Source organism: Streptomyces sp. NPDC020884, assembly GCF_044333935.1.
GTDB lineage: Bacteria > Actinomycetota > Actinomycetes > Streptomycetales > Streptomycetaceae > Streptomyces.
In genome coordinates, this window is the sequence record NZ_JBIRRY010000007.1 from 435,558 (window position 1) to 477,059 (window position 41,502).

General features: G+C 71.1%; 36 protein-coding genes (1 of these 36 cut by a window edge). 19 read left to right on the top strand and 17 right to left on the bottom strand.

Annotation, left to right across the window (positions count from 1 at the left end; all coding sequences use genetic code 11):
* Positions 1-118: the 3' portion of an alpha/beta fold hydrolase gene (locus ACH4UK_RS23420; RefSeq protein WP_398359169.1), read on the top strand. 680 nt of this gene lie to the left of the window's left edge; 118 of the gene's 798 nt are visible here — the last part of the coding sequence; the start codon falls outside the window, past its left edge; its stop codon occupies positions 116-118.
* Positions 119-142: 24 nt separating this feature from the next.
* On the opposite strand, the gene ACH4UK_RS23425 is transcribed toward ACH4UK_RS23420, so the two are convergent.
* Together ACH4UK_RS23425 and ACH4UK_RS23430 are read right to left on the bottom strand one after the other, a co-directional pair.
* The gene (locus ACH4UK_RS23425) at positions 143-1,228 is read right to left on the bottom strand and encodes a DNA glycosylase AlkZ-like family protein (RefSeq protein WP_398359171.1); all 1,086 of its coding nucleotides are present in this window, start codon (positions 1,226-1,228) and stop codon (positions 143-145) included.
* A 73-nt stretch (positions 1,229-1,301) separates the two neighbouring features.
* Positions 1,302-2,330: a saccharopine dehydrogenase family protein gene (locus ACH4UK_RS23430; RefSeq protein WP_398359173.1), complete on the bottom strand. Its 1,029-nt coding sequence runs from the start codon at positions 2,328-2,330 to the stop codon at positions 1,302-1,304.
* 163 nt (positions 2,331-2,493) lie between these two features.
* On the opposite strand from ACH4UK_RS23430, the gene ACH4UK_RS23435 reads away from it, so the two are divergent.
* Together ACH4UK_RS23435 and ACH4UK_RS23440 are read left to right on the top strand one after the other, a co-directional pair.
* On the top strand, positions 2,494-3,426 hold the full coding sequence (locus ACH4UK_RS23435; protein WP_398359175.1) for a helix-turn-helix domain-containing protein: 933 nt from the start codon (positions 2,494-2,496) through the stop codon (positions 3,424-3,426).
* A gap of 87 nt (positions 3,427-3,513) precedes the next feature.
* The gene (locus tag ACH4UK_RS23440) at positions 3,514-4,098 is read left to right on the top strand and encodes a DUF998 domain-containing protein (protein ID WP_398359177.1); all 585 of its coding nucleotides are present in this window, start codon (positions 3,514-3,516) and stop codon (positions 4,096-4,098) included.
* Positions 4,099-4,218: 120 nt separating this feature from the next.
* On the opposite strand, the gene ACH4UK_RS23445 is transcribed toward ACH4UK_RS23440, so the two are convergent.
* Positions 4,219-7,215, bottom strand: coding sequence for a family 16 glycoside hydrolase (locus tag ACH4UK_RS23445; protein WP_398359179.1), 2,997 nt, complete (start codon positions 7,213-7,215; stop codon positions 4,219-4,221).
* A 388-nt stretch (positions 7,216-7,603) separates the two neighbouring features.
* Between ACH4UK_RS23445 and ACH4UK_RS23450 the strand changes: the two genes are divergently transcribed.
* Positions 7,604-8,533 carry an SDR family oxidoreductase gene (locus ACH4UK_RS23450; protein WP_398359181.1) on the top strand — a complete coding sequence of 310 codons (930 nt, stop codon included), beginning with the start codon at positions 7,604-7,606 and terminating at the stop codon, positions 8,531-8,533.
* 24 nt (positions 8,534-8,557) lie between these two features.
* Here ACH4UK_RS23450 and ACH4UK_RS23455 read toward each other — a convergent pair whose 3' ends face one another.
* The 4 genes from ACH4UK_RS23455 to ACH4UK_RS23470 form a co-directional block, all read right to left on the bottom strand.
* Positions 8,558-9,127 (bottom strand): TetR/AcrR family transcriptional regulator, encoded by a 570-nt coding sequence (locus tag ACH4UK_RS23455; protein ID WP_398359182.1) that lies wholly within the window; start codon positions 9,125-9,127, stop codon positions 8,558-8,560.
* A 97-nt stretch (positions 9,128-9,224) separates the two neighbouring features.
* Positions 9,225-9,878, bottom strand: coding sequence for a hypothetical protein (locus ACH4UK_RS23460; RefSeq protein WP_398359184.1), 654 nt, complete (start codon positions 9,876-9,878; stop codon positions 9,225-9,227).
* A 13-nt stretch (positions 9,879-9,891) separates the two neighbouring features.
* Positions 9,892-11,370 (bottom strand): alpha/beta hydrolase, encoded by a 1,479-nt coding sequence (locus ACH4UK_RS23465; protein ID WP_398359186.1) that lies wholly within the window; start codon positions 11,368-11,370, stop codon positions 9,892-9,894.
* A 114-nt stretch (positions 11,371-11,484) separates the two neighbouring features.
* Entirely contained in the window at positions 11,485-11,811 is a 327-nt protein-coding gene (locus ACH4UK_RS23470) for a hypothetical protein (RefSeq protein WP_398359188.1), read from the bottom strand.
* A 191-nt stretch (positions 11,812-12,002) separates the two neighbouring features.
* On the opposite strand from ACH4UK_RS23470, the gene ACH4UK_RS23475 reads away from it, so the two are divergent.
* The 6 genes from ACH4UK_RS23475 (at position 12,003) to ACH4UK_RS23500 (ending at position 19,229) form a co-directional block, all read left to right on the top strand.
* Positions 12,003-13,187, top strand: coding sequence for a sensor histidine kinase (locus tag ACH4UK_RS23475; protein WP_398359189.1), 1,185 nt, complete (start codon positions 12,003-12,005; stop codon positions 13,185-13,187).
* The gene (locus ACH4UK_RS23480; protein ID WP_398359191.1) at positions 13,188-13,865 is read left to right on the top strand and encodes a response regulator; all 678 of its coding nucleotides are present in this window, start codon (positions 13,188-13,190) and stop codon (positions 13,863-13,865) included. It begins immediately after the preceding gene.
* Positions 13,866-14,225: 360 nt separating this feature from the next.
* Positions 14,226-15,401 carry a PP2C family protein-serine/threonine phosphatase gene (locus tag ACH4UK_RS23485; protein ID WP_398359193.1) on the top strand — a complete coding sequence of 392 codons (1,176 nt, stop codon included), beginning with the start codon at positions 14,226-14,228 and terminating at the stop codon, positions 15,399-15,401.
* A gap of 308 nt (positions 15,402-15,709) precedes the next feature.
* Complete coding sequence (locus ACH4UK_RS23490; RefSeq protein WP_398359195.1) at positions 15,710-16,948, top strand: lycopene cyclase family protein; 1,239 nt, start codon at positions 15,710-15,712, stop codon at positions 16,946-16,948.
* Positions 16,945-17,673, top strand: coding sequence for a class I SAM-dependent methyltransferase (locus ACH4UK_RS23495; protein WP_398359197.1), 729 nt, complete (start codon positions 16,945-16,947; stop codon positions 17,671-17,673). The genes ACH4UK_RS23490 and ACH4UK_RS23495 overlap by 4 nt, the downstream gene beginning before the upstream one ends.
* Positions 17,673-19,229, top strand: coding sequence for an FAD-dependent oxidoreductase (locus ACH4UK_RS23500; protein ID WP_398359263.1), 1,557 nt, complete (start codon positions 17,673-17,675; stop codon positions 19,227-19,229). Before ACH4UK_RS23495 ends, ACH4UK_RS23500 begins: the two co-directional genes overlap by 1 nt.
* Before the next feature lie 50 nt (positions 19,230-19,279).
* Here the strand turns inward: ACH4UK_RS23500 and ACH4UK_RS23505 are convergent, their stop codons facing one another.
* From ACH4UK_RS23505 to ACH4UK_RS23520, 4 genes are read right to left on the bottom strand one after another with little or no spacing between them, the layout of a single operon-like run.
* Positions 19,280-20,290 (bottom strand): DUF5914 domain-containing protein, encoded by a 1,011-nt coding sequence (locus ACH4UK_RS23505; RefSeq protein WP_398359199.1) that lies wholly within the window; start codon positions 20,288-20,290, stop codon positions 19,280-19,282.
* Positions 20,287-21,315 carry a phytoene/squalene synthase family protein gene (locus ACH4UK_RS23510; RefSeq protein ID WP_398359200.1) on the bottom strand — a complete coding sequence of 343 codons (1,029 nt, stop codon included), beginning with the start codon at positions 21,313-21,315 and terminating at the stop codon, positions 20,287-20,289. The genes ACH4UK_RS23505 and ACH4UK_RS23510 overlap by 4 nt, the downstream gene beginning before the upstream one ends.
* A complete protein-coding gene (locus ACH4UK_RS23515; RefSeq protein WP_398359202.1) occupies positions 21,312-22,829 on the bottom strand; it encodes a phytoene desaturase in 1,518 nt (505 codons plus the stop codon). The genes ACH4UK_RS23510 and ACH4UK_RS23515 overlap by 4 nt, the downstream gene beginning before the upstream one ends.
* The gene (locus ACH4UK_RS23520; protein ID WP_398359204.1) at positions 22,826-24,103 is read right to left on the bottom strand and encodes a polyprenyl synthetase family protein; all 1,278 of its coding nucleotides are present in this window, start codon (positions 24,101-24,103) and stop codon (positions 22,826-22,828) included. The genes ACH4UK_RS23515 and ACH4UK_RS23520 overlap by 4 nt, the downstream gene beginning before the upstream one ends.
* A 606-nt stretch (positions 24,104-24,709) precedes the next feature.
* Between ACH4UK_RS23520 and ACH4UK_RS23525 the strand changes: the two genes are divergently transcribed.
* From ACH4UK_RS23525 to ACH4UK_RS23545, 5 genes are all read left to right on the top strand, one after another.
* On the top strand, positions 24,710-25,087 hold the full coding sequence (locus ACH4UK_RS23525; protein WP_398359206.1) for a hypothetical protein: 378 nt from the start codon (positions 24,710-24,712) through the stop codon (positions 25,085-25,087).
* 1,151 nt (positions 25,088-26,238) lie between these two features.
* The gene (locus ACH4UK_RS23530; RefSeq protein WP_398359208.1) at positions 26,239-26,847 is read left to right on the top strand and encodes a DUF3159 domain-containing protein; all 609 of its coding nucleotides are present in this window, start codon (positions 26,239-26,241) and stop codon (positions 26,845-26,847) included.
* Between the two features lie 122 nt (positions 26,848-26,969).
* A complete protein-coding gene (locus ACH4UK_RS23535; protein ID WP_398359210.1) occupies positions 26,970-28,187 on the top strand; it encodes a peptide synthetase in 1,218 nt (405 codons plus the stop codon).
* 83 nt (positions 28,188-28,270) lie between these two features.
* A complete protein-coding gene (locus ACH4UK_RS23540) occupies positions 28,271-29,845 on the top strand; it encodes an alpha/beta fold hydrolase (protein ID WP_398359211.1) in 1,575 nt (524 codons plus the stop codon).
* A gap of 212 nt (positions 29,846-30,057) precedes the next feature.
* Positions 30,058-30,795, top strand: a complete 738-nt coding sequence (locus tag ACH4UK_RS23545) for a MerR family transcriptional regulator (protein WP_398359213.1) — start codon at positions 30,058-30,060, stop codon at positions 30,793-30,795.
* Between the two features lie 151 nt (positions 30,796-30,946).
* Here the strand turns inward: ACH4UK_RS23545 and ACH4UK_RS23550 are convergent, their stop codons facing one another.
* Together ACH4UK_RS23550 and ACH4UK_RS23555 are read right to left on the bottom strand one after the other, a co-directional pair.
* Positions 30,947-31,456 carry a GNAT family N-acetyltransferase gene (locus ACH4UK_RS23550; protein WP_398359215.1) on the bottom strand — a complete coding sequence of 170 codons (510 nt, stop codon included), beginning with the start codon at positions 31,454-31,456 and terminating at the stop codon, positions 30,947-30,949.
* A 142-nt stretch (positions 31,457-31,598) separates the two neighbouring features.
* A complete protein-coding gene (locus ACH4UK_RS23555; RefSeq protein ID WP_398359217.1) occupies positions 31,599-33,080 on the bottom strand; it encodes an MFS transporter in 1,482 nt (493 codons plus the stop codon).
* Positions 33,081-33,215: 135 nt separating this feature from the next.
* Between ACH4UK_RS23555 and ACH4UK_RS23560 the strand changes: the two genes are divergently transcribed.
* Entirely contained in the window at positions 33,216-33,920 is a 705-nt protein-coding gene (locus ACH4UK_RS23560) for a TetR/AcrR family transcriptional regulator (protein ID WP_398359219.1), read from the top strand.
* 4 nt (positions 33,921-33,924) lie between these two features.
* Here the strand turns inward: ACH4UK_RS23560 and ACH4UK_RS23565 are convergent, their stop codons facing one another.
* The 3 genes from ACH4UK_RS23565 to ACH4UK_RS23575 form a co-directional block, all read right to left on the bottom strand.
* Entirely contained in the window at positions 33,925-34,128 is a 204-nt protein-coding gene (locus tag ACH4UK_RS23565; protein ID WP_398359220.1) for a hypothetical protein, read from the bottom strand.
* A 274-nt stretch (positions 34,129-34,402) separates the two neighbouring features.
* Positions 34,403-36,133: a putative Ig domain-containing protein gene (locus tag ACH4UK_RS23570; protein WP_398359222.1), complete on the bottom strand. Its 1,731-nt coding sequence runs from the start codon at positions 36,131-36,133 to the stop codon at positions 34,403-34,405.
* 308 nt (positions 36,134-36,441) lie between these two features.
* Positions 36,442-36,633, bottom strand: coding sequence for a hypothetical protein (locus tag ACH4UK_RS23575; protein ID WP_398359224.1), 192 nt, complete (start codon positions 36,631-36,633; stop codon positions 36,442-36,444).
* A gap of 231 nt (positions 36,634-36,864) precedes the next feature.
* On the opposite strand from ACH4UK_RS23575, the gene ACH4UK_RS23580 reads away from it, so the two are divergent.
* Positions 36,865-39,627, top strand: coding sequence for an AAA family ATPase (locus tag ACH4UK_RS23580; protein ID WP_398359264.1), 2,763 nt, complete (start codon positions 36,865-36,867; stop codon positions 39,625-39,627).
* A gap of 125 nt (positions 39,628-39,752) precedes the next feature.
* Here the strand turns inward: ACH4UK_RS23580 and ACH4UK_RS23585 are convergent, their stop codons facing one another.
* Positions 39,753-40,019, bottom strand: a complete 267-nt coding sequence (locus ACH4UK_RS23585; protein ID WP_398359226.1) for a hypothetical protein — start codon at positions 40,017-40,019, stop codon at positions 39,753-39,755.
* Between the two features lie 355 nt (positions 40,020-40,374).
* Here ACH4UK_RS23585 and ACH4UK_RS23590 point away from each other — a divergent pair, with 355 nt between their 5' ends.
* Both ACH4UK_RS23590 and ACH4UK_RS23595 read left to right on the top strand, forming a co-directional pair.
* Positions 40,375-40,959 carry an ArsR/SmtB family transcription factor gene (locus ACH4UK_RS23590; RefSeq protein WP_398359228.1) on the top strand — a complete coding sequence of 195 codons (585 nt, stop codon included), beginning with the start codon at positions 40,375-40,377 and terminating at the stop codon, positions 40,957-40,959.
* The gene (locus tag ACH4UK_RS23595; RefSeq protein WP_398359229.1) at positions 40,956-41,339 is read left to right on the top strand and encodes a DUF1707 domain-containing protein; all 384 of its coding nucleotides are present in this window, start codon (positions 40,956-40,958) and stop codon (positions 41,337-41,339) included. Before ACH4UK_RS23590 ends, ACH4UK_RS23595 begins: the two co-directional genes overlap by 4 nt.
* Positions 41,340-41,502 lie beyond the last annotated feature (163 nt).

Below are 41,502 nucleotides of genomic sequence, written 5' to 3' on the forward strand. Positions count from 1 at the left end.
GGTCCCGCTGGAGAAGCCGACCCTCGTCAACCGGCTGATCCTCGACCACCTCACGCGGGAGCCGGTCGAGACGATGATGCCCATCCGGCGGGCGGCGCACGGCGACACCGCCCCCTGACAGCCGGCTCCGCCGGTCCTGCGCTCACCCGATCCGCAGGACGGCCTCGTCCGCCCCGCGGGCCACGGCCACCGTCTGCGCCTCGGCCTCCAGACCCTTGCGCACCGCGGCGGACAGGGCCGTGAATCCCGTCACCGACACCTCCGCCCGGCGCCCCGCGGCCCGGCCGCGCCAGGTGCCGACGATCTCCGACCCGGCGAGCACGGCCCCCGGCCCGCCGACGGACCGCCAGAGCTCCTTCTGCCGGGTTCTCGCGGGCAGGAGCAGCGAACGGTCCCGCGCCTGGAGGAACGGATCACCCGGCGGAAGCAGCCGAACGGCACGGGCGCGCGGGGCCCCGCGCAGGGCCTCCACCTCGGACTCCGGAAGCCAGGCCGTCCGGCCGTCGACCGCGACCTCGGCGAGCCCGTCCGGCCACACGGGCCTGATCGCGGTCGGCCGCGTCCCGAGGAACGCGGCCACCTCGGCCCGGGTGGCCGGACCGAGGAAACGCAGATACGCCCGCACCAGGCCCTCCGTCCCCGAGGCCGTCGCCGGCACCGGGAAGCGCGAAGCGAGCGGGGCCAGCACCGTCTTCCCCCGGTCGATACCGACCCGCACCGATCCGAAGAGCCCCGCCTGCTGGAAGAGCAGACCGGAGATGTGCCGCGCCTCGCACGGGACGCACCAGTACGTCAGCGACTCCGGAACGGCCGCGCTCACCGCCGTACTGACCTCGCCCTTTCCCAGAGGAGCCGTCACCGTGCCACGGAAGGCCTCCGCGGTGACGCGGAAGGCCGCCAGGCCCAGGTGCGCACCCCCCTTGATCACCGCGGTGTCGATCCGGGCCGTGGCATCGGCGTCGTCGAGCGGCCACAGGGCCTCCGCCAGCGCCGCCAGGTCCGCGCGCCGGTGCAGATGGGGTGCGCCGCGAAAGGACCACACCCGCTCCAGCGGATCGCCGGACGCGCCCCTCGCGGCCAGCGCCACCCGGGCCGAGCCGTTCGGAGTGTCCTGGACACCCAGCGCCAGGACCTCGGGTGCGGGGGAGGCACGGTCGAACCCCTGGGCCGCCACGCGGTACCGCAGCACCTGCTCGCGGCTCACCTCGATCCGGGCGGTGCCGTTCACTCGCTGCCTCCTCGCCTGCGGATGTCCGTACGCTACCGCCGACGGCTCCCGGCCCCCGGAGGACCGCCACCGCTCACGGGCGCAGTTCCACGGTGATGTGCGGGGACAGCGCGCGCAGGAAGTCGGGCGCGTCGAAGAGCTCTCCCGCGGAGACCACGCCGTACCTGCTGGTCCGCCCGGCGAGGACACGCTCGAGTGCCTCCACGACGAGGGGCGCGGTGACGGCGTAGATGTCCTGCCCGCGCGCCACGGCACGCCGTTCGACACCGCCCGAGCGCACGAGGACGTCGACGAGGAAGGTCTGGCCGGACCGCCCGCGCTCGTCCACCGCCGCCGGAGCGGGTGTCTCCGGGGAGGCGATGTCCCGGGCCGCCCCGGCCGTCATGTACGTCCGCACCTCGGGGATGGACAGATGGCTGGGCACGGTCACGACGTCCGCCATCGTGAACTCCCCGATGACCGGTCGGGGGCCCAGGGGGGCCGGGAAGCGCCACTCCAGGGCCGGCGGTGCGTCGCGGCGGTGCTGCAACCGCCCCTCGGTGTAGACGATCCGCCGGTCGCCGCGCCGCTGCCGGGAGACCGCGCCCGCCGTGCGCGTACCGGCGGTGGGGTGCCAGCTGCTCAGCCCGTACGCGATGTGCGCCTCGTCGGCGACGGTCCAGTCGCCCATCGCCGCGGTGGCCAGCAGATCGCCCAGCCCGCCGAAGAAGGCCATCGCCGGGACGATCACCGCTCCCGCCTCCCGTGCCCGGTCGGCGAAGTGCGCGAAGGTGTCGGCGTTGGCCTCGATCTCGGCCGCCACGTCCAGATACGGGATGCCGGCACGCAGAGCCGCTTCGATCACGGGGGCCGCCGTCGTGGCGAAGGGCCCCGCGCAGTTGACGACGGCCGCCGCCCCGGCCAGCGCGCGGTCGAGGGAGGCCGGGTCGTCGACCGACGCCGGACGGGCGTCCTGACCGCTCTCGTGCGCCAGAGCCTCGAGCTTGACGGCGTCCCGTCCGGAGAGAACCGGGACGAAGCCACGCTCCCTCAGCTCCGCCACCACGAACCGCCCGGTGTGCCCGTACGCCCCGAACACCGCCACCTGTCGACCCGATGCCATGAGTTCTCCCCTGTCCGCTCCGCGCCTGACGGCCGGTCCGCCGATGTACGGGCCCCGCCGATCCGGGACCGGCTGAAGCCCTGCGCCCCGTCGGAAACATCCTGGCGAAGAGGGGCCGCTCTCCGCGCCTGTCCGGAACGCCATGCCCCGTACACTTCCGGACATGGCTACTGTCGCCCTGGCCGTCACCGACGGCATGCTCCACTTCGAGCTGGCCCTGGCCTGCGAGGTCTTCGGGCCCGACGCGCCCGGCGGGGCGGACCCCTGGTACCGCCTCTCGCTCTGCGGGCCGAGCGCCGTGCGGGTCGGCCGCTTCCGGCTGGAGCCCGACCACCCACTGGACCGCCTCGCGCACGCCGACACCGTCATCGTCCCCGGCTGGGCCGACGTCGGACAGGACCCGCCGGCCGAGCTGGTCGAGGCGGTGCGCGCGGCACACGAGGCGGGCGCCCGCGTGGCGTCCCTCTGCACGGGAGCCTTCGTGCTGGCCGCCGCGGGCCTGCTGGACGGCGAGCGGGCGACCACGCACTGGGCGCACACCAGGGAACTGGCGGAACGCCACCCCGGGGTCACCGTCGACCCGGACGTCCTCTACGTGGACAACGGAAGCGTGCTCACGTCCGCGGGCAAGGCCGCCGCCATGGACCTGTGCCTGCACCTCGTCCGCCTCGACCACGGCTCGTCGGTCGCCAACACCCTCGCGCGCCGCCTGGTCGTGCCACCGCACCGGGACGGCGGTCAGGCACAGTTCGTCAGCACGCCCGTCCCCGCACCGGACAACCACCCGCTCGCCGCACTCCTCCCCTGGGCGATCCAGCGGCTCGACCACCCGCTGACGGTCCAGGACCTGGCCCGCCAGGCCCGGATGAGCTCACGCAACCTGGGCCGCCACTTCCGGTCGGTGACCGGCACCACTCCGCTGCAGTGGCTTCTCACCCAACGGATCCGCCACGCACAGGAGTTGCTGGAAACCACCGACGACACCGTCGACGCCATCGCGACGGCCACCGGCATGGGCACCGCCACGACGCTGCGCCGCCACTTCAACCGCACGGTCGGCGTGCCGCCGGACCGCTACCGCCGCACCTTCCGCTGACGCTGACGCGACCGCAGCCCCGGCACGGCCCACGGAAACAGGGCGGAGATCAGCGCTGCCCAAGATGTTCGCATTTATGCTGTCTTGATGCGATCTGCTCCTTGGTGGGCCTTGCTCTCCTCCGGGTGTGCCCCTGTGCTTCTGGTCGGTTCCTGGACGATCGCGCAAATGCGCCAAGGCCCGGAGTACGACCCCGCGGGGCAGACCCTGAGCGTGCTGGCCTCCTACGGAGCCGCCGCCTACTGGCTGATGACGGGGATGACGCTGGTCCTGGGGACCTGCTACCTGGTGACGGCGCACGCGCTCCGGCCGGCGGCGTTGGCCGGACGGGTGGCCCTGGCCGGCGGCGGACTGTGCGCACTGGCCCTGACGCTGGTGCCCGTGCCGAGCAGCGGAGGGGCCTTGGAGCACGGGGCCGTGGCCACCCTGGGCCTCGTGCTCCTGACGGTCTGGCCCCCGCTGGCCGCGACCCGGGGCAGGAGGCAGGTGCCGTGGGGGCTGAGGCTGGATGTGTCGCTCGTCGCGAGCGCGTTCATGTGCGCGAGCACGCTGTGGTTCCTGGTGGAACTGCAGAGCGCGAGGGCGCCCGGCATCGCCGAGCGCGTGGTGACGTTCGTCCAGGCGCTGTGGCCGTTCCTGGTCGTCGTCTCCTGCCGGAGAAGCACCGTCTGACGAGCCGTCACCGCAAGAGCGCCGCCCGTCGTGGTGCGTGCTGGGGCCGGAGGCCCGGGACCGGGGCGGCGGCCTGCTGCCGCCGCCCCGGAACCGGACGGTCCGGTGGTGCGGAACGCCCTAGGTGAGCGGCTCCACCCACACATTGCGGTAGCGGATCTTGCTTCCGTGGTCCTGGAGCTTGATCGCCCCGGCCGTCGGGCCCTCGGCCGCCCCGCCGCCGGTCGGACCGTCGACGGCCACGTCGTCGTGGACGGTGACGCCGTTCCACACGACGGTGACCCGGGCGTCCTCCGTCTTCGCTCCCGAGGCGTCGTAACGGGCGGCGCGGAAGGTGATGTCGTACGTCTGCCAGGTCTCCGGGGCCGTGGCGGCGTTCACGTCCGGAGCCTTCTTGGTGTAGATCGCCCCGGCCTCGTTGTCGGCGAGCGTGGTGTCACCGTACGAGTCGAGGATCTGCACCTCGTAGCGCTCCTGCAGGTACACGCCGCTGTTGGCGCGGTCCTGGCCGGTCACGTCCGGCGGGAGGTTCGGCAGCCAGAACTCGACGTGCGCGCGGAAGTCCTGGAAGCCCTGCTTGGTGCGCAGGTCCCCGCCGGCGATCTCCATCTCCTCACCGCTCACCGGCCATTGGGGCGTACGGCCGTCAGGGTGCTGCCAGGCGGCCTGGTCCGTGCCGTCGAAGAGCTGGACGCGCGCCCCCTGGGGATGGACGGTGATCATGTCCAGGTTCACATGGCCGGTGTCACCGCTGTCGTAGGAGTACGTGATGGTGTTGCGGCCCTCGCGCAGCTCCAGCTGTTCGGTCCCCGTCGCCCAGGTCTTCCAGTCGGTGGTGGACAGCAGCTTGATCTGCCGCACCTTCTCCCCGTTGACGTGGACGCTCACGGTCTTGGTGCCGGGAGCCGGGTCCGGCCCGTTGGCGTAGCGCAGCCCCACGTCGTGGGTGCCCGCCTTCCGGGTCTCCACGTCGAAGGTGACCGACGCGCCCTCCTCGCCGAAGTTGTCGACGAAGCCGCCGCCCGAGTAGCCCGCGTGCTCGGTGTCGAAGCCCGCGCCTCCCGCGAGAGCGCCCTCCTCCGCCTCGTACTGGGTGGCCGGGGGCTGGTCGCCCGGCAGCGAGTTGAGCGTGTACCAGGCCTCCGTGCTCCACAGCTCCGTGCCGGCGGCGGAGCTGAAGGGGCGCGGCGAGCGGACGTGGACCACGCGGTTCGCCTTGAGCCCGGGGATGGTCAGCGTGACCTTCTTGCCGTCCTCGGACAGCGTGGCCGCACTGACGTCGAGGGACTCCTCGTCGATCTTGGGGCCGCCGTAGGCGGGGGTCGGGGCGTACGCCCACTGCTCGACCCGGTAGCTCTCGGCGAGCTTCGCTGCCGTCTCCTCGGAGAGCGGCTCCGTGTACTCCAGCTCGAAACCGCCCGGCTTCGCGCGCATCGCCAGGATGTCGAAGGCCTTGTCACCGCTGGGAGAGAGCTTCTGGAGCCCGTAGGTCAGCTTGCCCTCCTGGCCCCAGTTCCCACCGGCGCCGAGGCCGCCGGCGTAGATCGCGCCGTCCGGACCCATGCTGATCCGGTTGACGCCCGCTTCCAGGCCCTGGGTGAAGCGGAAGACCGCGCCCTGGTACTCGCCGTCGACCTTCTCCAGGTACGCGCGCTGGATTCCGCCGTACGTGACGTCCCCGAACAGCATCTGCCCGGCGAATCGGCCCTCCGACAACTGCAGAGGCGTGCTGGGGGAGTTGGCTATCTCGTTCTGCGGCAGCCACAGCACCGGCTTGGTGACCGGCTTCGCGTCGAAGGGGCCCGAGGGGTTGGTGTAGTGGTTGAAGAAGCGGTCCTGCTTGATGTGGAGCAGCTTCGAGGAGGGCAGCCAGCCGCCCTGGTTGTCGAGGACGAACATGTCGCCCTCGGGTCCCCAGCCGATGCCGTTGGGGGTCCGCAGGCCCCCGGCGATGTAGTCGACCTTGCCGGTCTCCTTGTTCACCTTGATGGTCGAACCGCGGTTGGCCGCCGGCTGCGGGTCGGTCGTCGCCCCGCCCAGGTCGATCGCCACGGACAGGTTCAGATAGAAGTAGCCGTCCCGGTAGAGCAGGCCGAAGGCGAACTCGTGGAAGTTGCCGCCGTACGGCCAGGTCGCGACCGTCCGCCGCTCGTCCGTGACGTCGTCGCCGTTGGTGTCGCTGAGCTCGGTCAGTTCGTGCTTCTGGGAGACGTACAGCTTGCCGTCGACGGCCTTGATGCCCATGGGCTCCTTGAGCCCGTCGGCGACCTTCTTGGCGGTCACGCTGCCGGGGTCGGTCTCGCCCTGGACGTTGTCCAGGAGATAGACCTCACCGGTCGTGTTGTCGGTGCCGCCCCAGGTGGTCACGGCGAGCCGGCCGTCGGGCAGCCAGTCCATCGCGGTGACCTGCGGCTCGAAGCCCGCGGGGCGCAGATCGGTGAGCGCGTAGTCCGGGTGCGTCTCGGTCAGGGGCAGCCCGTCGCCGGGGGAGTCGAGGGCTCCCTCGCACTCCTTGCGGCCGGGCGCCGTCACCCGTACGACGTCGGCGTCGGTGCTCAGCACGGAGTTCGGGACGACGGTGAAGTCCCCGGCGCCGGGCGGCTTCCACTCCAGGGTGATCTGCTGGCCGCCGGTGCGGTCGAAGTGGTCGATCCGCAACGCGTGGTGACCGGTCGTCAGGTCGACGGAGCCGTCCTTGGGCTCCGCTCCGTGCAGCCCGTCGTGGTCGATGACGGTGGAGTCGTCGATCCGCAGCAGCGAACCGTCGTCGCTGGTCAGCCGGAAGGCGTACGCGCCGTCCTCGGGAACGGTGAGGTTGGCGGTGACCTGGGAGACGAAGCGGTCCTCGAAGCCGAAGTCGTCCGCCGAGCTCCAGTCGATCTCGGGCATCAGCCTGTCGACGTTCGGCGTCTGTCCGGTCTTGATGTCGCACAACTCGTCGAGGGGGACCTGCACATCGAAGACGCGCAGGGTGACGCCCGGCTCCTGCGGCGGGAGGTCGTCCCGCGGCGCCGGTGCGGCGGCGGCCGGCACGGCGGAGAAGGCGCCGACGAGGAACGCGGAGACCAGCAGACCGGTGAGATGTCTGCGGCAACGGTGGAGCGGCCGTGGATGCATTCTTCCTCCTGGCCCCTCGCAGCGAGGGGCACGTCGCGGCGGTGGGTGGGGCCACCCGGCGCCCGGGGGTGAACGTTCGGCTCGTGCGGTGAGGCAGCGCATGCTCCGGACAGGGGCTCCGGTGGCTGCGCCGAGAACAGTAGGAGGCTTCTACCGGCGGCGTCCATACTTCGTCACCACAGTGTTCAAAGTTCGCCGTTGATAATGCAAAGTGCTCAAACCCCTTGTCGCACAAGGCATCTGACTGTCGGTGAGTGGCGATAGGAGCCCTTGGTCGGCGCGAGGCGGCCGCTCGGACGCCGCGCCGGCTCCTGATGGCAGTCACTGTCATCGAAGTGTTATGGTTGATGTCAGTCCATGACATCGACAGGAATGGTGAGGAGCTCTCATGCGTGTATTCGTCACCGGCGCATCGGGATGGATCGGCTCGGCCCTGACCCCGGAGCTGATCGCGAACGGACACCACGTCCTCGGCCTGGCTCGCTCGGCGTCCTCGGCCACCGCCCTCACCTCGGCGGGCGCCGAAGTGATCCGCGGATCACTCGACGACCTGGACACCCTGCACGCCGCGGCCTCGGCCGCGGACGGGGTCATCCATCTGGCGTTCAAGCACGACCTCGCCTTCACGGGCGACTTCAGAAGTGCCGTCGACGCCGACCGCAGGGTCGTCGACACGATCGGCAGGGCGCTCGCCGGCTCCGGCAAGCCCTTCGTCGTGACGGGCGGAACGCCGGCCGTCGCGGGAAGGGTCGCGAGCGAGGAGGACGGGCTCGGGACCGACTCCGACGCGGCGGCCGAGGAGAATACCCCCTCGGACCGCGCGGCCGTCGACCGCCTGGCGGTGGGGCTGGCGCGGCAGGGCGTGCGGTCATCGGTCGTACGGCTCCCGCGGACGAATCACGGCGAGGGCGACAGCGGCTTCATCGCGAACCTGATCGCCGTGGCCCGCCGCACCGGCGTCTCCGGTCATGTCGGCGACGGAAGCAGCCGCTGGCCGGCCACGCACCGGCTGGACACCGCGCGCGCGTTCCGTCTGGCCCTGGAGAAGGCGCCCGCCGGCTCGGTCCTGCACGCCGTCGCCGAGGAGGGCATCGCCACCCGCGACATCGCGGAAGCCATCGGCCGGCACCTGGGCCTGCCGGTCACGTCCAGGGAGCCCGAGCACTTCGGCTTCCTGGGAATGATCCTCGCGGTCGACCAGCCCGCCTCCGGCATCCGGACGCGAGAGATCCTCGGATGGGAGCCCACACACGCGACCCTGCTCGACGACATCGACGCGGGCCACTACTTCCGTCAACCCACGGCCCAGGAGCTCTGACCGCAGGGGTGCCGGCCCGGCCGTTCAGGGCCTGTTGACGATGCCCGTCAGTGCCTGGAGCGACTCGTTCATGAACTGCCCGAAGTCGGCATCGGAAGAATCGTCACCGATCCAGCGGACGAAACAGATCTTGAGGACAGCCGTTCCCACCTCGGCCGCCAGGGCCGCCTCGAGATCCGGGACGCCGCGCTCCCGCAATGCCCGAGTGAGTCCGTCGGACACGGACGCGAGCTTGATCAGCTCGCGTTCCCGCAGGTCCGCATGGGCGTCGATGACCGCCTGCCGCCGCCGCGCCAGTTCGTGACGGTCGCTCATGAGGGCGGGCAGCGAATGGAGCGCCGCGGCGACGGCCTCCATCGGCCCCTGCCCCGCGGGAACCTCCCGCAGAGCCGCCACGAGAGCGGCCTCCAGCGGCTGCGACTGCGGGAAGAGGACTTCGCGCTTGTCGGTGAAGTGGCGAAAGAAGGTCCGCTCGGTGAGGCCCGCCTGCTGCGCGATCTGCTTCACCGTGGTCTGCTCGTAGCCGACATCGCTGAACAGCTCCAACGCCGCCTGTTCCAGCCGACCTCGCGCGTCCGGCGCCCACCGTCCCATGGTCCCTATCCTACGTGATGACAGTTGCTGCCATGGCCCACCGCGCCCCGGGGACGAAGTGGCCCGGGGGCGGAGTGGCCCGGGGACAGGGGAGGGGTCAGCCCGCCCCGCCGTCGAGCAGCCTGCTGTAGCGCAGCCGCCACGCCCGCTCCGTACTCGCCGCGGCGGCACAGCCTCCGATCGCGAGGGTGAGCCACCCCGGCAGATCGAGGGGCGAGGTGTGGCTCCCGAACCTCCGGGCGATGGGCGGCACCTGGGTGACCGGCTCGATGAGCTGGAAGACGAGAAGCGTCAGGGCGACGACGAGCACCATCGACGACAGAGCGCCGATCAGGCGGCTCAGCGCGGGATGCGCACGCTCGAGATACGCGCGACGGCCCTCGGCGGAATCGCGGTCCGGGACGAGCTGGGACGCAACCCCGCCGGTGGTGACGTAGTGACACCGCTTGAGCCCGAAGGAACTCATCGCCACCTCGACCGTGCCGCCCGGGACGGGGAAGGCGGCCGGAAGTCCGGCACGGGCATGCTGCCTGCCGTCGAGGTACAGATGGGCCTTGACCTGGCCGGACGTCTGATTCTGCCCATGCCTGACGTCGACGGCGTAGACCGTCTGCCGACCGTCACTGTGCGTCAGCCGAAGATAGAACAGTGCGCGGAAGAGCACCTGCCACCATCGAAAACGCTTCAACGCCCGCCCGTCCCCGGGTTCGACCCGTTGCAGGGCCCGACGCCGCCGCCACTCCTTGAACATCCCATCCCTCCGTTTACTCGCCCGGCTCCGCCGCGCAGGCGAGGTCCCGCGCCGGGCGCTGCCCGGTGGTCAGGAACGCCGTCACCGCTCCGTTCGCACAGGTGTTGCCGCCGAACGGATAGACGCCGTGTCCGCCCTGGTCGGCCGTCACCATGACGGCCCGCTGACCCAACGCCCGTCGCAGCTCCCGGGCGCCGGCCAACGGTGTCCCCGGGTCGCGCTCGTTCTGCACCATCAGCACGTTCGACGGCCCCCGGTCACCGATCCGCACCGGCGGCTCGACCCGCTCGGCCGACCAGAACGCGCACGGCCCGATGCTCGCCGTGGAGCCACCGAGCATCGGATACCGCAGCCGGTCGACCACGACATTGCGCTGGTACTCCCGGACCGTCTCCGGCCAGCGCGCATCACCGCAGATCACGGCGAAGCGCGCCGCCATGAGGTTCTCCAGGCCCGGCGGCAGCGGAGGAGAAGGCGGCAGCGGCCGGTCCGTGTCGACCGCCTGCCAGAACTCCGCCAGGTGCGGCATGAGGACATCGGCATAGAGACGTTCGAACGTGACCCCGCGGAACGCCGTCCCGTCGACGCCTTGGACCGGCTTCTCCTCCAACCGCTTCGCGAGGTCGAAGTACTTCGCGGTCACCTGCTCCGGCGTGGTGCCCAGACCGTACTCGGGGTGCGCGGCCGCGAACGCGGCGAAGTCCGGGAACCGGTCCTCCATCCCACGGGCGAACAGCCGCATCGCCGTGACGTCGTAGCCACCGGGACCCAGGTTGCTGTCGAGCACGACCCGGTCGCTGCGCCGGGGGAACATCGTCGAGTACACCGCACCGAGGTAGGTGCCGTAGGAATGGCCGAGGTAGGAGACCTTCGGCTCGCCCAGCGCCGCCCGGATCCGGTCCATGTCGCGCACGGTGTTCGCGGTGGTGACGTGCGGCAACATCGACGCGGTCCGCGAGGTGGCGCACTGCCTCGCGACGGTCCGCGCATACCCCGCCTCCCGCGCGACGTCGGCCGCGGTGTGCGCGTAGGGAGCGAAGTTGCCGCGGTACTGCTGCTCCTGCGTCAGATCGCAGGTCACCGGAGCGCTGCGGCCGACGCCACGGGGGTCGAAGCCGATCACGTCGTAGGAGTCCAGCACCTCCGGGGGCAGCCCCGAGGCGGCGAGGACGGCCGGATAGTCGAGCCCCGAACCCCCGGGGCCGCCCGGATCGGTCAGCAGCACGCCGCGGCGCTTCGACGGGTTCTCGCTCGCCAGCCGGGAGATCGCTATAGCGATCCGGCGGCCGTCCGGGTGCCGGTAGTCCAGCGGGACGTCGAGCGTCGAGCACTCCAGGCGGGGGGACGTGACCTCCTCGGGGCACGGGCCCCACCGCACGGGGCCCGGACCCACGCCCACGGTGTCCGCAGTCGCCGCCACGGACGCTCCCGGCATGGCGGTCGCCACCGCCACCGCGCCGGTGGCGAGGGCGAGGGACAGGGATTTACGCATCTGATGTCCTCCAGAAAGAGGGCGCACGGGGCGCCGGAAAGTGCGGGCTCGCAGCCGCCCGCCGCTGGCTGTGTGACGTAGCCGGTCGTCAGGGCCGCCTCGGCCCTGACGCCCCTATCTCCTCGGTGGCGCGGACGAGGGGGCCCGTTGCTCCGGACCTGTTCGGGACGTGTCCCGGCCGCGGACCACCCGGTCGTGGCCGCCGGTCCGCTCGATGGCCGACTCCCGGCGGATGTGCGCCCAGCCGCCGGACACCACGGAGAGCAGCGCGACGAGCCCGAGGAGCCCCATCCGCCCGGCGGGGCCGCCGGGGACCCAGCCGACGAGACCCCACAGCGGCTCGGCGTCCCGGTCGAGCAGACCGCGGATCAGCGCCTGTGAGGCCAGCACGGTCAGCACCATCCCGCCCGCCTCGAGCACCACCAGGCCACGCTCACGCATCGTGTTCTCTCACTCCCACGTCCGGTCGTCTCGGTACGTGGACGAGTCTGTCCGTGCGGTGTGTCCGGGCACATCGGCCCCGCGGCCCGAAGCCGGACCGACCAGCGGTGAGGCGCCGCTACGACTCCGGTCTAGGGCGCATCCGCCCTGGGGCTGACTCACCGGCCCTGCGGCTTCGCGATACTGAACGGGTGAACACGGACGGCGCGCCACGGCTCGGATGGTGGCAGCAGACCTGGCGGCTGGCGGCGGCCGGGGCGGTGAGCGTGCCGATCTGGCTCTATGTGGGTGTGCTGCTGCACGGGCAGGACGCCGGACCGGGCCCCTGGTTCCGCATCGGTGATCCGCTCGTGGCCCTCGCCTGCCTGACGGCGCTGTTGTGGCGGCGACGGTTCCCGCTCGCCGTCGCCATGACGGTCGCGATCGCCTCGACCGCGTCGGCGCTCGCCACCGGCGCCGCCCTGGTGGCGCTGGGCTCGATCTCCACCCGCCGCCGCCCGGTGGAGATCGGGGCCGTGGTCCTGGCCTACGTGACCGCGTCACAGTTCGCGGGCGGGTTCTACCCGATCCAGAACCCGCCGGACACCTTCTGGTTCCAGCTCACCCTGCCGGTCCTCACCGCCGGCATCGCGGTCGCCGTGGGCATGGCCATCGGCGCGCGCCGTGTCGAGGTGCGGTCCCTGCGCGACCGCGCCGAGAGCGCGGAGCGGGAACAGGCGGCACGAGCCGCGCAGGCCCGGGTCCAGGAGCGCAACCGGATCGCCCGCGAGATGCACGACGTACTCGCGCACCGGATCTCCCTGGTCGCCATGCAGGCCGGAGTGCTGGACCACCGCGGCGACCTCAGGGCCGAGGAGAACCGCGTGCTGGTCCGCTCCATCGCCGAGGGATCCCACCAGGCTCTGGAAGAACTGCGGGACGTCCTCGGCGTGCTCCGGGCGGACCCGGGCCACCCCGAACCACCGCAGCCCTCCCTCGACCGCCTCCCCGACCTGGTGGCCGACGCCCGCGCGTCCGGCCTGGACGTCACCCTGCGCACCGAGGTGACGGGAACACCGGCCGACGTCGTGGGACGGACCTGCTACCGGGTCGTCCAGGAAGGACTCACCAACGCCGCCAAACACGCTCCGGGCGCCCCCGTCCACATCACGGTCGCAGGCACCGCGGGCGACGAACTCGGCGTCAGCGTCCGCAATGCCCCGGCCACCTCGAGAACCGCCCAGCCACCGCCTGCCTCGGGATTCGGCCTGCTCGGCCTCACCGAACGGGTCGACCTCGCCGGCGGAACCCTCCACCATCGCCCCACATCCGACCACGGGTACGTCCTCACCGTACGACTGCCCTGGCCGGCCCCCACCCATGAGAAGAGAACCTGAGTGGACAGCGAGCGGAAACCGGTGCGGGTCGTCATCGTCGACGACGACCAACTGGTGCGCATGGCCTTGCGTCTGGTCATCGACGGCGAACCTGACCTGACCGTCGTCGCGGAGGCGGCCGACGGGAAGGCCGCGATCACCGTGGTGGACGAACAGCGGCCGGACGTCGTGCTGATGGACGTACGGATGCCGGTCCTCGACGGACTCAGCGCGACCCGTGAGCTCCTCGCCCGGCCGGCGCCGCCCCGGGTGCTCATGCTGACGACGTTCGACTCCGACGACCTGGTGCTCGGCGCCCTGCGGGCCGGAGCCCTCGGATTCGTCCTCAAGGACACCCAGCCGTCGCGGATCCTCGACGCCGTCCGGACCGTCGCGGACGGCGATTCCGTGCTGTCCCCGGCCGCCACGGCACGGGTGATCGCAGCGGCCACCGGTCCGCGGTCCTCCCACACCCGCGACGCGACCCGCCGGGCCGCGCGGGACCGGCTGTCGGCACTGACCGAACGGGAACGCGAGACCGCCGGGGCCATCGCGGACGGTCTGGGAAACCCGGAGATCGCCGAGAGGCTCCATATCAGCGTCGCGACCGTCAAGGCACACACCAGCAGCCTGTTCTCCAAATTGGCGGTCCATAACCGAGTACAGATCGCCCTGCTGGTCCGCGACGCGGAGGAATGACCCCGCAACACCCCGTGCGGGCCGGTTCGCACGGGAGCTGTGCGAACAACCAAGGAAAAGAGGGACCTCCCCCAGCCGCCTTCCGCTTCTGGCTCACCGGAGGCTTGCGGCACGACCCGGGTGACGGCACGGAATCGTGCGCACCCGGCGTGGAACCACTCCTGGCCGGGGCGCCCCCGGCCAGGAGGCTCACCGACGGGATCCCGGCGGCGGCCCGGCCTTCGACCTCACGACGACCCCACCGTGCGGGCCCACGCACCACAGCCGGGCCCCGGAGTCCCGCACGCCACCGAATTTCTCGGCTGAGGCAATGCGGGGCGAGTCAGCGGGCAGAAGCCTCCTCAACTTTTGGAGGTCGTGGTGGTGTGTGATCGGATCGGACTGGCTGAAGTGCTGGCGGCGGCGGAGGTTGCCGCCCCGGTGGACTCGCTCGATGTCGTGGCGCGCAACCTGCGTACCCGGTTCGGAGCGCGGTACGTGTCGTTCCTGTTCGTCGACGTGGTGGGCAGACGTCTGCTGCGGGTCAACGACACGGTCGGCATCTCGCAGGAGCACGGGGCCGAGCGAGTCCCCCTCGCCGACAGCGGCATCTACGACAAGGTGCTGCGCGCCCAGAAGCTGGTGCGGGTGGAGGAGGACGGGCCGGGCCAGCGGGTGCTCGCGCCGGTGACCAACCGAGGTGACACCATCGGTGTGCTGGAGCTGTTCCTCGACGTCGTGACCGAGGACGTGCTGGAGCAGGTCGAGGAGGCCGCGCACGCGCTGGCGTACATCATCGTCACCGACCGGCGCTTCACCGACCTCTACCACTGGGGCAACCGCACCACGCCGGTCAGTCTGGCGGCGGAGATCCAGCGCCAGCTTCTCCCCTCCGCCCCCTCCTGCGACGCAGCCGAGTTCGCCCTCGCCGGAGCTCTGGTCCCGGCCTCCGACATCGCCGGCGACACCTACGACTACAGCCTCGACAACAACGCCCTGCACCTGTCCGTCACCGACGCCATGGGCCACGACGTCGACGCCTCCCTCACCGCCACCCTCGTCGTGAACGCCTCCCGCGGTGCCCGCCGCGCCGGAGCCGACCTCACCGAACAAGCCCGCCAAATGCATCAAGCCCTCCTCGACCACGGACGCCACACCTTCGCCACCGGCCAGCTGCTGCGCATCGCCCTCGACGGGAGCCGTGCCCAGCTCGTCAACGCCGGTCATCCCGGGCCGCTGCGGCTGCGCGACGGCACGGTCGAGGAACTGGGCCTGGCCGTCAACATGCCCTTCGGCTTCTCCCCGCAGGGCTCCTACCAGGAACAGGACATCGACCTGCGCCCCGGTGATCGTCTCGTGCTGTACACCGACGGCATGCAGGAGCGCGAAGCCGAGACGGTCGACCTGCCCGGCCTCCTGCTCCGGACCGCCGCTGAGCACCCGCGGGAGGTCGTCCGTACCTTGGTGACCGCGGTCGCCGACGCCTACGGTGGCCGGCCGCCCAAGGACGACGCCACCGTTCTGTGCCTGGACTGGCACGGCCCCCGCCGGAGGTAATCCGCTCGAACACCTAACGAGTGCCCCGACCCCGACGGATCCGCCGACTCCCACCAGCGCGAACTCGACGGGCGCATCCGACAGCTCAAGCCGGACAGCGCCCGAGCCTGAGAGCCGCGCGGCGGCGTCCGGCCAGAAGCCGACGGACCTTACCGCCACTCAGGTGGGAGCAGCGGACAGGACCGGGTCCGGGAGCGGACAGCGGGATACGGTCGGGCAGTAAGCACCCCGCCCGGTCCTCCGGTGCGGAGGACATCGGCTTCCCTGGCACAGCGAGGGTTCGTACCTGTCCGACCGAGAGGAAAGCCGTGCCCGCCGACTTCGACGTCGTCATCGTGGGGGCCGGAGCGGCTGGTCTGAGTCTGGCGTACCACTTGTGCGCGCCGGACAGCGCTGCACCGCTGTCGATCGCCCTGGTCGATGCCCCGCCGGGGCCTTTGAGGGCGCCGCCGCGTACCTGGTGCTTCTGGGAGCCACCGGGCGGTGCCTACGACCCGCGCCTGGCCGCCTCCTGGCAGCAACTGCGGATCCGGGCGGCTGACGGGGCCGCCACGGTGTCCCGGCTCTCACAGTTGCGCTACAAGATGCTGCGCTCGGACGCCTTCGAAGCACTGGTGGACCGGCGGTTGTCCCGTGCACCGGCCTTGCGTCGGATCGAGGCGACCGTGAGCGCCGTACGCGATATCCCGAGCGGTGGTGGCGAGGTCCTCACGCAGGACGCGTCCGGCGAACGCGTCCTGGCGCGTGGCCGACTCGTCTTCGACTCCCGTCCGCCCCGCCGCCTGCCGCCCGCCCGCACCACCCTCCTCCAGCACTTCACCGGCTGGTTCGTCCGCACCGACCGTCCCGCCTTCGACCCGGCGACCGCGGACCTGATGGACTTCCGTACGCCGCAGCCCCCTCGCGGGCTGTCGTTCGGCTACGTCCTGCCGCTCGACCCGCACACCGCGCTGGTGGAGTACACCGAGTTCTCGCACGCTCCGCTGGACGCCGACGGTTACCGGCGCGCCCTGCGCCACTACACCCGCGAGGTGTTGAGGACCGGTGAGTTCCACGTCACGGCACAGGAGCACGGCGTCATCCCCATGACGGACGGTCATTTCCCTTACCGGCAGGGACGTTCGGTCTATCGCATCGGCACCGCAGGGGGAGCGACCCGGCCCTCCACCGGCTACACCTTCGCAGCCGTGCAGCGACAGAGCCGGTCCATCGCCGCCCAACTGCGCGCCGGACGCCCGCTGCGCATGCCCCGTCCGTACGGGCGACGGGCGCAGGCCATGGACGCGGTGATGCTGCGGGCGCTGGACAGCGGCCGGGTGGACGGCGCCGACTTCTTCGGCCGCCTCTTCCGCGGCGTTCCCGGCGAGCGGCTGCTCCGCTTCATGGACGGCAGTTCGCGGATGCACGAGGACCTGCTGATCGGCCTGCGGACACCGGTGGTTCCCATGCTGCGGACCGTCGTCGAACTCCCCTTCACAGCCCGGCGTCAACGCCCTGCCGCCTCGGTTCCCCCCTCACCGACCGACCACCAGGAGAGCACCCCATGACCCTGCTGCGCGGTGACGCACTGTCCGCGGCCTTCGACCACGGCTCCACCGCCTACGACCGGCTCGTCGCGGCCAGCCCCGGCTACCACGCCCACCTGCGCCGCTCCGCGCGCAGGCTCGGCCTGGCGGAGGGGGGACGCGGGCTGCGCGTGCTCGACCTGGGATGCGGCACGGGCGCCTCCACGGCCGCGCTCCTCACCGCCGCTCCGCACGCCCGGATCACCGGCGTCGACGCGTCCGCGGGCATGCTGGACCGCGCGACGGCCAAGAGCGGGCTCGCCGGTGTCGAATTCGTGCACGCACCGGTCGAGGAGCTGGCCGACCGGCTGCGCCCCGGATCCTTCGATGCGGTCTTCGCCGGATACCTCTTCCGCAACCTCGACGACCCCGACAGGACGCTCGACCTGGTCCGCGGCCTGCTCGTGCCGGACGGCCGCCTCGCCGTCCACGAGTACACGCTCGGCGGCTCACCCGTCCACCGTGCCGTCTGGAACGCGGTCTGCTCGCTGATCATCCAGCCCGCCGGGCGCCTCGCCGGGGACGCGGAGCTCTACCGTCACCTCAAGGACAGTGTCGCCCGGTTCGACACGGCGCCCGCGTTCGCGCGGCGGTTGCGCCGGGCCGGCTTCGCCGGCGTACGCGTCCTGCCGCTGCCCGGCTGGCAGACCGGGATCACCCACACCTTCGTCGGCAGCGCCACCGTCGGCGCGGGGGAGCGGTCGTGATGCTCCGGCGGGACGGCGGCGGTGGCCACCGGCGCGGCCGGGACCGGCAGGCGGCCGTCGTGCCGGCCCCGGCCGGCCGCGCCCGGTTCACGGGAGAGGCCCCCACGGTGGCGGTCGTCGGCGCGGGCATCGCCGGGATCGCGGCGGCCACCCTCCTGGCCGAGCGCGGCGCGCGCGTCACCCTCTACGAGAGTGAAACCTGCCTCGGCGGAAGGCTGTCGGGATGGCCCACCGAGCTCGCCGACGGCACCACCGTGACGATGAGCCGCGGGTTCCACGCCTTCTTCCGCCAGTACTACAACCTCCGCGGCCTGCTGCGCCGGGTCGACCCGGGCCTCGGTTCGCTGACCCGGCTCCCCGACTATCCGCTGCGGCACAGCTCCGGCCTGCACGACAGCTTCGCCCGGGTGCCGCGCACGCCTCCGCTCAGCGCGATGGGATTCGTCGCCCTCAGTCCCACCTTCGGTCTGCGGGACCTTCTCCGGATGAACCCGAGGGCGGCTCTGCCGCTGCTGGACGTGCGGGTACCCGAGGTCTACGACCGGATCGACGGCATCAGCGCGGCCGACTTCCTCGACCGCATCCGCTTCCCGGAAGCCGCCCACCACCTGGCGTTCGAGGTGTTCTCCCGCAGCTTCTTCGCCGACCCGCGCGAACTGTCGGCGGCCGAGCTGGTGCTGATGTTCCACATCTACTTCCTCGGCTCCAGCGAGGGCCTCCTCTTCGACGTTCCCGGCGAACCGTTCCCCACCGCCCTGTGGGACCCACTGCACCGTTACCTCGAGAGCCACGGCGTCGACGTACGGACCCGGACACCGGTCCGGCAGGTGCGTCCCCGGCCGGACAACGGCCTCGACATCGCCACGGACGACCGCACCACGCGCTCCGACGCCCTCGTGCTCGCCCTGGACAGCGGCGGCCTGCGCCGCGTCGTCGCCGCCTCACCGGACCTCGGCGACGCCGACTGGCGCTCACGGATCGCACGGCTGCGCAGCGCGCCGCCGTTCCTCGTCTCGCGACTGTGGCTCGACCGGCCCGTGGCCCGGGACCGGCCGGGCTTCCTCGGCACCAGCGGTTACGGACCGCTGGACAACGTGAGCGTCCTGGACCGCTGGGAGGGGGAGGCCGCCCGCTGGGCCCGGCGCACCAGGGGCTCGGTCCTCGAACTGCACGCCTACGCCGTCGCGCCGGACGCCGACCGGTCCGCCGTACAGCGCGAGGCGCTGCGGCAACTGCACCGGATCTACCCGGAGACCCGCAGCGCCCGCGTCATCGACGAGCGCCACGCATGGCGGGCGGACTGCCCGATGTTCCCCGTGGGCGGCTATCGGGACCGGCCGGGCGTGCGCAGCCCCGACCCCGCCGTCACGGTGGCGGGGGACATGGTCCGCACCGACCTGCCGGTGGCCCTGATGGAACGCGCGGCCACCAGCGGGTTCCTCGCCGCGAACGCCCTGCTGGAGCGGTGGGGCGTACGCGGCCAGACGCTGTGGACCGTGCCGCGTACGGGACGGTCGGCCCTTCTGCGCCGGCTCGCAGCGCTGGGAGCCGAGTGATCGCCCTCCACGGCAGGCCCTGGGCGGTAGGCGGCCGCCGACCCGCCCCGTCAGCCCGGGAGCCTCCCGCCGGCGCGGAGTTCCCAGCGCCTCTCCGCGTACGCCAGGTCGTCCCGCCACAACCGGCCGGCCGAGGCGCGCATCAGGGGGCGCAGCAGCGGCGCGGCCGCCCTGGCCACGGCGAATCCGCGACGGTCCGACGCCGCGACCAGCGCCTCCGTCACGGCCGTTCGGGGCCGCCCCCGCTCGTCCGGAGCGAGGGGAGTGGCGTGCGTCTCCACCACGGACCCCGCGCCCTCGCCCTCGATGATGTGCATGACGACCGTACGGGGCTCGGGCGCCGTGAACCGGGCCCGGACCGGCACCACCAGCCGCCCGGCCACCTTGAAGGACACATCGACGGTGAACCCGTCGTCGTCCGCCGGGCCGTCGGCTGGCGTTCCCGTCACCGTCAGGTCCACGAAGGAGTACGGGTGGAACCACGCGCCGTGCCACGGGTCGAGGCGGTTGGCCACCACGTCCTCCGGCTCGCAGCGGCCGACGCCCGAGTAGACCGCCTCAACAGCCTCCAGGGTCCTCGGCCGGACGGGTACGTAGGGTCTTTCCGAAGGGGACTCGCCTCCCATCCGGTCGAGCCGCACCCAGAGAAGGACGCCGTCGTCATAGGCCGGATAGGGCTCCCATCCGGCGAATGGCCCGCCGTCCAGAGCCAGCCCGTGCCAGTGGCAGACCAGCGTGCCGCAGCGGACGGGGCTGTCGCGCAGCGGCGCCCCCAGATGCGGGCACGCCCCCGGGCCACTGCGGAGCTTCCCCTCGCGGTCGCGCCACGCCACCACCTCGGTGGAGCCGACCGTGACCCCGAGGGTCCGCCCGGGAGGAAGGCCGCGCGAGGCGCCGATGACGTACCAGTTGCCGGAGGGCCGGCCCTGCGCACGTTCGAGGGCCTCCGCGATCAGCGCCGGCTTCGCGTCCCGCCACGTCGGAGCCTGCCGCTCCCACGGCACGGGGGCGCGCCGCAGCCGTAGCGGAATGCGCCCGGGACGTCGGGCCGCGGGGCTCATACCGGCTCCTTCCGCCCCGCGCATGCGGCGTCCGCCACCCGTGGACGGGAGGCCGCAGAGACATCTCCTCGCTCAGCCGGCGTCTCCCGGCGCCGGCTCACCGTGCGCACGGCGACCGCTCGGGCCAGCCCGTCCAGCGCCACGGCGGCCCGTCGTCGGCGCGGGACGATCGCCCGACGGTGCAAAGCGGCGTACCCGTCCGCCTCGATCGCGTCGAGGATGGCGCTGTACAGCACGAACGCCGTACGGATGCAGGGCCGAGAGACCGCGGCGAGCATCGCGATGCCGGGCAGGGCGTCCCGGTAGACGGCCCGGTTGTGGGCTGCGGCGGCCCGCAGGACGTCGGTGATCCGGCCGTCCCGCGTGCCCGTGCTCCGGCTCCACTCGAAGCGTTCCCGCTCCACCCCGTGGGCGGCGAGCAGCTCGGCCGGCAGGTAGAGCCGGCCCCGGTCCAGGTCCTCGCCCACGTCGCGCAGGAAGTTGGTCAGCTGGAAGGCGACACCGAGCGCGGCCGCGTGCACAGCCGCTTCCTCGCGCGGCCCCACCGTACCCAGCACCGGCAGCATCTGGAGGCCGATCACCGCGGCCGAGCCGTGCATGTACCGGCCGAGCTCCTCGTACGAGGCGTACCCGCCGACCGTCAGATCGCTGCGCATGGAGGACAGGAAGTCGGTGAAGTGCCGGTGGTCGATGCCGTACCGGCCCGCTGTGTCGGCGAGCGCGCGGATCACCGGCTCGGTGGCCCGGTTCCCCCGCAGCCCCGTCTCCAGCTGGGCTTCCAGCGCGAGCAGGGCGCGAGCACGCTCCCCGGCAGTGGCCGTGCTGTCGAGATCGTCGACGATGTCGTCGGCCCAGCGGGCGAAGCCGTACAGGGCGTGGACGGCGGGCCGCCGGTCGACGGGAAGCAGCCGTGTCGCGAGGAAGTACGTCTTGCCGTGGCGTGCGTTGAGGGCGCGGCAGCGGGCGTAGGCGGCTCGGAGTGCGGGGTCGTGGATGCCTGCTGCGTCGAGTTCACGGACGGTCATGCGCTGGAACCTCTCGGGGCAGGGTACGGGGCGGCCCGGGGGCCGGTGATCCTCTCCGCCGCCAGCTTCCCGGAGATCAGGACGGTCGGCACGCCGACGCCGGGCGTGGTGCCGCAGCCGGCGAGGACGGCGTTGGCCGTGCCCCGCACCAGGTTGCGCGGGCGGAAGGGACCGGTCTGGGGGAAGGTGTGGGCCACGGAGAAGGGGGTGCCCGCCGCGTGCCCCTGGGCGGTCCAGTCGACCGGCGTGACCAGCCCCTGCTCCTCGATCGCCGCGCCGAGGCCGGGCATCTCACGGCGCTCCAGCTCGGCCAGCAGCTCGTCCCGGTAGCGGGGCCCCAGCTCCCGCCACTCCCGTACGCCGGGCCCGACCTCGGTGTTCGGGCAGGGCGCCAGCACGTAGTGGAGGTGCTTGCCCGGTGGCGCGAGGGAGGGGTCGCTCGCGGTGGGCCGGGTGATGAGGAGCGAGGGATCCGACATCAGGCTGCCGCTGCGGGTCAGCTCGTGGAAGGTGCTCTTCCAGGCCGCGCCGAACGAGATGGTGTGATGGGCCAGATCCGGCCAGGTTCGGTCCGTGCCCGCGTGCAGGATCACCGCGGACGGCGAGTGCCGCAGGGGGAGGGGCCGGTGCGGGCTGCGGCCGAGCAGCCGGTAGCTGATGGGCAGATCGGGCGTCAGGACGACAGCGTCGCAGGGAATGCGCTCCTGGTCGGTGACGACCGCGGTGACACGGTCGCCCGACCGCTCCAGCCGGGTCACGGCCTGCCCGTAGCGGAAGACGGCGCCCGCGTCGGTGGCCGCGTCGGCCATCGCACGGGGCAGCGCGTGCATGCCACCTCGGGGGAAGTACACGCCGGCCACCGTGTCCATGTAGGCGATGACCGCGTACGCGGCGAGTGCCCGCGCCGGAGGGACACCCGCGTACAGCGCCTGGAAGGAGAAGACCCGGCGCAGCCGTTCGTCCGAGACGAAGTGCCCGATCCTGGCGTCGAGCCGGCCGAAACCGCCGAGAGCGGCGAGCCGGGCGAGGTCGGGGTGGACGAGCTGGAGCGGCGAGTCGAAGTTGGAGTCGATGAACCGGCGCATCTGCACCCGGTAGAGGCGCTCCAGCCAGATCCGCAGCCGCCGATAGCCCACCGCCTGCCGGGCCCCGGCGAACTGCTCGACTGCCGCCTCCATCGCGGCGCCGTCGGTGTGAACATCGAGTTGGGATCCGTCCGCGAACCGGGCTCGGTAGGCGGGATCCAGCCGGATCAGCTCCAGCCGGTCCGCCATCCGCTCCCCGACCGCGCCGAAGGTCTCCTCCACCAGATCCGGCATGGTCAGCACGGTCGGCCCGGTGTCGATGCGGAAGCCGCCCGACGTCAGCAGTCCCGCCCGGCCCCCGGGCACGCCCTCCCGCTCGACGACCGTGACGCTGCGGCCCGCGCCGAGCAGGTGGAGCGTAGCGGCCAGTCCTGCCAGACCGGCACCGACCACCACCACATGGTCGACGGGCCCTTTGACCGTGATCACTGGGTGCCACCTCCTTCGGCCGCGGTCAGGAACCGGGCCGCAGCAACCGTCCCGCTGCTGTGCCCGTGTGTCCCACCGGGGTTGGCGGGGGAGTGGCCGGACCGGTCTCCGGAGACCGTGCGCAGCAGACCGAGCAACTGGCGACCGCCGTGCGCGTCGACGTCGACGGCCTGTCCCAGATGGCGTACGGCGTGGTCGTGGAGGCGCTCCGCCTCCCGCTCCACATGGGCGCGCGCCCCCGTCGCCTCGAAGACGCCGCGTACGTCCGCGAGATCCGTCTCGGTGAGGTCGGCGTCGCCCGTGACGCGGCCGAGGACGGCGAGCGCTTCTTCGTCGCCCGCCGCTTCGGCCCACGTCCGGGTGACAGCCAGCAGGTAGGTCGGCTTGCCCTCGCGGATGTCGTCGCCGGACGGCTTCCCGGTCAGCGCCGGGTCGCCGAAGGCCCCGAGCAGATCGTCCCGCAGCTGGAAGGCGATTCCGGCGCACCGGCCGGCGGCACGCAGAGCGTCGGTGGTCCGCTCATCGGCGCCCGCCAGCGCGGCGCCGATCGCCAGAGGCCGCTCGACGGAGTACGAGGCGCTCTTGAGACAGGCGGTCCGCAAGGCCTGCGCCACTGAGGACCCACGGCTGACCTGGCCGTGCAGATCCAGGTACTGTCCGGCGACCATCTCGGTCCGCATGGCCCGCCAGAGGGCGCCGATCCGCCGACGCTGGGTGGCGGACAGCACGGTCTCCGCCAACGTGTCGTCGGCCCAGACAAGTGCGAGATCCCCCGCCAGCACGGCCGCCGAGGAACCGAACGCGGAACCCCGCTCGGAGTCCGGTGAGAGCCCCGCACGCTCGGCCAGAGCGATGTGCACGGTGGGCTTCCCCCGGCGAAGTCGCGAGCGGTCCATCACATCGTCGTGGATCAGGGCGCAGGTCTGGATCAGTTCCAGCGCCACTCCGAGCCGCAGCGTGGCCGAGGTCTCCGCCGCACCGCAGGCGCGCATCCCCCACCACAGAAGGCGAGGCCGTATCCGCTTTCCGCCGTCGAGCGTGAAGTCGGCGACCCGCCGCGCCAAATCCTCGGAGAACAAGGCGTCGCTCTCCAAGGCCTCGGCGACCCGTTCGGTCAGCACGGCCCGTGCGGTGCGCAGGACAGCATCGACCACATCCGCGTCGACGGCCCGCACGTCCTCGGACGACAGAGCAGGATGGCGGCACCCGTCCGGCTCGTGGACCGGTTGCGAGCGCGCGCCGAACGAGTGCTCCGTGGGCTGGGGACGGCCCATCTCACGCCTTTCCGGGATCAGTGGTTCCGTGATGATGAACGACTCGTCACTTCACGCGGACGCGTTCCCCCTTCGCCTGCCTTCGTGCACTGCCGATCAGGAGTTCGCACCGCGCGGAATCAGGCACTGATGAGAGCTGATCACGCCAGCCGCACATGCTCGGGGGAGAAACACCCCGGACACGCCATGACGGCGGCTACCACGCCCGTATGGCCCACGTGGACGGACGCCCGCGACGGTTCCCCGTACTGGGGAAGGACGCGGCGGTGTCACGGTCGGCGATCTCTTGCAGGGGCCACAGACGGAGGGCGAGTTCGGCCGGCCGTTGGGCGTCGCCCCTGCATTGCTCTGTCGTGGCGAGGAGGGGGTGCGCGGCTCTCTCGACGTACGGTTCCCGGGTGGTGCGCAGACCGTACGGCCACCCCGGAGCGGGGCGCCTCCGAGATGGATGACCGGGCCGACGAAACAGCCGACGCCATCCTGGGCACACGGGGCAGATGTAAGGACTGCAGGGGTCATCTGCTCTTGACCGGATCCACGGTATGTGGAGATAGTGCGTGGGCTGGAGTAAATTCGTTCACTTCTCACACCGAAGACGGGGATTTCATGAAGACGAACATCGGCTTACGAGGCGTCATGTCCGTGCTCCTCACGACAGTCGTGCTCATCGGCGGAGCGACGTCGATGGCGTCGGCGGAGCCCACCCCGCCCCTCGAGCCCCTGCCCGCCTGCCCTTCCACTTCCCTCTGCTTCATGCACGGCGGTGAACTCGTCGACGAGTACTACCACGTGACTCCTTGGCAGTATCTTCCCCTTCCGTTGACGGCACCGCTCCACGTCGTCAACATGCGCCAGGAGTCCGCCTGGATCGGTGACACCAGGGGTGGTGCCCGGTGCGTCGGGCCCGGGGAGACCGTCGCCATCCATCTGGGCACGATCGACACCGTGCGTGTCACCGACTCGGTGGAGTGCCGGCTCACCTGAAGGAGCGTCTTGCCCCAGCAGGGGCGTTGATGGCTCGGGTGACGTAGCTGCGGGGACCGAGTGATCGGGCCGGGTGTGACCGGCAAGGGGCGGCCGGTTCACGCAACGTCCCGGACCAGGGACCATCCGCTTCAGGCGAGTGCGCTACAACGACACAGGTCAGTTTCGGCAGGATCCGGTAGAAAACCGCCCAGGGCTCCACGGTCAGCTGCAGGGGAGCCATTCCAGGTCGATCATCGATCCGATTCGGTCACTGTGTGGGGCAACGGCAACTGCTTCCACCTCGGTGACGCGGACGGTGACGTGATCGATGCGGCCGCCGACTGGCACTGCCGTGCCCAGAACCTGGACTCGTGAATAACCTTGAAACCCTTCCGGCCCGGGGTCATGTCGAGCGGTCTCGACATGACCCCGAGGCGGCATCGAGGACGCACACGCTCGGCTCGGGGCCCTGGCCCTCGGCTTTGCTGACGAGCCGTCGGAGGAGATCGTTGAGCCTGTCCAGCACACCGTTCCTCTGTCAGGCGACGATGTTCCCGTAGACCGTTCCCGCGGAGCGAAGCCATGCGGAAGCCGCCGCCAGGGGATACCGGTGCGGTCCACGAAGGACCGCGTCCATGATCCGGCGCAGCTCGCGCTCGGGCGGGCGCCCGGCGTCCAGCCCCTTCCTTCTCCGTCCGGCCCTCCGGGGCGATGGAATGGGCTCCTGAGGTTCCCCATGGGCATCGGACAGGTCACCCGGGTGGGACCGGTGGCGAGGCATGTTTCGGCAGCACCGTCGGCCGCCCTTGAGTATTGATGCGCTTGATATGCCCTTCGGCGCTCGAAAACCGGGGAGGCGCTGTCCGGCTGTCCGGCAGGCGGTCGGTCATGACGGAATCTTCTGAAAATCCGCCCCTGCTCGGACAATCGCGTCCTTTTCTCGGAACTGTGCCGTAACGTCACGGGTTTCGCCTGGTATCGGCGAGGTAGACGCCCTTTTGGCAACCCATGAGCTGCTGCCGTCGACAGAAAGACGACGGCGAAGCGAAAGGGAATCGCTCTCGATTTCGAGGCGGGCCAGGAACCGACTACCCAGGAGAACCATGACCTTTCTGGACGGAAACCGCAGTGCTCCTCAGGAGCCGGGCGCACTCCCCACTCCTGCGCCGATGCCTGCCCCGAAGCCGACCATGCTCGAATCCATGGGCGGCCTGGCGGGCTTCATCTACTCCACGGTCCCGGTCGTCGTGTTCGTCGTGGCCCATTCCCTGCAGCCCACCTCGGTGGCCATCACCGTGGCGATGGCCACCGGCGTGGCGCTCACCGTGCTGCGCCTGCTCCGCGGCGAGCGCTTCGCCTCGGCGGTCGGCGGGCTCGCCGGCGTGGCGGTCGCCGCGGGCATCGTCATGCTGACCGGATCGGCCAAGGACTTCTTCCTGCTGGGGATCTGGGCAGCCCTCGCCGGCTTCGTCGTCGCGTTCGGCTCCCTGCTGGTCCGCAGGCCGCTGACCGGCGCCGCGTGGAACCTGCTGCACGGCGGCAAGCACGCCTGGCGGGACGACCGAGCGGTGCTGCGGGCCCACGACATCGCCACATCGGCCGCGGCGATCGTGTTCGGCGGGCGGTTCGTCGTCAAGCAGTGGCTCTACGTCCACGACTTCACCGGCTGGCTGGCTTTCGCGAAGATCGCCATGGGCACCCCGCTGACGATCGTCGCCGCACTCGTCGCCGCCTGGGCGTTCCGACGGAGCTCGAAGCGACTGATTCGGGAAACCTGACGGGAACACAGGCCGACCGCGCGGGAAAATCCATCAGGAAGAGGGCGAGAGTGACGAGTCATCACACACAAGGCGAGGCACTCCGGGCACTCGGAGCATTCGAGAAGAGCATCGATCTCTATATGCACAGGAATCCCGTCCAGTTCTCCCTGGTAGCCGAGATCGGCCGCCGGATCACCAAGGACGATCTGGCGCGGGCGCTGAAGTGCGTACAGGAGCGGCATCCGTTGCTCAGCGTCTCGGTCGACCGAAATCCGCCGGAACCCGTGTACCGCAAGGCGCAGGGCTCGATCGGTGTCGAGACGGCCGCCGCGGGCACCCCGTGGCAAGCGGTCGTCGCCACCGAGCAGACACATCCCATCCCGCCGGAGCCCGGCCCGCTGCTGCGCGCCGTCCTGATCCCCGGAGCCGCGGGTTGCTTCATCGTGCTGACCTTCGCGCACCAGATCACCGACGGGATCGGCGGTCTGCGGGTGCTGCTGGAACTGGTCGCCGCTCTCGACGGCGATGAGCGCGGAACGGCACACGGCCTTCCCCGGGCACAGGAGGACCTCCTCGCCGGTCTCGACACCGTACCCACCGATCCCCGCGACACGGCCCCCGTGGCATCGCCGCCGGAGGACGAGCGCATGAGCGCCCCCGGAGACCTCGCACCGTTCTCCGGGCTGCTGCCGCACGTCTCCGCCCTGGCCCTGGACCCGGACGTCACCGCGCGGCTCGTCGAGCGCTGTCGCGCGGAGGGCATGTCGGTGCACGCGGCCCTCTGCGCGGCCGCTTCCACGGTGTTCCACCGGCGCGGCCGCGCCTTCGTGACCGTGCTGAGCCCGGTGGATCTGCGCCGCGCGGCAGGCTTGCCGGAAGACGTCGCCAACCGGTTCGCGGGCGCCCGGACGGCGAGTGGAGCCACCGAGGCGGACGACTTCTGGGCGCTCGCCCGGGGGCACCACGAGGCGCTCGGGCGGCAACGGTCGCCGCAGGCGCTGCAGGCCGGCTCCGTGGCTCTGTCCCGGAACGCACCGGCGACTCCGCAGGACGCCGAAGCGATGCTGGCCGCCGCCACAGCGGCGGACATCCAGATCACCAACCTTGGCGCGACGGAAGCGTACGAACCGGCCGGGTCGTCCCTCAAGGCCCTTTGGGGACCCGCACAGCTCACTCAACTGCGAGGTGAGCACGTCCTCGGGGTCGTGACGGTCGACGGCCGCCTGCGGATGACGGAACTGACCCACGACCCCGTAGCCGCCCTCCTCCCCGAGCTGGGCGCCGTACTGGCCCAGGCGTGCACCGCGACGGAACAGGCGCCGATCCCGCGTGACGGAACAGGCGCCGATCCCGCGTGACGGATACCGCCTGCCACCCGCGTGCGCACCCCACCACCCGCCCTTCCCCGCTCCCTTCACCCCGGCCCCCACGAGGAGAGACGTTGTCCCATCTGCCATCACGCCTCCGCCCGACGATGATCGCGGCGGCCGTGCCGCTGCTGCTTCTCGTCGGGGCATGCAGTCCGAGCACGTCCGACGCTCCGCAGGCGGCGAATGCCTCGAAGAGTCCACCGACCGAACGGGACCGTTTCGCGGAGCAGAACCTCGCCTTCGGCTCCTGCAAGGGGTACGGCACCACTCCGGCGGACGAGAAGGCCTTCGCCGCCCCCCGCCTCCAGTGCGCCCGGCTGAAGGTGCCGCTGGACTACAGCGACCCCGAGGGCGGGACCGCGCAGATCGCGGTGCTCCGGGTGCCCGCGCGAGGGAAGTCGAAGGGACCTCTCCTCCTCAACTCCGGAGGCCCCGGAGGCACCGGCCAGAACTTCGCCGCGCAGACGGGCGCGGCACTGGCCAAAAGCCCCGTGACCGAGCGATTCGACCTGGTGGGATTCGACCCACGGGGAGTAGGGGCGTCCAAGCCGGCCATCAGCTGCTTCAGCAAGGAGGACTACCTCGCCGGCGACGTACGGACCGAACTCGTCCTGACGGCGGGCCGGTTCTCCGAGGACGACACGAAGCGACTCGTCGGCAAGTGCGCGCAAGCCTCCGGCGGTGAGCGGAACCTGGGCAGTGTCAGCACCCGCGACACCGTCCGCGACATGGACATCCTCCGGTCCGCTCTCGGCGCGAAGAAGATGAACTTCCTGGGCCAGAGCTACGGAACCCGCATCGGCGCCCTGTACGCCGAGCAGTTCCCCGGAAACGTACGCAGCATGGTCCTCGACGGCGCCGTCGACCCCCACCTCGGCAGCGAGCGGCGGCTTTCCCAGTACAGCGGCTTCCAACGCTCCTTCGACAAGATGGCCGAGGCCTGCGCCACCGCGGACGACTGCCCCCTGGGCACGGATCCGCAGCGGTCGACCGAGGAGTTCCAGAAGATCGCCCGGCCACTGCTCGACAAGCCGCTCGCCTACGGGGACGGGGCGAAGTTCACCTACAACGACCTCATCGACTCCGTGATCTCCGGCCTCTACTACCAAGCGGTCTGGCCGAAGATCACCAAGGGGCTCGCGGACGTACGGTCGGGCAACCCCGAACAGCTCCTCGCCATTTCCGCGGCCTTCAGCGGACGCGGCCCGGACGGCAGCGGCGGCAACTTCGACGTGGCCAACTACGCCATCACCTGCATGGACGAGGCACGCATGACCCCCGAGCAGGCGGTCGACATGCGGGGCAGGACCTACGAGGCGGCACCGTTCGTCGACCCCGGCACCGGGACCGAAGGGGCCCGCGACACCTGCGAGTTCTGGCCGGCCGAACCGAAGACCACGTACCCCTTCCCCGACCGGGTCGACGGGCTGCCCGCCACTCTGACGATCTCGATCACCGGCGACCCGAGCACCCCCCACGCGGCCGGCGTCAACCTCGCCAAGACGCTCGAAGGGAGCCTGCTCACCGTGAAGGGGGAACAGCACACCATCGCCGCATCAGGGGTCAACGCCTGCGTGAACAAGGCGGTGGCCGACTACCTGATCCACCTGCGAACCCCGTCCGAAACCGCCGCCTGCACCCTCTGAAGACCTCACCGAGGCCTTCCCGGCGTGACCTGCCACTACGCTGCCGGTACCGGGGCGAGGGCCGGTGCCGGTGCCAGCACCGGGTGAGCACCAGCACCGGGTGCGGCGCGCCCCCACCATCACACTTGACCATGCCCCTGCGGCATGGTTTCCACTGGACCCCTTCGGCGTGACCGCGCCGAGGTCACCGGCTGTCGAGGGAGACACCCATCATGGCGTGGAGCACCCGCGAGATCGCGGAGCTCGCCGGGACCAGTCTGAGGACGGTGCGGCACTACCACGACATCGGGCTGCTCGACGAGCCGGAGAGACGCTCCAACGGCTACAAGCAGTACGGCGTCGCCCACCTCGTCCGGCTGCTGCGGATCAAGCGCCTCACGGCCCTCGGATTCTCGCTGACCCAGATCGCCTCCCTACGCGATCACGAGCACCCCCGGGACGCCCTGCAGGCCCTCGACGCCGAACTGGCCGCCACCATCGAACGCCTGCAACACGCCCGGGTCGAAGTCGGAGCACTGCTGCGCAGAACCGCCGCGACCGACCTGCCACTCCAGTTCGCCGAGGCGGACGACCCCGCCGAACTGCCGGCCCCTGACCGCTCGTTCGTCACCGTCATGAGCACGATCCTCGGCCCGAGCAGCCTGGGTGGCTACGCGGACCTGCTGCAACAGGACCCGGACGCGGTCGCCCTGGAGCTCGACGACCTTCCCGCCGACGCCGACGAGCAGACCTGCCGGGAACTGGCAGAACGCCTCGTGCCCTATGTCCGCGCACTGCACGTGGCACACCCCGGGCTGAACAACCTGGCCACGGACGCCCCACGCGGCCAGGACCACGCCGCGCAGACCATCGGCAAGGCGATCAACGACCTCTACAACCCGGCTCAGGTCGACGTGATGCGTCGCCTTGGGGCCCTTCTCGCACCACCGGAGGAAGACAGCCCGGCCTGACCCGGGCCCCGCCCGCACCGGGTTGCCCACCGGCTTGGCAGGAACGGCGGTAGCCGTACCACGGCGCCCGGGAGCACCGATCACCGTGGCCGTCCGGGGCTCAGCCACCGCGACGGGGCCCTGGAGGACAGCGCCTCCAGGACCCCGAGGATCAGCCCCGATCGTGGTCCGGGCTCGAGATCCTGAACGTGGCGACGTCTTCTCCGGTGGTCCACCGTTGGAAGCCCGCCTTCTCCAGTACCCGGACCGAGGCAGGGTTCGACAGTTCCACGTCGGCGGACACGGTATGCACAGCCGGCGAGGCGAGGGCGAACTCGGCCAGGGCCCGGGTGGCCTCGGGGGCATAGCCCCGGCCGCGGCGGGAGGCCACGACGCCGTAGCCGATCTCCAGGACACCGTCGCCGGGCGGCCAGAACAACCCGATGGAGCCCACCACCAGGCCGCCGTCGCGCTCGATGATCAGGCGGTGGCCGTAGGCGCCGAGCCAGGCGGGGTACTGGTCGAAGAAGCCCGCGACCACGCGATCGCCATCGGCGGGAAAGTCGTCGGCCCAGTGCGGGGACCGGGGGCCGTCGAGGACCGCGGTGGCCTCGCTCACGGTCCAGGGCCGCAGGACGAGGCGCTCGGTGGCCACAGGGGCGGGGGAGGGAGGGGAAGGCACGTGTCTCTCCTGGTCATGGGAAGGACCGGCCGCACTCTGCTATCGCGCGGGCCGGATGAGGGCATGCTGACGAAGGCTCACGGCAGCCATATTCATCAACCCCCTCATCTCGGGACCACGCGTCTGTCGCGCTGGCGTGAAGCTAGCGGCCTCGCCTCAGCCGGGGCAACCCATTTTCCGGCCCGCGGGCCGGGGAGTTTCGCTCGCTTCGCGGCGCGGATGCTTGGCTGCGGTCAGGGCGTGGGATGCGGCGCGGGTCGATGAGCATGATGGTGGTGAGGACGGCGACGACCGCGAGGACCGCGGACGCGCCCAGCACGGCTCGGGCACCGTCGGTGACGGCCTGGCTGCCGTGGCCGCCGTAGAGGGTGAAGACCGCGCCGAGCGCCGCGGTGCCGACGCCGGCGCCGAGAGAGGCGAGGGTGGAGACGGTCCCGGCGACCATGCCGACCCGTTCGGGGGCCGAGACCCGCACGGCGACGGCCATCACTGGGGAGCCGGCGACCCCGCCGCCCGCTCCCCAGGCGAGCAGCGGCAGGACCAGGGCCCACCACGGCGTGTCCGGCGCGATCAGCGACGCCAGTGCGGCGAGGCCGGCCCCTTTGAGCGCGTAGCCGAAGCCGATCACCAGGCCGGGAGCCCAGTGGCTGAGCAGCTTGGAGCCGACCATGCCCATGGCGATCTGGGCCAGGAAGATCGGGGTCATCAGCAGGCCCGCCGCCGACGGGCTCAAGCCGAGGCCGTCGGAGAAGTACAGCACCAGGTAGACCGAGCCGCCGATGGTCAGGACGCGGGAGAGGAAGATGGCCAGCATCGCGCCGGAGAACGCGGGCCCGGCGAACATCCGCAGGTCCAGCGTCGGCACGGGCACACGGAGCTGTACGGCCAGGAAGGCGGCCAGGGCCAGGCCGGCGGTGAACAGCACGGTGGTGTCCTGGCCGGACCACGGTACGTCGCCGGGGCGGAGCATCAGCAGGGTCGCCATGCCGAGGCCGAGCATGAGCAGCAGGCTGCCGAGCCAGTCCGGTCGCCCAGCTTCCGGCGTGGCCGGTGAACGCGGCAACACGCGTGTGGCCAGCACCCAGGCAGCCACCCCGAGAGGCAGATTGATCGCGAAGACCACACGCCATCCGAAGGCGTCGGCCAGTACCCCGCCCAGGGTCGGGGCGAGCAGGCCGGCCGCGGTCGCGAACGAGCCCCAGGCGCCGATGGCGAGGTTGCGTTCCTCGCCGGTATAGCGGCCGGAGAGCAGGGGGATGCCGTTCACCATGATCGCCGCCGCCCCCGCGCCCTGGACCACACGGGCGACGTTGAGCCACAGCAGAGCCGGTGCCACGGTCGCGGCCAGGGACGCCGCGGTGAACACGGCGATCCCGGCAAGGAACAGCGGCCGTCGGCCCCACCGGTCCGACAAGCTTCCGACGACCTGGGTGAGTGCGCCCATGGCGACCATGTACGTCACCACCACGGACTCGGCCGAGGCCCCGTCCGCGAGCTCTGCGCTGATCAGCGGAAGTCCGATGGCCACGATCGTGAGGTCGATGACCACCAACCCGGTGGAGGCCATCACGAGCACCAGGACCCCGCTCAACGGCGGTAACCGGCGGGATTTCTGAGCCTGCATCGAATTCGACCTCCGGACGTGAACGGACGGGACGGGCGGGAACGGACGGGAACGGGCGTGACGCGGTCAGCCTGAAGGCGCCCACCGCTAAAAGTCAACATGTGTGAAGTTCAAGCGGAGTCGTACGCTGTCGCCATGCCTGCCGCCGCCTCCCGCCGCCGCCCCGCCACTCGCAAGGGCCGCCCCGTTCTCACCCGAGAGATCATCGCCACCAAGGCTCTGGAGATGGCCGGCACACAAGGGTTCCCGTCCCTCACGATGCGCGCGCTGGCGGCCGAACTGGACGTCACTGTGCGGGCGCTGTACAACTACGTCGAAGATCGCCAGGACGTCGTCAACCTCGTCGTCGACCGCATGCTCAGCTCCTGGAACCCGCCCCCGCTGCACCCCGCGACCTGGGAGACGTCGGTCGCGGAGTACGCCGGCTCACTGCGCGAGCTGTACCGCCGCTGGCCCCGCGCCCTGCTCATCTCCCTCGACGAGGCCACCCCCCCGACCTCGGTGCACCCCAACCGCCTGCTCAACCTGGACCGCTTCCTGCGACTCCTCAAGGACATCGGCCTGGACACCCCGGCGGCGCTCGCGGCTCATCGCCATCTCTCCCTGCTCGTCCTCTCCTTCGCCCTCCTGGTCGAGCAGCCCGGGGACCGGTCCGGAGCCGACCGGAGCACACTCGTCCCCGACACCTGGCTCGACGACCACGCCGATCTCGACATCCCCACCCTCCGCCAGGCAGCCACCCTGCCCCTCCCCACCGCGGACGAGCAGTTCAACCAGCTCGTCTCCGCCGTCACCACCCAGATCCGCAGCGAACTCGCCATCGCCGACGTCCCCGCGTGACACATCAGAACGGCAGACGCGCGTAGGACTCCAGCGCCATCGGATGCCCGATCTCCCTACGGACCCGAGTGATCTCGATCGCCTCGTCGACACGGCCCCAGCCCTCCAGCAGATCGGCGTAACCGCGTTCGAGCAGCCGCGAGACCAGCTTCGGCGGTATGCAGCCGGACCGCCTCCGGGCCCGGTGGCCAAGATCGGTGGCGTCCACGAGCAGGCACCTGGCGTTCGCTCCTGCCGCCCTTGAACAACCCGCTCCCAGCGCGAGGAAGCAGCAGATTCGTGCTGGACCGGTGCCGAGAGGATGCTCGTACCCGCCGTCTGCGCGTCAGCGCGTCAGCGCGTCAGCGCGTCTGCGCGTCGGTGTGCCGTACGCAACGGAGACAGGCGGAGTTCCGGTGGGAGCTCCGCCTGTCGCCCGGTCAGATTCCGCACGGGGTGGGTGGGGGACCTGGTGTGTTCGGTCGGGGGTGTCGAATCACTGCTCAGAAGTAGACGTTCCAGGTGATGCCGGCCGAGCCGCTCCTGCCCGTGCTGTCGGTCACGGTGACCGTGCTGGAGCGGAAACCCCAGCTGGTCGGGGCCCCGGAGACGGTTCCGGTCGCGGGGTCGATGGCCAGTCCGCCCGGGAGGTTGGTGGCCTTGAAGGAGTACGGGGCGCTGCCTCCTGTCGCCCGGAGCGGGAGGGTGACGGGCCTGCCGATGTAGGCGGTCTGGCTGCCGGGGCTGGTCAGGGTGAGCGTTCCGCCCTGGCTGCCGGTGACGTTCCAGGAGAAGCTGGTGGAGCCGGTCTTGCCTGCGCTGTCAGTGGCGGTGACGGTCACGTTGGAGGTCCCGGTCGTGGTCGGAGTGCCGGCGATCGTTCCGGTGGCGGGGGTGATGGAGAGACCGGCCGGCAGCCCTGTGGCCTTCCAGGTGTACGGGGCTGTGCCCCCTTCGGCACTGTTGCTGACCTCGGCCGCGGTGCCCACGAGGGTGGTCTGCGTGGAGACGGCGGAGACGGTGACGCCTCCGGGCTGAGGGGTGGAGGTGACCAGGACGGCACCGAAGCGCGTGATGGCCTCGTTGACGGGCTGGAAGATCGTGTACTTCTCTCCGCTGCCCGAAGTGCAGGTCGCGCTGCCGCCTCCGGAGTGCAGGCCTACGGCCTTGCCTCCGGTCGCCGTGACGTAAGCGCCCCCGGAGTCCCCGCCCGCGGAACAGGCGTTGGAGTAGGAGAGGCCCTCGATGACGACGCTGCCGTAGTCGACGCTCTGGTCGACCTTGGTGACTTCGCCGCAACGCAGGCTGGTGGTCTGCCCCGACCGGCAGATCGCACTACCGACGAGTGCGTCGGCCGACCCTGTGACGGTGATGTCGCCCGCTCCGTACCCGGACACGGTGGGCGCGAGATTCCAGTTCGGCTGGTCGACGTCGACGATGCCCATGTCACCCTCGCGGGCGTTGACGCTGCCGGTGCCGTTGCGGTTGGACGTGCCGAGACGGCTTCCGTCCTTGCCGTAGGCGGCCTGGTTGACGTCGTTGGTGCAGTGCCCGGCCGTCAGGAACGCTTTGCCGCCACCGCTGCGGGTGACGGGGAACCCTATGGAGCACGGGCTCTCGGATCCTGGAGTCCACTTCTCCCCGCCGACCACGTCGGCCTGCTGCCGTGGGGTCTGGTCGGAGTGGTTGATGTGAACGATCGGCCCCAACGTTCCCACCTCGGCGAGGAAGGCGTCGGTGGCCGCGGTCCGGCCGCTGCGGGTGACGGTCACCTCGATCCGGTTGTTGCGGACGTCCGGACCCCACGACTGCACTGCGGCCACGCCGGCTCCCGCCGACTCGGAGACGTGCCTGAGGGCCTCGGCGAGCTCGGCCCGTGTGTGGGCGGCGGAATGAACGATCGCACCGGCGGCTCGTGCCTCTGGCGCGTCGGCCGGATCGGCGACAGCCGCGTTGAGCTTGCCGGAGGCGGCGTCGAACCACAGTCCGGAGACGCGGTCGCCCAGCTGCGCGCGTATCCGGGTCGCGGTTTTGGCGGCCGCCGACTCCTCGCTGACGCGGCTGCGGACCTCCTCGGGCGAGAGGGCGAAGTCGCGCTGCATGGCTTCCATGAGCTGGGGTGGGACGGAGGGCTGGGGCGACCCGGCGGCGGTACCGGGCAGAGCCGCGAGTCCGACGAGGGTGAGGGCTGCGCTGAGACCGAACAGCAGGGGGCGATAGGAGAGATCAGGCACGGAGAAGTCCTCTCGGAGGGAGGGATGGACCGACGGCTGGGGCTCCGGACGAGACCGGGACGCACCTGACCGGCGGCTGGTCGAACGGCCCCGAACAGCACCGGACCGGGAACCGGCACCGGACCGGAATCCAAAAAGCCGGAGACCGGAAACCGGAGCAGGGTCCGGCCAGTCCGAAAACCATTCGGGGAGATGGCCAACACGTTCCGCCCGGAAGGGGGCCGGGAGCATCGGAGGAATCCCTTGCGCGCGGTCGGCCACGAGCCGCATCGGAGCGTCGTGGCGCAGGAGCGGAGGATCAGCCGTGTTCAGCGGCCGCCATGGGCATCGCCGGGCGGGTTCGTGACGTACGGCCCCGTTCGGATTCCCGCCCGACTGTGTGCGGCGATGCACTCGTTGACGGCGATGCACTCGATGACGGTCATGGCGACGATGACGGCGATGACGGCCATGACGGCGATCGAGTTTCCGGAGACGTCCAGGCAGGGGAACGGTCGCACGGGTCCCTACGACCATTTGAGGATGAGGAAGACGACACACGTACGGGGAGAAGGTGAGCCGCACGGGCCCCGCGCCCGCCGCCGACCCCGCCACGCCGGCGCGGTGCGGCTCACCTCGACTCCACGATGCGGTCCCGGGCCCGCTGTGCCATCAGGGAAAACCCTTGAACCCGCCGGCGTCGACACCCGGCTGTTGTCACAGCACCGGGCCGGTCCTACCGTGCCCGTGTGATGGACGTCGAAGCGGTCACCGGCCCGGACGCCGAGCGCCTTTCGTGGCACGACACGGTGAAAGCCGTGGCGCGTGCCCTGAGAAGCGAGGGCCGTGTCGCCGTGACCGGCGTCTGGGGGTCCGGAAGGACCACCATGCTGGCCGAGGCACTGGACGCTGCCAAGGAGGAGGGCCGGACCCAGGTACGGGTGACGTGCGCGGACGGCGACCAGCACTACGTGTTCGGCGGCATCGCACAGTTGCTGTCCGCCCTGCCCGAACCGCTCCCCGCCCCGATGCGCACCGGCTGGGCGACGGCGGTGGACCGGCTGCTGCACCGGCCCCCCGGCGGTCCGGCAGGACTGGAGGAGATCGCCGAAGCCCGTTGCGCGGTGGCAGGGCTGCTCCGGGCGACGCCCGGCGTCGACATCGCCGTCGACGACGTGCAGTGGCTGGATGAAGCCAGCGCCGACGTTCTCGGATACGCGTCACGCACGATCGCGGCGACCGGTCTCGCCGTACTGGTGAGCGAACGGACTCCGGGCAGACCCGGAGTGGCGGGGCGCTTGCTGGGAGGCCACCCGATGCACGTTCCCATCTCCGCCCTCGACCTTGCGCTGACGTCCGCTGTCGTGGCCCGCCACGGACTGCCCCACCGGTCGACGAGCGCCGTGTACCGGTACTGCGGGGGACATCGCCTGCTGACCGAGATCGCGTGTGCTGGACTGGCCGCCCGGCCCACGCCCGACGGGCAGGACCTGCCGCGTGCGGTGGTGCAGACCGCGCGGGACTGGCTGGCGACGCTTCCCGCTCCGGTACGCGCCACTCTGCTGGTTGCGGCCCTGGCCCGGCGGCCCACGGCTTCTCTGCTGAAACGTGCCGGACGCTCCCGAGCTGACGACCATGTGCGGGCGGCGGTGGCCGCGGGCGTGCTGTGCGACGACAGGACGGGCGACGTCCGGTTCACCGCGCTCGCCCTGGCCGACGCTCTGGTCGGGGTCGCCGGACAGCAGGAGCAGACCGAGGCCCACCGATCGCTGGCGTGCGCCGAAGCGGACCCGGTGCACGCCGTCCGGCACCGGGCGCTGAGCCGCTCCGAGGCCACCGATCAGTGCCTGGCCGAGGACACCGCGGAAGCAGCCGGGCGTGCCAGGGCCGACGGCCAACGAGGGTTGTCCGCCGAACTGTTCGTGCTGGCCGCGGAGCTGACGCCGGTGAACCGACCCAGTCTGAGACTGAGCCGATTCCTGACCGCGGCCAAGGAGGCGGCCGCGGCCGGTGACAGTCGTCTCGCACGGCGGGCGGCGAGCGCGGTCGCCGCGTCCCGGCCGACACCGGCCGAACACGTGGCTGCGCTTCTGGCTGTGGTCGACTCCCACAGCCAGGCGCTGGCCGAGGCCGCCGGTCTCCTCGAGCGCTGCCGCCGGCTTGCCTCCAGAGACCCGCAGTTGCTGGCCGCGGTGGAACTGCGGGCCGCGATCAGGGCGAACGTCTCCGACAGCGACCCGCACGAGGCACTGAGGGCGGCCAGGAAAGCGGCGGAACTGGCCCGCACTGCCGGACAACCCGTTCTGGAGGCGGCTGCCCTGACCATGCGGGCACGGATGGAGCGTGTCCTGAACAAGGGAGACAGCAGACACACCCTGGACTGTGCGCTCGCCCTGAACGTGGCGGCCGAGGCCGACGGGATCGGCAACAGTCCCCAGTACCTCGCCGCCCGCCACGCGATCTTTGACGACCGTCTGACGGAGGCGAGGTCCCGCCTGACCGTGCTCTTGGCGGTAGCCGAACAGCAGGGCCAGGAGGAGGACCTGGTCGACATCTGGCGCAGTCTCGCGGAGGTCGAGGTCCGCAGCGGTGTGTGCGCCAGGGCCCTCACCTGGGCCGGCAAGGCACTGGACGCCTCCGTCGCTGCCGGTCTCTCCCTCGGTCCGGCCTGCTACACGGCCGCCCTGGCCCAGAGTGCGGGCGGCTCGTTCGCCGCAGCACTGCGCTACGCGACCTACGGGGAACGCGCCGCACGGGAAGAGGGCGATGTCCTGCACCGGAACCGGAACCTGTGGATGGCCGGAGCGGTCCGGCTCCATACCGGCGACATCAACGGAGCGGTCACGGCCTTCGCCCGACTCAACCGGACCGAGGACGACCATCGGCCCGCAGACCCGTCGGTGTTCCGCTGGCAGCCCGACGCGATCGAGGCCTTCATCGCCGCTGGAGAGCTCACCGTTGCGCAGAACTTGATCCTGGCGTCCCCCGCCGCGGCACGCCAGGACAGCGCCACCGGCGCTGCCTGGACACGCGCCCAGGCACTGCTAATGGCCCGTGCGGGCGAGACCGACCGTGCTGTGGAACTTCTGCGCGCCGCAGCCGAAGTGTTCTGCCGCAGTGGGCTGCCTCTGGAAGAAGCCCGTACGCACCTGGCACAAGGCCGGATCCAGCGCGCCCATCGACGCCAGGCAGCCGCACGCATCGCGTTCCAGGAGGCGAGGGACCTCTACGTCCGGGCTCGGGCCCGGCCGATGCTCGCCACCGTCCAGGAGCACCTCGACCGGCTCAACGGACAAGGACGTACACGCAGCCAGGGAGACGGAAGGACCGAACTGACCGACTCCGAGGTGCGTTTGGCAGATCTCGTCAGCCGAGGCGCGACCAACCAGCAAGCGGCGCAACAGATGTACATCTCCGTCAAGACGGTCGAGAGCATGCTCAGCCGGGTCTACCGGAAACTCCAGATCCGCTCCCGCACGCAACTCTCGGCCGCCCTCACGACATCCACCGGCTAAGCACCGCGGACGCCACCCCGCTCACGAACCCCACCGAGACCGCCCGCCGAACGCAATGGCCCGCCCGCCGAACCGCCCGCTGCCCTGCTCGCCGCCACTCAGCCGAACTTCCTGGAGCCTGCCGTTCAACCTCGGCGTGAGGTGAGTCGAGCGAGTGACTCCGTGGGCCCGCAGAGCCATGCGAGAAGAGGGCTGGTGACCACGAACCAGTGGACGCTGATTCGGCCTTGCTCCTTGTCCAGGATCAGAGGGGCGTCATCCCGGTAGACGTAGCGGAGGTATCGGCGACGGATCGGCGCTCCGGCTATCAGCAGCACGGGCGAGGCGACAAGGATGGCCACCGGGACCAGGGCCCTTGCGGTGGTGAGCTTCGCCTTCTCCTCGTATCGCACTGCGCTCAGTGTGCTACTCCTCGAAGCTGTTCGGCAGCCAGTCCTGCGGACTTGGATGCCGATTCATTGGTGGGCGGGTCGGCGGTTGGTCAGATGGCCGGCAGCATCTGATCAGGCCCCTCTGAAGCAGCCTCGGCATACTCTGCGAAGTTCACGTCGCCGAGTGCCAGGTCAATCTTGACGCCGTACACCGCAGCGCACACGGATTGAACAAGGCTCTCCGGCATCGTCCGTCCCGGAAATCTCCCGTCCTGGTCGCATCGCTCGTCCCCTCGCCCGCTCGCTCGCTCGCTCGCTCGCTTGATTGTAGAATTTTCCAATCAACTGAGATCTGTCGAACGAAGAGGCGTCAGCGATGAGCAGACAGGGTTCCGATGTGCCGTCCCAGCGATGGCATGGTGTGCACAAGGCGCTGGCAGACCCCCTGCGGATCCGGCTGCTGGAGGCGTTGTGGGAGTTGCCGCGATCCGCACGGGAACTCGCCGATCACGCCGGCATCCCGGTTGATCGCCTCTACTACCATCTGGGCCGGCTCGAGCGGGCCGGGCTGATCGAGATCGCCGAATACCGCCCGCTGGCCCGCGGCAAGGTCGAGCGGGTCTATGCCCCTGCGGTCACCGAACCTCCCGGGGATGCCGCGAGCCCGGAAGAGATGGTGGGGTTCCTCGGCTCGATGCTGGACGCCACCCGGGCCGATATCAGTGCCGCTTGGCGATCCAAGCAGGCGGGCGGCCTCCGAGAGGTCGATGTGCACCGCGGCGCGCTGCGGCTGACCGACGAGGCGCTCGCCGAACTACGCGCCCACATCGAACGACTCGCCACCCGATTCGGTGACCGCGAGGCCCCAGGGGTCTGGACGCGGGTGGTCATCGCGCTCGTAGACCTGCAAGACCGCCCACCCCCACATGCCGCGCCGCCCTCACCTGAGAGGTCGTCATGAAGGACAACGAGGAGCACACGGCCCACGCAGCGATCCGAGCCTCGGACGCCGAGCGTGACCGGATCGAGGCCCAGTTGAAACACCACTACGCAGTCGGCCGACTGACCCTGCCCGAGCTCGAAGAACGCGTGGCCGCGGCCTACGAAGCACGCACCCGCGAGCAACTCGATGTCCTCGTGAAGGATCTGCCGGGCGAAGCGGAATTACCCGTGTCACACACTGATGTGATCGACTCGCGCCTGCTGATCATCCTGCTGTGCGTCGCACCCCCTGCGGCACTCGTCTACTGGCTCATGGCCCAACGCACAGCCCATCAGAGGCGCTCACGAGCACAGGACCCGGATCCGACACCTGACCCGAAAAGGGAGACTGCTGACTAAGGTCTGTCCCGCAAATGGTCGTGGATACGCGAGTAATTGGCCGGGGTTGGGTAAGGAATCTCAGCCTTAAAGAGCGTTTTGTCCTGACAGGGGTGCTTCGTTGCAGTTCAGGTGGCAGGCCGCTTCGGGCCGGCTGAGGCGGTAGACGCTTGTCGTGGCAGAT

Excerpts from the sequence above, each read along its gene's own strand:
- ACH4UK_RS23500 (WP_398359263.1), top strand. The coding sequence starts at position 17,673 with ATGCTCCGGCGGGACGGCGGCGGTGGCCACCGGCGCGGCCGGGACCGG.
- ACH4UK_RS23435 (WP_398359175.1), top strand. The coding sequence starts at position 2,494 with ATGGCTACTGTCGCCCTGGCCGTCACCGACGGCATGCTCCACTTCGAG.
- ACH4UK_RS23440 (WP_398359177.1), top strand. The coding sequence starts at position 3,514 with ATGCGATCTGCTCCTTGGTGGGCCTTGCTCTCCTCCGGGTGTGCCCCT.
- ACH4UK_RS23455 (WP_398359182.1), bottom strand. The coding sequence starts at position 9,127 with ATGGGACGGTGGGCGCCGGACGCGCGAGGTCGGCTGGAACAGGCGGCG.
- ACH4UK_RS23520 (WP_398359204.1), bottom strand. The coding sequence starts at position 24,103 with ATGGGCCGTCCCCAGCCCACGGAGCACTCGTTCGGCGCGCGCTCGCAA.
- ACH4UK_RS23535 (WP_398359210.1), top strand. The coding sequence starts at position 26,970 with ATGCACAGGAATCCCGTCCAGTTCTCCCTGGTAGCCGAGATCGGCCGC.
- ACH4UK_RS23510 (WP_398359200.1), bottom strand. The coding sequence starts at position 21,315 with ATGACCGTCCGTGAACTCGACGCAGCAGGCATCCACGACCCCGCACTC.
- ACH4UK_RS23530 (WP_398359208.1), top strand. The coding sequence starts at position 26,239 with ATGCCTGCCCCGAAGCCGACCATGCTCGAATCCATGGGCGGCCTGGCG.
- ACH4UK_RS23595 (WP_398359229.1), top strand. The coding sequence starts at position 40,956 with ATGAAGGACAACGAGGAGCACACGGCCCACGCAGCGATCCGAGCCTCG.
- ACH4UK_RS23590 (WP_398359228.1), top strand. The coding sequence starts at position 40,375 with ATGAGCAGACAGGGTTCCGATGTGCCGTCCCAGCGATGGCATGGTGTG.
- ACH4UK_RS23555 (WP_398359217.1), bottom strand. The coding sequence starts at position 33,080 with ATGCAGGCTCAGAAATCCCGCCGGTTACCGCCGTTGAGCGGGGTCCTG.
- ACH4UK_RS23460 (WP_398359184.1), bottom strand. The coding sequence starts at position 9,878 with ATGTTCAAGGAGTGGCGGCGGCGTCGGGCCCTGCAACGGGTCGAACCC.
- ACH4UK_RS23545 (WP_398359213.1), top strand. The coding sequence starts at position 30,058 with ATGGCGTGGAGCACCCGCGAGATCGCGGAGCTCGCCGGGACCAGTCTG.
- ACH4UK_RS23465 (WP_398359186.1), bottom strand. The coding sequence starts at position 11,370 with ATGCGTAAATCCCTGTCCCTCGCCCTCGCCACCGGCGCGGTGGCGGTG.
- ACH4UK_RS23580 (WP_398359264.1), top strand. The coding sequence starts at position 36,865 with ATGGACGTCGAAGCGGTCACCGGCCCGGACGCCGAGCGCCTTTCGTGG.
- ACH4UK_RS23430 (WP_398359173.1), bottom strand. The coding sequence starts at position 2,330 with ATGGCATCGGGTCGACAGGTGGCGGTGTTCGGGGCGTACGGGCACACC.
- ACH4UK_RS23560 (WP_398359219.1), top strand. The coding sequence starts at position 33,216 with ATGCCTGCCGCCGCCTCCCGCCGCCGCCCCGCCACTCGCAAGGGCCGC.
- ACH4UK_RS23525 (WP_398359206.1), top strand. The coding sequence starts at position 24,710 with ATGAAGACGAACATCGGCTTACGAGGCGTCATGTCCGTGCTCCTCACG.
- ACH4UK_RS23495 (WP_398359197.1), top strand. The coding sequence starts at position 16,945 with ATGACCCTGCTGCGCGGTGACGCACTGTCCGCGGCCTTCGACCACGGC.
- ACH4UK_RS23505 (WP_398359199.1), bottom strand. The coding sequence starts at position 20,290 with ATGAGCCCCGCGGCCCGACGTCCCGGGCGCATTCCGCTACGGCTGCGG.
- ACH4UK_RS23450 (WP_398359181.1), top strand. The coding sequence starts at position 7,604 with ATGCGTGTATTCGTCACCGGCGCATCGGGATGGATCGGCTCGGCCCTG.
- ACH4UK_RS23470 (WP_398359188.1), bottom strand. The coding sequence starts at position 11,811 with ATGCGTGAGCGTGGCCTGGTGGTGCTCGAGGCGGGCGGGATGGTGCTG.
- ACH4UK_RS23445 (WP_398359179.1), bottom strand. The coding sequence starts at position 7,215 with ATGCATCCACGGCCGCTCCACCGTTGCCGCAGACATCTCACCGGTCTG.